Here is a 53,633-nt window from a genome sequence, read left to right as displayed (position 1 = left end):
TTCGGCCGCACGTTCGGCGGCTCGACGGCCGTGTACACGGGCACGTCGCTCGTGGCGCCGGCCCGGGTGCTCGAACGGTGGGGGGTTCCGGGTCTGGAGGCCGGCGATGTCGCCCGCCGCTGCGAGAGCTTCGCTGCGCAGAACCACGTGCACCTCCTTCCCGACGACGAGATCAACGACAACAACCGGCTGTTCGTCGAGGGGTGCGAGGCCTCGGGATATCGGGCGGAGCAGTTTCCGGTCAACGTGCGCGGTTGCCGCGGATCCAGCCTGTGCAACCTCGGGTGTCCGAATCGGGCCAAGCAGGGCACCGATGTGGTCCAGATTCCTTTCGCCGAGCGAGCCGGGGTCGAGGTCATCACGCGGGCCGAGGTGCTGAACATCGAGGAGCGGAGCCTGCGAATCCGGGTCCAGGCGCCGGAGGCAGGGGAGAAAGGGGGACGGCCCGAATGGGCGCCGGGCGAGTACCATCTGGATGCATCGGTGGTCATCGTCGCCGGGGGGTCGATCGGGAGCACTTCGCTTCTTCTCCGTTCCGGATTCGGACGCGGGCTGCCCCGACTGGGAGAAGGCTTCACCTGCCACCCGGCCCTGATCCTGGTCGCCGAGCACGGGCGCGAGATCACCAACGACGTCGGGCACCCGAAGAGTTTCTTCCTCGACCGGGCGGAGGAAGAGCGCTTCGTGCTGGAAACGTGCATGTACTTCCCGTTCGTGACCGCCAAGAACCTGACGGGCTTCGGGGCGTCGCACAGCGCGCTCATGAAGGCGTTCCGTCGACTCCAGATGATCCTGGTGCTGGCGTGCGACCGGGCGGTTCCCGGCAATCGCATTTCGGTCGACCGGGCCGGTCGGCCCCGGGTACACTATCGCTTCACCCCGGAGGTCCGGCAGGCCCTGGCCGCCGCCAATCGGACCGCCGCTCGCGTGTTCTTCGGCGCCGGCGCGCTCCGGATCCACGCCCCGCTGGCCGACCCTCCAATGCTCGACCGCAGTGAGATCGGGCGCATCGACGAGCGCATCACGGCCGGGTCGTTCCTGCCCGGAAAGACATCGGTATCCGCCGCTCACCTCATGGGCGGCTGCGGAATGGGCAGCAGCCCCCGGGACTCGGTCACCGACGCCTGGGGGCGGGTGCACGGAATCCCGTGGCTGCGGGTCGCCGATTCCAGCCTCTTTCCGGACAGCCTCGAGATCAACCCTTATCTGACGGTGATGGCCCTCGCCGACCGGGCAGCCGAGGCCGTGCGCTCCGAGATCGGGGATCTCCCGTCCGCCGCACCCGGACGGCGCGCGTGAGTCCCGGGTCGGGATCCGGCGCTCCGGTCGGGGCCGAAGCGGTGGTCCGGGCCCTCGAGGATGAGGGGATTCCGTATGCCTTCGGTATCCCGGGCACGCACAACATCGAGCTGTACGATCGGCTGGCCGCCTCGAGCGTCGTCGAGACGATCCTGGTTACCGACGAGCAGAGCGCCTCGTTCATGGCCGACGGCCTGTGGCGGGCCTCGGGTCGGCTCGGGTGCGTGAACCTCGTCCCCGGGGCCGGATTCACCCACGCGCTCTCGGGCATCGCCGAGGCCTACCTGGACCACGTGCCGATGCTGGTCCTGGGATGCGGAATCCGTCGGGACACGGGACATGCCTTTCAGCTTCACGACGTCGATCAGCTGGCCATCGCCCGCCCCATCACCAAGGGCGTGTTCAGGCCGCTTCAGGGCGATGACATCTACCCGACGGTTCGGAGGGCCTGCGCCCTGGCCCGGTCCGGAGCTCCGGGGCCGGTCTTCGTGGAAATCCCAGCTCATCTGTACCTGAGGCCGGGATACGACGCGGCGGGCCCGTCCGCGGAGATCGACCGAACCGTGGAGCGCCTGCCCGCGCCGACGGGAGAAGACATCGAGCAGCTTGCCGGGGCCCTGCTCGCCTCCCGCCGTCCCCTGCTCTACCTGGGTGCGGGGGCCGCCCCGGCTTCCGACCGCCTGGTCGAGCTCGCCGAGCTGCTCGAGTCCCCGGTGGCGACGACACTGCAGGGAAAGGGCGTCTTCCCCGAGAGCCACCCGCTCTCCCTGTGGCCGGGATTCGGAAGGGCGGCTCCGCCTTTCGCACGTCGCATCGTCTCGGGCTGCGATGCGACCCTGGCGATCGGGTGCCGCTTCGCGGAGGTCGGCACCGGCAGCTACGGTCTGGAGCCTCCCCGACCGCTGCTGCACGTGGACATCGATCCGGCCGCTCTCGACGCGAATTTCGAATCCGACCGGTCCGTCGTGGCGGACTCCGCGCTGCTGGTTCCCGCCCTCGTAGACGAGCTGCGTGACATGCGGGGGCGATCGGAGGGGATGGAGAGCCGAGCGGACGGGGAGCTGAGGTCCTCCATCGCCGCAGGCCTCGAATCGGTCCGACAGGAGCAGCGGGCTTCCGGCGACGACCACAAGGTGACGCCGGCCCGGCTGTTCGCGGCGCTCCAGCGGCGCCTCGGCCCGGACACCGTGTTCGCTACGGACAGCGGAAACGGCACCTTTCTCGCAGCTGAAATGCTGGTTCTCGATCGACCGGGCCGCTTCCTGGCCCCGGTGGACTACTCGTGCATGGGCTATTCCGTCCCGGCAGCGATCGGGGCGAGCCTCGGGCAGCCGGGCACTCCGGTCGTCGCCCTCGTCGGCGACGGCGCCTTCCTGATGACCGGCCTCGAGATGCTCACTGCGGCGCACCGCGAGCTCCCGATCGCCTTCGTCGTCCTGCGGGACCGTGAGCTCGCTCAGATCGCCCAGTTCCAGCTGACCGCCTATGGACGAAAGGAGAACAGCGCCGTGCCCGACTACGACCTCGCATCGCTGGCGCGCGGAGTCGGCGTCGAGGCCCTCTCACTCGGCGATGATGGCGAGATCGACGACGTGGTGGACGGGATCTCCCGGCTTCTCGAACGGAGTCGCCCGGTGGTCGTCGACGTCGACATCGATTACTCCCGGAAGACGTGGTTCACGCGCGGCGTCGTTCGAACCAACCTCGGCCGCCTCCCCTGGAACGACCGCCTGCGGATGATCGGCCGGGCCGTGGCGCGCCGGCTGACCGGGTGAGTGGGCGGGTCCTCCTTGTCACCCTCTGACGAAACCCCGTATTGTGGCCCGTCGGAGTCCCTGTTCCTCCACCCCCGGACACGGAGGGAGCGTTGACCTGGATACTGATCCTGCTGGCCGTGGTGCTCGTCGCCGGCATTTCCATCTACAATTCGCTGGTCAAGCTGCGCACGCAGGCAGAGAGCGCCTGGGCCGACGTGGATGTGCAGCTCAAGCGACGGTGGGACCTGATTCCGAACCTCGTGGAGACGGTGAAGGGGTACGCGAGCCACGAGAAGGACACGCTCGAGGCCGTGGTCGAGGCCCGAAACCGCGCCATGGCGGCGTCGGGACCGGCGGACCAGGCGAAGGCCGAGAACATGCTGACGGGAGCGCTCAAGTCCCTGTTCGCGCTTTCGGAGGCCTATCCGCAGCTCCGGGCCGTCGAGAGCTTTACCCGCCTTCAGGAGAGCCTCGGCGAGATCGAGGGCGCGGTACAGAACGCCAGACGCTACTACAACGCCGTGGTGCGCGACTACAACACCAAGGTGGAGCAGTTTCCCTCCGTGCTGGTCGCGAACGCGTTTCGATTCCAGAAGGAGGAGTTCTTCGAGCTGGCCGAGCCTGCGCAGCGCGAGGCTCCGCAGGTCCAGTTCGGAGGTGGGGGCGACTGATCCGGGCAACGGGCCAGGCATGATCTCCACCGCTTTCCGTTCCGCGTCGTCCCGATCCCGACTGATCGCCGGGCTCCTCGCCCTCGTGCCTGGCGTCGCTGCGCCGGCCGTCGCCGGCGCCCCTGACCTCGGGCCCGAGCCGACGGTCCGATCCTGGCACATCGAGGACTTCCACGCCGAGATTCAGGTCCACCGCAGCGGAGTCGTCGAGGTCTCGGAACGGATCGCGGTGCGCTTCGAGGGATCGTACAACGGGATCTTCCGGACGATTCCGATCGAGTACCGTACGCGGCGTCACCTCAACTACACGCTCCGTCTCGAGGTGCTGGCGGTGGAGGACGGCGAGGGGCGTGACCTCCGTTACGAGACCAGCCGGGAGCGTCATTTCCGCAAGGTCAAGATCTGGGTCCCCGACGCCCGGGACGCGATCCGAACCGTGGTGATCCGGTACCGGGTGGAGAACGCGCTCCGGTTCTTCGACGAGGAGGATCAGGCGTGGGATGAGCTCTACTGGAACGTCACGGGGGATGAGTGGCCGGTCCCGATCGAGCGGGCCAGCGCCCGCGTGCGGCTTCCCGCCGCGGTGAGCGGGATCCGGGCCCGTGGATTCACGGGCGGATACGGATCGACGGAAGAGTCGGTGGACGTGAGCACCTCCGATTACCTGGTCGACGTCCGCTCCACCCGATCGCTGGGAATTCACGAGGGGCTGACGCTCGCCATCGCCTGGGATTCCTTCATCGGCGGGGCGACGGCCGCGACCGGCGAGGAAGGCCGCGAGTACCTGATCCGCCGGCCGAGCGCGTGGGACCGGGTCCGCGGCTTCCTCCGGAGCAACTGGCCGCTGCTGCTTCCCCTGATCGCCCTGTTCGTCATGTGGCGCCTGTGGATGCGTCACGGCCGGGACCCGGAGAGGCTGCCGATCGCGCCCCGGTACGAGCCGCCCTCGGGACTCACCCCGGCCGAGGTCGGCGTGCTGGTGGACAACCGGCCGGACCTCCGGGACGTGACGTCGATGATCGTGGACCTCGCCGTCCGGGGTTACCTGGTCATCGAAGAAACGGAGGAGGAGCGGTTCCTCGGCCTGGTCAAGGAGAAGGAGTACGTCCTCGAGCTGCGCAGGGACGACCTTTCGGACCTCAAGAGCCACGAACGCAAGCTCGTGCGGGGCATCTTCGGGACCCCACGGGTTGGTGAGCGGGTCCCCATGTCCGACCTGGAGAACGAGTTCTACAAGGAGCTTCCCGGAATCAAGGATCGAATCTTCCGGGAGCTGATGGACCTCGGCTACTATCGACGTCGTCCCGATCGGGTGCTGGCCGCCTGGATCTTCGGCGGACTCGCGGTCGGTGGCGTCGTGGCCGGTCTCGGTACCGTGGCGGGCGCGCAGTACGGGATGGCCCCACTGACCGTGGTTCTGGCCGGCGCCCTCACCGCCGCGGTGGTGATCGGCTTCGGGATCTTCATGCCGGCGCGGACGGTGGCCGGAACCCGGGCGCTCGAGGCGTGCCTCGGCTTCGAGGAATTCCTCGGCCGGGTGGAGTCCGACCGGTTCAGGAAGATGATCACGGGCCCCGAGATGTTCGAGCGCTACTTGCCGTACGCCATGGCGCTCGGAGTGGAGAGGGCGTGGGCGGCCGCCTTCGCCGGCATCTATTCGGAACCACCCGACTGGTACCGGGGAACCGGATACCGGACCTTCCATCCCGGCCTCTTCGTCGGCGACCTCTCCGGCATGACCAGCCACGCGGCCACGGCCATGACCTCGGCCCCGAGGAGCTCCGGCGGGTCCGGGTTTTCGGGAGGAGGAGGGGGAGGATTCTCCGGCGGCGGCTTCGGCGGCGGCGGTGGAGGCGCATTCTGATCTTCACCGAGCGGGCACGGAGCACACGGGGGCTCCGTGGTGTAGGTTGACCGCGTTCGAGGCGCGGGACGACAGGAGCCCGGCCTCGGCACATGGGGTACGAACCTGATCCTGAGCAAACGAGGGAGCATGTCATTCTCGATCAGTCATAGAACGGGCAGCCGTCTTCTCGGACTCGTGTTCGCGCTCACCGCGGTGGCGGTTTCCGACGCGGTCGCCCAGACCGACGGCTCCGAGCGCATCTCGAGCGGTCTCGATGCCGCGGCGGAGCGCTACGCGGGAGACGTGGCCTGGCTGGCGGACGACGCGCGGAAGGGTCGCGGCCTCGGCTCCGCGGGCCTGGCAGAAGCGGGTCTCTGGATGGAAGAGCAGTTCCGGGCCATCGGGCTCGAGCCGGCAGGGGACGACGGAGGATACCGTCACGTGTTCGGCGTGCCCATCGCCGACCCGGCGAACCCGCACGCTCAGAAGGGCTTCATCTATGCCTTCAACGTGATCGGCCGCCTGCCGGGCAACGGGGAGCTCGAAGGAGTCATCCTGATCGGAGCACACTACGATCACCTCGGCTACGGGGGCGAAGGCACGGGATCGCTGGAGCCCGATTCCCGATCGATTCACAACGGGGCGGACGACAACGCGTCCGGCACGGCCGCGCTTCTCGAGGTCGCCCGCCAGATGAAGGAGCGGCGAGGCGAGCTGAAGCGTGACGTGGTGTTCATGGCGTTCTCCGCTGAAGAGGAAGGACTGGTCGGCGCCAGCAACATCGTCCGCCGTCCGCCGGAAGGGCTGGCGATGGAAGACGTCGTCGCGATGCTCAACATGGACATGGTCGGGCGCCTGCGGGACGACAACGTGTCCGTGCTCGGGGGAGACTCGGCGGAGGAGTGGGACGACCTCGTGGGCCCGCTGTGTGAGCGCTATGGTCTCGTCTGCGCGATCGGCGGAGACGGATACGGCTCCTCGGACCAGGCGGCATTCTTCGCGGCCGACATCCCTGTGCTTCACTTCTTCACCGGGACGCACGCCGAGTACCATAAGCCGTCCGATGATTCCGACCTGATCAACGCCGAGGGTGGCGCCCTGGTGGCCTGGCTCGTTTCGGACGTGGCCGGCGTTCTGGCGAACCGGCCCGGCACGCTCACCCTGGTGAAGACGTCCGATGGCCCGCAGCAGCGGCGCATGGCGCTCAAGGCGCGCCTCGGCACGATCCCCGACTACGCGGGTCCGCCCGATGGATCGCCGGGTCTGCTGCTCTCCGACGTGCGCCCCGACAGCCCGGCAGCCGACGCCGGACTGCAGCGCGGAGACATCATCGTGCAGATCGGAGACATGGAGATCGCCAGCGTCCAGGACTACATGGTGATCCTCTCCGAGGCAGAGCCCGGAGACACCGCACCCGTCCGCGTGATCCGGGATGGGCAGCCGGTGGAGCTGGAGGTGACGTTCGGAGAGCCGCGCTGAACGGACGGAGGCAGCGATGCTCGCGGTAAGGACGGTTCTGTTCCCGACGGACTTCTCGGCCCTCGCGGACACGGCGCTGGACTACGCCCTCGCCCTGGCCGAGGAGCACGGGGCCGTCCTGCACATGCTCCACGCGGTGGTCCTGCATGCCGATGACCCGAACGACCCCGCGCACCACTTCCCGGATGCGGCGGAGATCGAGGCCCGGCTGGAGGAGGTCGCGGAGAACCGCATGGCCGAGCGATTGGAGAAGCGCGGAGTCACCGGAGTCGAGGTCGTGCGCGCGCAGCGCCGCGGAGTCTCGGTCGCACCCGTCATCCTGGAGTACGCGGAGTCGATCCACGCCGATGTGATCGTGATGAGCACCCACGGACGGCGCGGTCTCAGTCACGCCATCATCGGGAGCGTGACGGAGGAGGTGGTGCGCCTCTCGCCCCGGCCCGTCCTCACGATTCGGGGATCGGAGGAAGGACCCGCGCCGACCAAGATCGAGAACGTCCTCGTCCCGGTCGATTTCTCTCCTCACTCGGAGAGCGCCGTACAGCACGCGATCGAGGTGTGCCGGACGTACGGCAGTCGGCTTCACCTTCTGCACGTATTCGAACAGCCGGTGACTCCCGAGGTCTACCTGGGGGGCGGATCCGTCTTCGGTCTCGATTTCTCCAGGCAGGAGGCCAGTCTTCGCCAGGCGCTCACGGACCTAGCCCGGCGCATGGGAGCGGACGAGACGGTGGCGCTGCACGTGCTGGAGGGCCGCGCCGTGTCCGGTATCCTCACCACGGCCGATGAGATCGGCGCCGATCTGATCGTGATCGCCACCCACGGGTTGGGTGGGCTGACGCACGTCCTGCTCGGGAGCGTGACCGACAAAGTGGTTCGACGCGCCTCGTGTCCGGTTCTCACGGTCAAGGCCTTCGGTGAATCGCTGCTCGAATGACCGAGACCGGCGCAGGAGGCCCGTCGGGCAGCGGCACGCAGGGCACACGGTCTCTCGGGACCCTGGATGCGCTGTACGAGAGCACGCGGGCGCTCGGTCTGCAGGACTCCCTCCAGGAGCTCCTGTCCGAGGTCCTCGAGCGGGCGAGGGATCTGATCGGATTCGAGCACGCGGCCGTCATGCTCCTGGACGAGGACACCCGGCGCCTCACGGTCGAACACCTGATCGGATACGGTGAGCGAGCCGAAGACATACGGTCCGCTTCCCTGGCGCTGGGACAGGGCCTCAGCGGTTGCGCGGCGAGGAACCGGGAGGCGGTCCGCGTCGGGGACGTGTCCGAGGACCCGCGATACGTCTCGGGCCTCGACGAAGCCCGCTCGAACCTCGCCGTACCGCTGATCGTCGGGAATCGGGTGGCCGGCGTGATCAACGTCGAATCCGAGCGCCTGTACGCCTTCACCCCGGAGCACGAGAAGCTGCTGACCGTGCTGGGCACGCAGGCGGCGCTGGGAATCCTGGCGTTCAAGGCCCGCACCGAGCTGCGCCAGCGGATCGACCAGCTGAGCGCCCTGTACAGGATCTCGAACCTGGCCAGCGAGGTCGGGGCCATCGGAGCGACGCTCAACTCCATACTGGAGATCGCCGGCGAGGTCATACCCCAGGGACAGTCGGCCATCCTGCTCCTCGATGACTCCGGACGTCACCTTCGAGTCGCAGCCGGCCAGGGTTACCAGGCGGCCGTCCGCTTCCTCGAGATCCCCGTCGGTCAGGGCGTGACCGGGCGCTGTGCCGAGACCGGCCTGACCCAGATCGTCCACGACATCGCCGAGCTCGAGGACGAGATGGCCTACATTCCGGGTATTCCCGGCGCGCGAAGCGAGGTGGCCGTCCCGCTCGTGGCCGACGGTCGGATCATCGGCGTGTTCAACGCCGAGTCGGTGGAACCTAACGCCTTCGGAGACGAGCACGTCCAGACGCTCACCGTGATCGCGCGCCAGGTGGCGACCGTGATTCGGAGCGCTCAGCTCCTCGAACAGACCCGGCGCCTGGCGATCACCGACGCGCTGACCGGACTGTTCAACCGGCGCCATTTCAACCAGCAGCTGGAGGAGAACGTCGGCCGGGCCACCCGGTACGATGAGCCTCTCGCCCTGGTGTTCCTGGACGTGGACCACTTCAAGTCGGTCAACGACAAGTTCGGCCACCAGGCCGGGGACCGCTGCCTGCAGGTGCTCGCCCGCACGCTGCGGGACAGCGTCCGGGATAGCGATCAGATCGCACGTATCGGCGGCGAGGAGTTCGCCATTCTTCTCATTCGTGCGGACCGGGAACTCGCGCTGAGCATCGCGGAGCGTCTCCGGAACCGGATCGACGACCTCGTTCTGGAAGAAGATCCGCCGCTTCCGGTGGGCCTGACGGCATCGCTCGGAGTGGCCTTCCTCCGCGAGGACGGGGATGACCCCAAGTCCCTGATGCGCGCGGCGGACCGGGCTCTGTACACCGCCAAGAGGCTGGGGCGCAACCGGCTCGTACTGGCATCCGAGGCCGCCGCCCTCGAGAGTCGAAACGAAGGCTGAGTAGATGAAAAGGAGTCAAGGGTGAGCGATTCGCTGTCATCGAAGCACTGCGTTCCCTGCCGCGGGGGCGTTCCGCCTCTTTCGGGCGAGCCGCTGCGCGCGCTTCAGGAAGAGCTGGGGGGCGGCTGGGAGGTCGTGGACGAACACCATCTTCACAAGGTGTTCTCGTTCCCCGATTTCGTCACCGCTCTCGAGTTCACCAACCAGGTGGGTGAGCTGGCGGAAGCGGAGGGACATCACCCCGACATCCTGCTCTCGTGGGGCAGGGTCGAGATCGAGATCTTCACGCATAAGATCGATGGCCTCACGGAGAGCGATTTCATTCTCGCGGCCCGCATCGACCGGCTGTAGCCCCGCGCCGTGAGCCGCGATGACAGTCTCGAGATCCTGTTTCTCGACTCCTGGTTCACGGACCGCGCCCGGGGAAGCGGATCCGCCGTCGCGATCGCCGGTCTGGCCGGCGGACTTCGGAGAATCGGCCACCGGGTGACGGTCCTCCGCGCTCCCCGGCGCCTGCTGACCTCCGACCTCACTCGCCTGGTTGCCAACCTCGGATACCGTCGCAGAGCTCGCGGACTCGAGCCCGACCTGGTGGTCGGATTCGACCTCGACGGATTCTGCGTCCGGTGGACCGGCTGTCCGTACGTGGTGGCCCTCAAGGGGGTCGCGGCGGACGAGATGCGCTTCGAGCGAGGCTGGACACGGCTGCGCCTCCGCCTCCTCGCGCTTCTCGAGCGGCACAACGCGCGGCAGGCCGATCGCGTGATCACCACCAGCGAGTACAGCCGCCGTGCCGCCATCGAGGCGTACATCCTGCGGCCGGAGGACGTCGCCGTCGTTCCCGAGGGTATCGATGTCGAGGGCTGGCTGCGGCGGGGCGACCGGACGCCGGAGGAGGGTCCGCCGGTGATCGTCAGCGTCGCGCGTCAGTATCCGAGAAAGAACACCTCGACGCTGATCCGAGCGATGTCGCAGGTGCTGGACACGGTCCCCGACGCCCGTCTGAGGATCATCGGGGACGGACCGGAGCAGCCCCGACTGACCGAGCTGGTCGAACGGCTCGGTCTCGAGGAATCGGTGGACCTGTTGGGCTCCCTCTCCGGCGTGGACTCGGTCCGGGAGGAGCTCTCGCGAGCGACCGTGTTCTGTCTGCCCTCGCGACAGGAGGGCTTCGGCCTCGTGTTCCTCGAAGCGATGGCTGCCGGGCTCCCGATCGTGGCGGCCGACTGCGGAGCGGTACCCGAAGTGGCGCCCCATGGCGAGGTTGCGCTTCTCGTCGATCCCGATGACGTGGGAGGTCTGGCCGAGTCGCTCCTCCGCCTCCTCCAGGAGCCGGATCTCCGGCGAACCCTCGTCGCGGGCGGCACCGAGCGCTGGCGCCGGTTCGACTGGGCTCGCGTCGCGCGGCTCTTTCTGGCCGAGGCCGGCCTGGCCTGACTTGCTCCCGGAGCGGACTCGAGCCGATATTGTCCGCTTCGACACGTCCGCTTCCGGCGACGAGGACGACGGGCCGGCGGCGGCTTTCTGCGGACCGATCAGGAGGCTATCGAGCTGATGCGTGATCCCACGGGTTCGAACTCGCAGCCCGCCTCGCCCGCCGTTCCCGGCGACACTTCTTTCTTCGGACATCCCCGGGGCCTCGCCACTCTCTTCTTCACGGAGATGTGGGAGCGATTCAGCTATTACGGCGGTCGCGGCATCCTCATCCTGTTCATGACGGCGGCCGTCGCAGAGGGCGGACTCGGAATGAGCGCCGCCGAGGCGGCGCCGATCTACGGGCTCTACGTGGCCCTCGTGTACCTGGCCGCCCTTCCCGGGGGCTGGGTAGCCGACCGGCTCCTCGGACAGCGCGATTCGGTGTTCTACGGCGGTGTGCTGATCGCTCTTGGAAACGCCGGCCTCGCGACCCCGGGCATCACCACCTTCTACCTCGGTCTCCTCGGAATCGTACTCGGCACCGGACTCCTGAAGCCGAATGTGAGCGCCATCGTCGGCGACATCTATCCCGACGATGCCCCCGACGCCGGAGCCAGGCGGGACGCCGGGTTCTCGATCTTCTACATGGGCATCAACATCGGCGCTCTCATCGCTCCCTTCGTGACCGGCTTTCTGGCTGAAAGCCCGCGATTCCGCGCCATTCTGGATGGGTGGGGCATCGATCCGGCCTCGTCGTGGCACTGGGCGTTCGGAGCCGCCGCCGTCGGCATGGCGGCGGGGCTGGTTCAGTACAAGCTCGGCGGCCGCTTCCTCGGAGCGGCGGGACACCTGAGCGACGAAGCGCGCGGTGCGAGGGGCTCGGCGGTCCGGCAATTCGTTCTCGGCGTGGGCGCCCTGTTCGTGATCCTCGGCGCCCTGTGGGGTGTCAACGCCACCGGCATCCTCACCATCACGCTACAGGGTGCCGCCCAGGCGACCGGGGTGGTGATCTTCGCCGTGGCCGTCATCTTCTTCACCCAGGTGATCGCGTTCGGAGGCCTCGAACCCGTCGAGAAGAAGCGGGTGTTCGTGATCTTCCTCCTGTTCGTGGGCGCGGCCATCTTCTGGGCCGGATTCGAGCAGGCCGCCTCTTCGTTCAACCTGTTCGCGCGCGAGCGGGTGGACCGGATCGTGTTTGGAGAGGAGTTCCCGACCGCGTGGTTCCAGGGCGTGAATCCCACGTTCATCATTCTGCTCGCGCCCGTGTTCGCGTCCCTCTGGGTGTGGCTAGCGCACCGGAACCGGGAGCCTTCACTCCCCGTCAAGTTCGGCCTCGGCCTGGTCCTCATGGCTGCGGGCTTCTTCGTCGTAGCCTGGGCAGCCACCTACACGAATCCGGGCATGGCCGACGACCCGGGATCCGGTGTGTCGCTGGCGTGGCTCGCGGCCACCTACTTCCTTCACACATGCGGAGAGCTCTGCCTCAGCCCTGTCGGTCTGAGCAGCGTCACGAAGCTGTCGCCGCGCAAATACGTCGGCCAGATGATGGGGACATGGTTCATGGGAGCAGCGCTCGGCAACCTGATCGCCGGCCTGGTGGCAGGCTATTTCGAGATTCTGCCGCTTCCGAGTCTGTTCGCGTGGGTCGGCGTCACCGGCCTGGTGGCGGGACTCTTCTTCTTCGTGTTCTCCCGTCCGATTCGACGGATCATGGGCGGCGTACACTAGCGGCACGCGATTCGGCACCTCGGCCCGGTGAACCGCGCGGGCCGTTCCGAGGGCCGGTCTCCCCTGGAGGCCGGCCCTTGTCATTGTAGGGCGAGTAGCGACATTGGCGCGAGTCGATCGGCATTCGTCTCCCGAAACCGGAGCGGCGCGGCACGGTGATCATCTCCAGCGGTGTGGAGTCTCTCGACGAGCGCGTGGGAGGGCTTCGAGCCGGCGGACTGTATTTGTTGACCGGGACGCCGGGATCGGGCAAGCTGGCATTCCTCCTGCAATTCCTGTCGGCGGGTCTGGAAGCGGACGAGAGGATGGCTTTCCTGGGAGGACACACCCCGGAAGAGATGCTCTCGCGTGCCCGCCACTGGGGAATCACCGGACTCGAGGAGGCCTGGCGCCGCGGTAGATTCCTGCTTCTCGGGTTCCGGGGCGAATATCCGCGCAGGATTCTCCAGGCGACGGACCCCGAAGAGGCGTTCACGGAGCTCACGGGAGTGCTCGAAGGCCCGGTGAGCCGTCTCGCCGTGGACCCCGGGACGATGCTGTGGGAGACGAGAGCCGGCACCGCCATGGCGAGCTCGTTCGTCCAGTGGCAGGAGGCCAGCGGAGCGACCGTGATGGCCACGGCGGTGACCGATCTCGACCGGAACCCGCCTCCGTCGACCGAGTGGGTGGCTCGGCGGGCCTCCGGCGTATTCCGTCTCGGACGGTCCACCGGACCGCTGCGGGACCTCGCGGTCTACCGCATGCAGCCGCCCATCGACGACCCGGGTGCGATCACGCTCGAGCTCAGGAAAGGCGCCGGACTCGCACGGCCGTCGAATCGACCCGGTCGGCGGGCCAGTGACGTGGCGCCAGCCGACCGGCGGCGGCTGCTCCTCGTCCGCCTGACGGACGCTGTCGCGGAGGACGTGGAACGGTGGCTGCGATCGGAGTACGAGCTGCGTGTGGCCCGGAGTCCCGCGGAGGGGATCACCCTTCTCGAATCGGAAGGATGGGGAGGGGTGTGCATCGGGGTCGATCGGGCCGGCGTCGAGAAGGCCGTGGACCTGTGTCGCACGATGCGCGACCTGACTCCCGGCCCCCTCGTCGTCCTGTCCCGGGGCCAGCTTCGGTCCTCGGATCGCGCCCGGGCGATCGAGTCGGGAGCAGACGACGTCATCCGGCAGGATGTGGCGCTGCGTGAGCTCAAGTCCCGGTTCCGGCGTCCCGCCGCCTGCGTCACCTCCGTCCGGGAGACCGGATCCCGACCGGATCGCCCTTTCCCCCTGCCGGACCTTCTGGAGCGGGACGAGTTCGCGGCCGAGGCCCGGAGACGGCTCGCCTCTCCGAGCCTCGGCTACCTGAGCCTGATCCTCGTCCCCGGCCCGGTGGCTGCCGAGGTGCTCCAGGCGCTGCGCAACAGCGTGCGAGTGCAGGCCGGCGACTTCGTCGGACGAACCCGCGCGGGATACGGAATCGTCCTACAGGATGCGCGGGGCCGACACGCCCGGATCTATCTGGAGCGAGCGCTGAGGGCGCTGGATCCCTCCGCGGGGGCGCCCGAGGTCAGGATCCTCACCAGCCCGGAGGAATCGGACGCGATCCGGATGGAGCTGCCCGAATGAGCAAGGAGCGAGCATCCGCCCCGCCCGGTCGTCCGGAGCCATCGGGCTCGGGAGACCGGGCATGAACATCGTCGACCTGCTCACCCGAATCATCGTCGTTGCCGTCCTCCTGGCCCTCGTGTTCGCCGCGTTCGCTTTCGCGGCGCTGAGGTTCCGGCGAAGGCCCGGCCCGACCGGCGAGGAGACCCGGGACGAGGGCTCCTGGTACTTCGTTCGCTACCGACCGGAGCGACGCTCGGAAAAGCGTTGACCGGCCACGCCTGAACGCGGCTTCGCCGGCTTGCGGGAGGATCGACGGACGCGTGGGCTCCGAGCTCAGCCATGGCCAGCCGAGGCGCCCGTACTTGTCTCCCGTTCTGGCGTACGCGACCTTAGGCGCTCGCCCCGCCGGGCGGCCAGGGGCCCGGACCCAACGGAGCGGAGGCTACTCTTGGGTGAAAAGGACGTACGCATCGAGCTGGACAGTTCCGAGTTACGGCTGTTCACTCAGGCTCTTCTGCGGGATGTGCGAGCGCTCGAGCAGATGCTCGCGGAGGATCGCATCGAGTCGGGCGTGCGGCGCATCGGGGTCGAGCAGGAGCTGTTCCTCGTCGATGACATGTGGCGTCCGGCCCCCGTCGCGGTGGAAGCTCTGGAGAGAATTTCCGATCCGCGGGTGACGAGCGAGATCGGTCGCTTCAACCTCGAATTCAATCTCGACCCCCTCCTTTTCGGCGGAAACTGCCTTCGCCTGATGGAAAACCGCGTGAACGATCTGCTGGATCGGGTCCGGAAGACCGTCCGGGACCTCGGAGCGGAGGTCGTGCTGGCCGGAATCCTCCCGACGCTGCGCAAGTCGGACCTCACGATCGACAACATGGTTCCCGCGGACCGGTACTACGCTCTCAACGATGCACTCACGCGTCTTCGAGGCGGCGACTACGACCTCAGGATCAAGGGCACCGACGAGCTGCGGGTCACCCACGATTCCGTGATGCTGGAGGCCGCCAACGCCAGCTTCCAGGTTCACTTCCAGGTCGGTCCCGAAGAGTTCGCCCGGTTGTACAATTTCGCCATGGCGGTCACCGGCCCGGTGCTGGCCGCGGCGGTGAACTCTCCCCTGATGCTGGGCCGACGTCTGTGGTCCGAGACCCGGATCGCGGTGTTTCAACAGTCCGTGGACACTCGGAGCTCGATCTCCGAGATCCGCGACGTGCCGGCTCGCGTCAGCTTCGGGCGCGAATGGGTCGACGAGTCGGTCATCGAGATCTTCAAGTCCGACGTGTCCCGCTTCCGGGTTCTTCTGGCCCGGGAAATCGATGAGGACCCGTTCGAGGCCCTCGCCGCCGGTCGCGTGCCGAGCCTCAAGGCGCTGCAGCTGTTCAACAGTACCGTGTACCGCTGGAACCGGGCGTGCTACGGCGTGGCCGCCGACGTGGCTCACCTGCGGATCGAGAACCGGGTGCTGCCCTGCGGCCCGACGGTTCGGGACGAGGTGGCCAACGCGGCCTTCTGGTTCGGGATGCTGAGCGGACTGGCCGAGGAAGTCGATGACATCCGCGAGATCCTGGACTTCGACGACGTGTTCACGAACTTCCTGGCGGCTGCCCGGCACGGGCTCGAAGCGCACCTGACCTGGTTCGACGGAGAGCCGGTGACCGCCCAGGAGCTGATCATCGACACGCTTCTTCCCCTGGCCCGACGCGGGCTGCTGGCCCGCGGCATCGATGCGGCGGACGTGGAGCGCTACCTGGACACGGTCGAAGCACGAGTCGACTCGAGACGCACCGGGGCCCGCTGGCAGCTCAACTCCCTCACCCAGATGGGTGGCATGGGCACCCAGGAGGAGCGGATGGCCGCTCTCGTGGCGGCCACGGTGGAGCGGCAGAGACACGCCCGCCCGGTCCACGAGTGGGCGCGGGCGGAGCTCGAGGAAGCGGGCAGCTGGAAGCCCAGCTTCCTGCGGGTTGAGCAGTACATGGCCACAGATCTCCTCACCGTCAACGAGGAGGAGGCGATCGACCTGGTGGCCAACCTGATGGACTGGCACCGGATCCACCACGTGCCGGTGGAGGACAACGATCACCGCCTGGTCGGTCTCGTCTCCCACCGGTCTCTGCTGCGCTTTCTCGCCAGCGACGAGGCAAGGCAGGAGCGAGGACCGATTCCGGTCAGCCGGGTGATGGTCACGGACCTGGTCACCGTGTCGCCGGAGACGACCACGCTGGAGGCCATCGACCTCATGCGGGCGAACAAGATCTCGTGTGTCCCGGTCGTCAGGGACGACCACCTGGTCGGCATCGTCACCGAGCACGACTTCATGCGGATCGCGGGAACGCTGCTGGAGGAGATGCTGAGGGATTGAGTCGGGCCGGCTCTCCGCGCGTCCCTCAGGCGATCAGGCCAGGGTGACGCGAACGGCCTCCAGCAGTTGATGCAGGTCCTCTTCCGCATTGTACACGTGCGGCGCTACTCGAACCGCGCTTCCCCTCAGCGAGACGGAAACTCCCCGGGCCTGGAGCTCGGGGGCGAGACGCCCGGGATCCAACCCGTCGGGCAGTCTCAGCCCGAACAGGTGCGCGCCCCGCCACTCCGACCGTTCCACCGAGAGGCCGAGCGAGGCCGCCTCCGACAGGGGCGCCGCCGTGATGGAGCCGCAGTAGCGCTGGATGGCGGCCGGCGTCCACTCGAGGATCAACCGAAGGGCGGCGAGCTGCATCGGCACCAGGATGAAGTTGGAACGCTCCCCCACGTCGTAGCGCACCGCGCCCGTCCGATAGTCATCCCGATACTGACCGACCCTCCGAAAATCGTCGCTCTCGGGACGGGCGGTCCACGTTTCCTCGAGGGGCGTCCCTCCGTCGAAGCGCTCACCGTACCAGGCGAGCCCGAGGCTGTAGGGTCCGAGCAGCCACTTGTAGCCGGCGCAGATGAGCGCATCGGGCTGCACCGTCCTCACGTCGAAAGGAACGGCGCCCACGGACTGGGTCCCGTCCACGACCAGCGCCGCTCCGACCTCACGGCACCGCCGCCCGACATCCTCGAGAGCGAAGCGCGTGCCGTCCATCCAGTGATAGTGGGGGACGGCGACGACGGCCGTTTCCTCGTCTATGGCTTCCAGGAGGGCCGCGTTCCAGGCCTCTCCGCGCGAGCCCTGCGTGTCCGGGGGGTGTACGGTCGACAGCTGAAGATCGCGGTCCCCGGCCAGCCGCCGCCACGGATACACGTTGCTGGGAAACTGCTCGGCGAGCACGACGACTCGGGAACCGGCCGGAGTGTGGAGATTCCGGGCAACGGTGGAGATCCCGTAGGAAACGGAGGGAATGATCGCGACCCGCTCCGCCTCATCCGAGCCGATCAGCGATGCGTACGCAGCCCGAAGGCGGTCACTGTCCTCGAAGAAGTCGGTCGCCGTGATCGTCCACGGCCGCCGCTTCCTACGCACCGCCGAGATCCCTGCTTCCTCGACCTCGCGGTGAAGCGGCGACATGTAGGCGCAGTTCAGGTAGCGGACGCCCTGTGGAATGTCGAACCCATCCCTGTGCTGGCGCATCGCTTCGGCCGCTCCCCGATGGTGTCTACCCCTGCAGCACGACCTCTCGGCCCTCGTTCGCGGAGCGATAGCAGGCTTCCAGGATCTCGATCAGGCGAACCTGATCGTCGGCAGGCGCCGACGCTTCCTCGCCCCGAACGTGCCTCAGGAACGCTGCCCACTCCTGTCGATACGAGTCCGTGTACAGATCCGAGGGCGGACGGTCGATCGGCGGGGTCACGTCGAGCACGCCCGACTCCGTCTCCGTCAGCAGCTGGAGGGGAAACGAGTACGCCGACCCGCGCTCCCCGAGCACGACCACCGAGTGCCGGTCACGATCATCGATGAGCTCCCACGTGACCTCCACGCTCGCCGATGTCCCACCGGCCATGGCCAGGTGGACCACGGCCGAGGACTCGACGTCCCCCTTCCCGTGAAGGCGAGCGCATAGCCGCTCGACCTCGGGGTAATCCAGAATCCACAAGAGGACGTCGAGCGCCTGAGCGCCAAGATCCATCAGGGCTCCTCCGCCCGCCCTCGACCGGTCCTTGCGCCAACCGCGGCGCGGCCTTCGCGCCCTGCGGTTCAGCCAGTTCGATCGAATGTGATGGACGGCTCCGGCCTCTCCGTGCGCGACGAAATTCTTGATCGCCCTGAGGTCGAAGCGGTACCGCAGGTTGTTCGCGACCATCAGCTCGCGGCCGGCGGCCGCCGCCGCATCCAGCAGCCTGCGGGCGGTGGCCGAGTCCGTGACGAAGGGACGCTCGCACATGACGTGGGCACCGTGCTCGAGAGCCGACAGCACCCCCGCTTCGTGCTCGGCCGTCGGCGAGCACACGAGTACCGCGTCGTACGGAGCCACCTCCGCCAGCTCGTCGAGACTCGCCGCCACCGCGTCGACCCGGAACCGTTCCGCGATCGCCTTTGCCTTGGACACGTCGGTGTCGACGAGACCGGCGACCTTCACCTCGGAAAGGCGCTTCAGAATCGGAAGATGAACCACCTGGGCGGCCCCACCCGCTCCGACGACGGCCACGCCTACGGTCCGAGCCACGATCTCCCCCCTCTTCTCAGGCGTCTCAGAACCGGTACGCGATGCCCACGTACACCGCGATGCTGCTGGCCGAGGACACGAGGGTCCCGCGCACGTCCGCGTAGAACCGTGTGTGCCTCCTCAGGTCCAGCTGCGCGCCCACCACCCCCGACAGGCCGGCGGTCACGACGGCATCGGCCAGAAACGTACCTTCGATCGCCTGTCCGGAATCATCGATGATATAGAGGTCTCCACCGACGCCGAGGTACGGCGCCAGGAAGCTGCCCTCCGGCAGCCACTGCAGGTCGAGGCCCACCACCCAGAAGTTCCGCTGAACGGATCCCAGATCCACGTTGCAGCCGGGCGGTGTGCACAACTCTTCCAGATTTGACTCGAACTGTTGGATCGCCTCCTCCTGGATATCCGCATTCCAGTAGGCGAACCGTGGCACCACCCGAACGTTGGGACCGAGCGGGCCGAGATCCGCACGAAGACCGAAGCCGAAGGCCCCCTCGACGTCCTTGGCGTTGGCCCACACCGCCTCCACCCCGATGGCCCGCAGGCGGAGATTCTCGTAGTCGTACTGCTCGAGATTCTGGGCGCGCAGTCCAGCGGGACTCGCGACCGCGGCTGCAGCGAGTGCCACGAACGCGAACGCCCGGCCCGGCCGCCCGGAGCGCCCTGCGAGTCGTGCGTCGTGTTCCCCTCGCCTCATCCAGCTCCTCCTTCATACACGTGGACCAGCTCCGCGCCGGGATAGTACGTGGTCAGGATCTGCTCGAACGTCTGCCCTGCCCGGGCGCGTCCGATCGCACCCCATTGGCACATGCCCGCTCCGTGACCATAGCCGCGGCCGCTCAGCTCCACCAGACCGTCCGCCCCACGGATGACGTCGAAGTCCGTGGAGTTGAGAATCCGGCCGTCATGCGGCAGTGCGAGGCGGATCTCTAGGCGGCTCAGGACCCACTCCGCCCCCGGACCCTCGAACGCGAGCTCGCCGACCCGTCCGCTCGGCGTGCGCCGGACGACCTCCAGCCGTTCCACCGGACCGAGTTCGCCCGGTGACGCGAGAAACGCGGCCGCGATCCCGGGACGGGCCACCGAATCGAGCTCGCGCGGGGTCCACGCGACGTTCCATCGAAAGCGCGGTGAGGCCTCGCAGTAGGAGGAACCATCCGGGGCCTCGTCCGATACGGACTTCAGGTACGGAGCACCCTCTCGATCGAGCACTTCCTCGACGGCTGCCGTGCGTCCGCCGCAGGTCGAGTGATAGTACGCGCGGATCGGACGTCCCTCGAACATCAGGATCACCCCTGCGGTGCTCCGAACGGCCGCCGTCGCCTCCTGCCGCTCCACATCCATGCCGCCGTACGCCTGGTCTTCCACGGTGCCGAACAGGTCGAACCCCATGTCGGCCTGCGCCCCCAGTCGGGCGACCGCGTACGTGCGCGCCGCCACGGCCTGCGCCTCCACGGCCGCCTGTTCTTCCGGAGTCCGTGGGCCGATCTCGAGCGGAACGACGCCGAGCAGGTAATCCTCCAGGTCGAGCTCGTTGATCGCGCTCACGCGCCCCTCGACACCCGCGCGCAGCACGGCCCACCCCCGATACCGCACTCCATCGATGACGAGCGGAGCCGCGTCGCCGCCGGGGAGGACCCGGACGGCCGGCAGGCCCGCCGGAAGCTCTGCATCGCTCGCTTCGAGGTGCAGCGTCCCGCCCGCGGGGCGAGCTCTCAGGATCACGCCGGCCCCGATCCGGGCCACTTCGCGGTTCGTGACCGGGTCCTTCAGCCGGAGCCCTGCGGCGGAGGAGACCCGGACGGTCTCGCGATCCAGAGCCACCGCCACCCGCACGACCGGACCGCCCTCCACGGGCGCGGGCGAGGCGTAACGGACGTTCGAGCCGAGAAGCGCCGGGATGGTGGCGCCGATGACGAGCAGGCAGAGCCGCCGCGCGAGGCGACCCCTCACCGGCCCCACGCGCCCTCCAGACCGATGGGAAGGACCGGCAGGGCGCGCCGCCCGGTCGACATCGGTTCCGGAGGACGGGTCCCGGGAGGCGCTTCGCGCAGCACGCGGAGGACGGAAGCCGTGAGGTCGTAGTCGTCCGCGTCCACGATGCGCGCCTCGACGAGCGCTCCGACCTGCAGACCGGATCCGTTCTCCAGCACGGTCACGCCATCCACGTCGTCCGCCTGCCCCCATGTTCTCGCGACGCCATCGGCCCCGCTCTCGTCCACGATCACCTCCACGGACTCTCCCACCTTTCTGGCCAGACGATCCGCACTGATGCCGCGCTGCACCTCGAGCAGCTCCTCGAGTCGGTCCGATGCCACGCCATCCGGGAGAAAGTCCTCCTCCAGCGCCATGGCGCGGGTACCGTCCTGGGGAGAAAAGGCGAAGGCCCCCAGACGGTCGAACTCGACCTCCTCCATGAAATCGAGCAGCTCGCGGTACTCCGCCTCGGTCTCCCCGGGGAAACCGACCAGAACCGTCGTTCGCAGGGTCAGGTCCGGAACCGAGCGTCGGAGCCAGGCGATCTTCTCTCGCAGCCGCCCGCTACGCTCGGGCCTGCGCATGCGATGGAGCACCGTGTCGCTGGCGTGCTGAATCGGCATGTCCAGGTAGGGCAGGAGGCGCTTCTCCGTCGCCATCAGCTCGACGAGCGGCTCCCTGAGACCGGCGGAGTAGATGTACAGGAGCCGGAACCACGGGATGCCGGTCTCCTCGAGCAGCCGTCGCAGGAGAGACGAGAGATCCGTTCCGTCGCGCAGATCGCGTCCGTAGTGGGCCAGGTCCTGGGCCACCAGGTTGATCTCGACCGCGCCCTGGGCCTCGAGTCGCTGTGCCTCGGCGACGAGCCGGTCGGCCTCGAAAGAGCGATGGCGACCTCGCCACAGCGGGATGGCGCAGAACGCGCACCCGTGGTCGCACCCCTCGCTGATCTTCAGATATCGGACGTGGCGTCGGTCGGTCAGCGGTAGCCGCTCGCCCGGGTGCGGCGCGGCCCCGGAATCGAGAAGGCCGCGCTGCTCGAGCTCGGGCACGAGCCGGTCGAGGTCTCTCAGCCCGACGAACAGGTCCACCTCCGGAAGCGCGGGCTCGAGCTCGTCTCCGTACTGCTCGATCAGACACCCGACCGCCACCACGGCCCGGCACGCCCCAGCTTGCTTGAGCTGCCCCGCCTGGAGGAGGGTCTGAATCGACTCCTCCTTGGCGGCATCGATGAAGCCGCACGTATTGACGAGAATGACTTCGGCTTCGGAAAGGTCGGCCGTGTGAACGGCTCCGTGGTCGGACAGAGCCGAGAGCATGCGCTCGGAGTCCACCGTGTTCTTGTCGCAGCCGAGGCTGATGAGAGCCAGTTTCATGCGATCCGGCTCAGCCTTCGAACACGTCCGCGTCCGCCGGCGGTGCGAACTGGAATACCGAGTCCGAAATGGGCGCGTTCGGCTGGAGCTCGTTCAGAATCACGGTGCGGATCGTCTCGTTTTCTTCCAGGATCTCGAATCGTCGAACCAGGAAGGACCGTTGGTCCACCCAGACCCGGACCCGGAGATACGGGGACGGCCCGGTCGGCGTCAGGGCGATACGCCAGGTGGGATGGCCGTAGATCTCCTCCGAACCCTGAAGGGTCGCATCGTAGGTGTCCGCCTCCTCGAAGATGCGGCCCTGGAGGTCCACCATCCCGGCCCCCGTCACGTTGGCATCGATCTCGGACCGGATGACCTGCCCGGGGTGCGTGCTCGGGTAGTACAGCCACAGGTGCTGTCCGTCGGCCACGATCACATCGCCCGCGGGCTCGGTGAAGTCCATCTTGAATCGCCCCGGCCCCTTCTGGTACCAGGTTCCGCGACCGTCACGCCTGCGGGCCAGGAGAGGGATCTCGATGGTCTGCTCGAACGCCGCCTGCATGGACGAGAGCGCGTCGTACACCTGCTCCGCCCGGGCGAGCAGCTCGCGGACCTCCGGTGCGGACCCCTTCGCTGCCTCCTGGGCGCTCACCGGGCGCGCCGTCGGCGCGCACAGCCACAGGCCGGTCAGCGAGAGCAGACCCGCGGCTCGGTAAGCGCGCGAAGCGACATTCGGGGTCTTCCTTCCTGCACGCAGCACCCTGCCCCCCCATTCGACGTGGAATCCCGGTGTACCGCCCACTCTACCCGTCCTCCGCCCGTCCCGTTCCGGGGTTCCGAGGTTCCCCGTTCTCCCCGCCCGCACGCTCGGGCTCGTCGGCCAACGACGCGGCCCCCGCGGACTTCTCGGCCTCGGCCACCAGATCATCGCCTCGCAGCAGGGCATCGAGCTGAGCCAGCGACACGAGAACCTCGCGAGGACGGGAGCCATCCGGTGGACCGAGCACGCCGACATCGTGCAGCTGGTCGATGATGCGGGCCGCCCGCCCGTAGCCGATCTTGAGACGGCGCTGGAGGAGACTGGTCGATCCCGCATCGTTGTGGATGACGATCTCCGCCGCCTTCTGGAAATAGGGGTCCCAGTCCGCCATCACTTCGTCCGTGACGTCGACCTGGCTCTCCTCGATCTCGAGCTCCCGCACCTCCTCGAGGATGTCCTGCTCTTCGGATTCCCTCTCGGCACGCGCCGCCGCCCGGTCCCGGTACCAGGCGATCAGGCGCTCCGTCTCCTGCGTGTCCAGGAAAGCGCCCTGGATGCGATGCGGATCCGACTCGGCAGGCTCGAGGAAGAGCATGTCTCCGTTCCCCAGCAGGCTCTCGGCGCCGTTCTGGTCGATGATGGTCCGGCTGTCCGTCTTCGAGGCTACGCGGAAGGCGATCCGGCACGGAAAGTTGGCCTTGATGAGACCCGTGATGACGTTCACCGAGGGACGCTGGGTCGCCACCACCAGGTGGATTCCGACGGCACGCGCCTTCTGGGCGAGGATGGCCAGCGGCGTCTCGACTTCCCCCTGGACGGTCATCATGAGATCCGCGAGCTCGTCGATCACCAGCACGATGTACGGCAGAACCCCTTCCTCGTACGGGCCGCGGCCATCCGGCCGCTCCAGCTCGTCGCCGGCCCGGATGCGGCGATTGATCTCGACCAGGTTCCGGCAGGCATTCGCGGACAGCAGGCGGTACCGGCGTCCCATCTCATGGACGGTCCAGCGCAGGACCGCGGCCGCATCGTGGTTGTCCGTGACGACGGGGTGACGGAGATGAGGCAGGTCGTTGTAGACGATCAGCTCGACCATCTTCGGATCGATCATCAGGAGCCGCAGGTCGCTCGGCGAGTAACGGTACACGAGGCTCGTGATGATCGTGTTGATGCACACGGACTTACCCGACCCGGTGGCCCCGGCGATCAGCAGGTGAGGCATCTTTGCGAGGTCGGCCGTGTAGGGATTCCCGTCCAGATCGCGGCCGAGGCCGAGCGGAAGGGCGCCCCGGTGATTCTGCCACACCGGGGACTCGAGAATCTCCCGGAGCTTGACGATCTCGGGCTCCGGATTCGGAATCTCGACCCCGACTGCCCCCTTCCCGGGAATCGGCGCGACGATTCGGACCGACGGGGCCTTCAGCGCCAGGGCCAGATCGTCCGCGAGGGCCGCGATCTGACCCACCTTCACACCCTCGGCCGGAATCACCTCGAACTGCGTCACCACCGGCCCGGTCGTCCACCCTCCGATGGATCCCTCTACCCGGAACGTAGCGAGCTTGTCCACCAGAATCTGTCCGAGTCGCTCGAGCTGTCCCCCGGCGATTCCCGATCCCGTTCGGGCGGGGCGCTTGAGGAGGTCGAGGGGCGGCAGTTCCTCCTCGGAGGTGTCTCCATAGTCCGGGAGCGGCTCCACCGCATCGGCCGCCTCTTCCTCCTCTTCCGGCTCCTCCGCGACGGCCGTCGTCGGCTCGACCGGGGGCTCGACCGGGGACTCCACCGGCTCGACCGGAGCGGAGCGCTCCCACAGCGACGGGTCCGGGCCCGCGCCCGCCTCCCGCTCCCGCCACCGCACCCACATCGCTGCGGCGCCGGCGCCCGCCATGCGGAGGGCCTTCCAGGTCTGCGTACCGACCCAGCGCGCTCCGCGGCCGACCGCCGCGCCCACCCCGATCGGTGACACGCCCATGGTCAGCACCACGAGCGCCGCCACGAACGCGACGACGATGAGCTGCGCTCCGACCGACCCGAACGCCCGCGTGAGCAACCCGGCCATCGCCTCACCGAGCCAACCGGCCCCGGTTCCCGGCGTCCCGAGGGCACGGGCGATGAACCACCAGGCGGCCGGAAGGAAGAGCACCGCGCCGGCCGAGAGCACGGACCAGCGGATGGCCGTCTTCCTCTCCACCGTGCCGAAACCCCACAGCGCCCACACGAAAGCGGGCAGCGCCACCAGAGCGGACGCCACGCCGAAGACCGAGCGCAGGCCCGTGCTCAGAAACTGACCGGCGGGTCCGATGAGGTTTCCGGACTCGGCACGCCCCGGGAGCATCTGGGGCACCAGAGCCAGGATGACCAGCACACCGAGCGCCAGCAGACCGACGCCGAGCGCTTCCCGCCGCTGACGCTCGTTCACGGTCGCCAGCCTTCCATCGCGCGCGCAGCGAGCGTCACCCGGCCTCCCGCATGCGCTCCAGGAAATGGGTGTCGAAGTCGCCCTTCACGAAGTCCGGATGGCGGAGAACCCGCCGGAGGAAGGGAATCGTCGTCTGCACCCCTTCGATGATGAACTCTTCGAGGGCCTGGTAGGCCCGACCCAGCGCCTCCTCCCGGGTGCTCCCGTACGCGATCAACTTGCCGAGCAGGGAGTCGTAGAAGGGAGGAACGGAGTAGCCCGCGTAGACGTGCGTGTCGATGCGTATGCCGGGTCCGCCGGGCGCGTGAAAGGCCGTGATGCGGCCCGGGGAAGGACGGAAATCGTGATCCGGGTCTTCGGCGTTGATCCGGCACTCGATCGAGTGTCCCGAGATCTCGGGCGCTTCGCCGATGCGCTCACCGGCCGCCGAGCGGATCTGTTCCTTCACCAGGTCCACGCCGGTCACCATCTCGGTGACCGGATGCTCGACCTGGATCCGCGTATTCATCTCCATGAAGTAGAAATCGCCGGTCGTATCGAGCAGGAACTCCACCGTCCCGGCGTTCGAGTACCCGATGGCCCGACCGGCTCGAACGGCGGCCTCCCCCATCGCATCCCTCGTCGCGGCGGTGATCGCGGGACTGGGGGCCTCCTCGATCAGCTTCTGGTGTCGCCGCTGGATCGAACAGTCGCGCTCGCCGAGGTGAATCAGGTTTCCGTGCCCATCGCCGAGCACCTGGATCTCCACGTGACGAGGTCGCTGGACGAACCGTTCGATGTAGACGCGATTGTCGTTGAAGGCGGCCGCTGCCTCGTTGCGGGCCATGGTGAAGGTCTTCTCGAGCACGTCCGCCGACGCGGCGACCCGCATCCCCTTCCCACCTCCACCGGCCGCTGCCTTGATGATCACCGGGTATCCGATTCGATCCGCCTCCGCCCGGGCCGTCTCCACGTCCGCCACCGCCCCCTCGGTGCCCGGCACGACCGGGACCCCGGCTGCGATCATCGTCCGTCTCGCTTCGGCCTTGTCCCCCATCCGCCGGATCTGATCGGCCGTCGGCCCGATAAACACGATTCCGCTTCGGTCACAGATCTCCGCGAACTCCGCGTTCTCGGCGAGGAATCCGTATCCCGGATGGATGGCTTCCGCCCCCGTGATCTCCGCGGCAGCCACGATCCGGGGGATGTTGAGATAGCTCTCCCGTCCGGGGGGCGGGCCGATGCAGATGTCCTCGTCCGAGAAGCGGACGTGCAGGGAGTCTCGATCGGCTTCGGAGTACACGGCCACGGTCCCGATGCCGAGCTCGCGACAGGCCCGGATCACTCGCAGCGCGATCTCGCCCCGGTTGGCGATCAGGATCTTGTTGAACACGCTTCCGGCGGGCTCAAGCGGGGTCGATGCGGAACAGCACCTGGCCGAACTCGACCGGTTCCGCGTTATCGACGCAAATCTCTCGAATCGTGCCGGACACCTCGGCCTCCAGCTCGTTCATGAGCTTCATGGCCTCGAGAATGCACAGCGTCTGCCCCTTCGCCACCCGGTCCCCGATCTCGACGTACGGGGGGGCGTCCGGAGCCGGAGCACGGTAGAACGTGCCGACCATGGGAGAGGTCACCTCTGCGAGGTCCGACTCGACCTCTCCTCCGGCCTCGACCTGCGCCTCCCCTGTGGATGCCGGCTCCGGAGCCGGCGCCGAAGTCTGCGCCGACGCGGCGGCGACCGGAGGCAGTCCCGCCGGGCCGGCACCGACCGCGGACGAAACCGTAACCGGCGGCGATTTGGCGATTCTGACACGCGTACCGAACCGGGAGATCTCCAGAGAGTCGATCCCCGATCCGTCCACCATGTCGATCAGACGTCGTATCCAGTCGAGATCGATCATCGGGTCACCCGTTCGAGGTACTTGTCCGTGGTTCGATCCACCTTGATCACGTCGCCCACGTTGATGAAGAGCGGCACCTGTACGGTGGCGCCGGGCGCCAGGCGGGCCGGCTTCGTGCCTCCCTGCGCGGTGTCACCCTTCACCCCGGGCTCCGTCTCCACCACCTCCAGCTCCACGAACTGCGGAAGCTCGACCGCGAGCACGGCTCCGTCGCGAGTCAGGCCCTCGCATTCCATGTTCTCCTCCAGGTAGGCGAGCTGATCCTCCCCGACGACGTCGGGCGAAAGCGGGGTCATCTCGTACGTCTCGAGGTCCATGAAGTAGTGGAGCGTGCCGTCGGTGTACGAATACTGAATCGGGCGGCGGACGAGGCGCACTTCCTGCACCTTCTCGCCGGCCCGAAAGGTCTTGTCGACGACACCGCCGGTCAGCACCGACTTGAGCTTGGTGCGCACGAACGCCCCGCCCTTTCCGGGCTTGACGTGCTGAAAATAGGTGATCTGGTAGAGCGTACCGTCGAGCTCGATCACCATCCCGTTTCTGAAACTCGATGTGTCCGCCATGTCCGTTCCGTCGATATTCGTTAACCGGCAGCCGCACGACCGCGCCTCGGGCCGACCTGCCGGATCTGTCAGATCTGTCGCAAGTCGAGAGGAAAGCTCGTAAGGACCGTCCGGCCGCCGTCGGTGGCCAGCACCATCTCCTCCAGCCTCACTCCGCCTCGGCCCGGAAGATACACCGCGGGCTCGATCGTGACCACGCTCCCGGCCGGCAGGACGTCGCGGGACCGCGCGTTCACGCTGGGCTTCTCGTGCACTTCGAGCCCCACTCCATGGCCCGTTCCGTGTCCGAACCGCTCTCCGAAGCCGGCTCCATCGATCACGTCCCTCGCCGCCCGGTCGACGTCCCGGGCCGCCACCCCCGCCTCGGTGACTGCGATCGCTTCCTCCACGGCTCGCCTCACCAGGGCGTGGAGCTCGCGCTGCCAGGGAGCCGGCGGACCGAGCGAGAACATCCGGGTCATGTCCGAGCAGTAGCCCCCGACGCTGGCCCCGAAGTCGACGAGCAGAAGGTCGCCTTCCAGCAGTTCCCGGTCACCCGGTCGGGCGTGCGGAAGCGCGCTGCGCGGCCCGGAGGCCACGATGGGATCGAACGGCAGAGAATCCGAGCCTCCGCTCCGCAACCTGAAGACCAGCTCGGACGCCAGCTCCCGCTCCGATACCCCCTCCTCGACGCACCCGATGAAGCCTGCCAGAGCCTCCTCGGCCACGCGCACCGCGCGCCGGATGTCCGAGACCTCTCCGTCGTCCTTCCGCATTCGGAGCTCGTCCACCAGGGCGCCCGCCGGCTCCCACATCACGCCGCCGCACGCCTCCCCGAGCGCCCGGCGATCGCGGACGCTCAAGCTCGCGTCCTCGAAACCGGCCCGGGAAACCGATCCCCACGACTTCAGACAGGCGGCGAGTTCGTCGAACAGGTCAGTCGACGTGATCCGGACCGAGATCTCACCCGGAACCTCCTCCGCCGCCTGCGTGCGATAGCGGAAATCCGTGATCAGAGCGGTGGACCCGGACTGCACCCACAGGAACGCGGATGAGCCGCTGAACCCGCTCAGCCACCGGATGTTGGGCCCGTGGCTCACCAGCAGTCCGTCGAGCCCCGCGTCGCGTAGACGCTCCCGAACCTCCCGCAGTCGAACGGCGTGCGGGTCCAGGCGGGCCGACCAACTCACTCGCCAGGCGCCAGATGCGAAACCAGGGCCCGGAGCCCCAGCCGGTAGCTCTCCGGTCCGAATCCGCTCACCACGCCCACCGCGACGTCCGAGATCAGCGAGTGGTGCCGAAAGGGCTCCCGCGCCCACAGGTTGGTCAGATGGACTTCGACGAAGGGAACGGCCGCCGCGAGCAGCGCATCGCGGAGCGCGATGCTGGTATGCGTGTACGCGGCCGCGTTGACCAGCAGCCCGTCCTGCCGGGAACCCACATCACGCACCCAATCTGCGAGCTCGCCTTCGTGGTTCGACTGGACGGCCGTGATCCGCGCCCCCAGTGCCTTCCCAAGCGTCTCGAGGTCATCCAGGATGCCCTCGAGATCCGAACGGCCGTACAGGCCAGGCTCCCGCGACCCGAGAAGGTCGAGGTTCGGCCCGTTGAGCACTCCGATGGACAGCGGCTCGTCGGTCACGCGTCCGGCTCCAGCGTCCGCAGCCACTCCTCGGCGAACCGGCTCATCGGCTCCGGATCGCTCTCCTGCGGAGCCGGTGCCGCTTCGGCCTCCCCACCCCCCGAGACCGGGACGTCCGGCGCGGGGGCGGAGCGCGGAGGTGCGACCGGCTCCGGCAGGCTCCGGGCCTTCTCCTCGCCGGCCCTCAGCATTCCCCGCAGCTCTTCCGGCCATGGCATCCCGGTTGGACCGGGCGCCGGCTCCGATCCCCCGTCGAGGTCACCTCCCCCGCCCGTACCGTCCCCGGACGGACGGTCGGCCTCCGTGACCTTCTCCAGGCGGGCGAGCAGCTCGGGGTCCTCCGGCGAGTCCCGCAGGAGCTCCCTGTAGATCTCGGCCGCCTCGCGATGAAGACCCTGCTCCGCGTACAGGTCGGCCATCGTACGGGTGAGCATGTCCGCGTCGCTCGACGGCTCCGGATCGTCCTCCTCGCCGACGTCCTCGTACCACCAGGTGTCCTCCGCGCGGACGGTCTCGGGAACCTCTCCATTCAGGATCGCCTCGACGACCTCGTCCTCCGGTCGGGGAGGCGAGAGATCCACGGCTGAATCGTCCCACCAGTCCTCGGGACCCTCCACGGCCTCCCCGGTCTCCTCCTCCGGAGCGGAGGGGGGGAGCTCTGCCGGTTCCTCGGCCGGAGCTTCCTCACGCGGCTGTGAATCGGCGGCTGCCTCCCTCCGCTCGATCGCGCCCTGCAACTCGCTCACCTTCCGCTCGACGTCCCGGTCGGTCGGGTCGATCCCGGCCAGCCGCTGGTACCAGTGCAGAGCTTCTTCGGGATCGCCTCGCTCCTCGGCCAGGGCGGCCAGCTCGCGAATGGCGACCAGGTTGGCGCCGTCGAGCTCCAGCACCCGCCGGAAGCACTCCAGAGTCTCGTCGATCCTGCCCAGGTCCCGGAAGGCACGGGCCCGCACGATGTGGCCACTGGGATAGTCGGGATGACGGCGGAGACCGTCCTCGAGCACGGAGAGCGCCCGATCGGGCTGTCCGGCCTTGCGGTACGCGTCGGCCAGCCGCGCGAAGACGAGGCTCTCGGGCTGGCGCCTGTACTGCTCTTCGAACCGCTGGATCTCGTCGGCGGGGGATTCCGGTCCCATGTACCTCTTCGTCCGCTCTGAAAGCCGAGGGCGTCCAATGCTCGGGAACGCAGGAAGGTACCCGGCGCCGTTCGCCAGTGTCAACGTGAGAGCGGCGTGTCCCGTGTTGCCTGCTCCGGGCCGTGGAAATAGGTTTTGCTGCTTCCATTTTCGACGGCGTGCCGCGAAATCGGGGTCCACGTGCCCCGATTTCTTGCGGTCTGAGGATACGGTCTGGCCCGCGTCGAGAGGCGCGGGACACGGAAGGAGTCGGTAGTCGTATGATGATGCGCTCGATTCGGGCGAACACGAAGTGGATCATGCTCTTCCTGGCCGTGGCATTCGCGGCCTGGCTGGTGCTGGACTGGGTGCAGAGCCGGGACACGCAGGCTTCCACCGGGGCGAATCCCGTGATCGCCGTGATCAACGGTCAGGAGATTCGATACATTCAGTGGAGCAACACCCTGGAGGTCGCTCTGAACAACGCCCGCGCCGCGAACGCGGGGGCGGTGATGACCGATGAAGAGACTCGCCAGGTCGAGCGTGCCGCCTGGGATCAGCTGATCCGCGACGTTCTCATCCAGCAGGAGATCGATCGTCTCGGCATCGAGGTGACGGATGCGGAGGTACAGCAGGCGTTCCGCCTGTCCCCTCCCCCGGATCTCATGCGGTACCCGGCGTTCATGACCAACGGCGTGTTCGACTACGCCAAGTACCAGCAGTTCTTCTCCGATCCCAGCGTCGACGATCAGCTTCTGCTTCAGATCGAGGCCTACTACCGTCAGACGCTGCCGCGGGCCCGATTGAGTCAGATGTTGCAGCAGGGCGGCGCCATCAGCGATGCCGAGCTGTGGCGCGAATTTCGCGACCGGAACGAGACCGCGACCGTCACCTTCGTGACCGCGCCGGCGGACCCGGGCCTGTCGATCGAGATTCCCGAGCCGGAGCTCCGGGCCTACTACCGGGAGCACATCGACGAGTACGAGAGACCCGCCACGGCCTCGATCAGCATTGTGAACTTCCCGACGACCCCGGGACCGCGAGACACGGCGTACGCTCGGGCGAGGGCGGACTCGATCCGGACGGACATCCTGAACGGATCGATCACCTTCGCCGAGGCGGCCGCCGAAGCGTCCGCAGACCCGGGCAGCAGCGAAATCGGCGGGCAGCTCGGCCGCTTCGGGCCGGACCAGCTGCTTCCCGCTTTCGCCGATGCCACGGCCGATCTGGACCTCGAAGGTGTATCGGAGCCGGTCCCGTCGCCCCAGGGACTGCACCTGCTTCAGGTGACGGAACGGACCGCGGACACGGTCGCCATCTCCCACATTCTGATTCCGATCGAGCTCTCACCGGACGGCGAGGACGAGCTGTACGACCGCATGGACGACTTCGAGGGCGTCGCCCTGATCGACGGCCTCGCCGCGGCCGCGGACTCCGTGGGCGTGGCCATCGCGACGGATGTCACGGTGACGGAGGGATTCGACTTCGTGCCGGGTGCCGGCGCACTGGGTGTGGCCGTGGACTGGGCGCTGGATCCGTTGAACCCGCTCGACGAGGTCAGCGAGTACTTCCAGAACGCGACCGGGTATCACATGATCGAGGTGCACGGGCGCACGCCGGCCGGCACCTACACCTTCGATGAGGTACGCGAGCAGGTGCGAGAGACTCTCGCCCGTGACCGTCGTCGTGAGGCCCTCATCGAACAGGCCCGCAGCCGGTGGGCGACCCTGCCGCAGGGCACGACCCTGGAAGAGGCGGCGGAGCGCCTGGACTGGGCGCTGGCTTCGGCCGGTCCCTTCAACCGCCGTCAGTTCGTGAACGGGCTGGGCCGCAACACCGAGGCGATCGGAGCGGCGTTCGCGGCCGATCCCGGCGAGGTCGTCGGACCGCTCGATGCGGGAGAATCCGTCGTGCTTCTGAGGGTCGACGTGCGATCCCAGGCGAACCCCGAGATGTTCGTCGCCGTCCGGGAACAGTTGCGGTCCCAGATGCAGCTGCAGCAGGCGCAGATGAACGTCACCGAGTGGATCGAGGGACTTCGGGAGACGGCCACGATCGTCGATCGGCGGGACCGGCTGAATCAGCGAGCCGCGGCTGCGGGCCTGTAGGTCCCGGCAGGGCTCAGGAAGCAGGATGAGAGGCGGGGCGCCGATTTCGGCGCCCCGCCTCTTCGCACATCAACCGTCGCCGAGCGCCCGACTCAGGCCCTCGGCTCGGCCTCCTTCCGGGCTTCCTCCTGGCTCGCCCCTTCGCTGGCCTCGCGGACGGTGTCGGAGCCGCTGATCTCCTTCACCTCCTTCTCGACCTCCTTGAGCGAGCCCTTGAACTCCCGGATCCCCTTCCCGAGCGAGCCACCGATCTCTGGCAGTCGGCGCGCACCGAACAACAGCAGCACGATGAAGAGGATGATGAGCATTTCCCACATGCCGAGATTGCCGAACATGGCGCGTCCTTCCTGTGTCAGTGGCCTACAGCAGAGACCTGGCGAACCACGCGAGTAGTAATATGCCCACGACGCTGAGAATGTTCAGTCGAATGACCAGCGGACCGATCGTCATGGCGACCACCAGGAGATCGATCGTGAGCGGACCGAGCGAAGCGGCCACCGTGGTCACGAAGAACTCGCGAGCCGCGCTCGCCGGCAGGGCGAGCGCCATGAGCTCGGTGAGAAGCGCTCCGAGCAACATCCCGCCCGCCACGACCAGCGCGACCCGCTTGGCCGACGGCCTTCGTCTCCCTCCGAAATCGACGGTCATTTGCTGCGTCCCACGACGAAGTCCACGGCGTGATCGAGGATCCGGACGGCAGGCTCGTCCGGCAGAGTGCTCAGACGCTCCTTCGCGGCCGCCGCATACTCCCGGGCTTTCTGCTGCGCATACTCGAGTCCGCCCGCCTGCCTCACCAGCTTCACGATATGGGCGATCTGATCCTTGGACGGATGCGGATCGGCGAACACCTCTTCGACCGCGGACCGGCCTGCCGAATCCAACCGGGGCAGCGCCGCGATCAAGGGCAGCGTCACCTTGTGTTCCCGCAGGTCCAGGCCGGTCGGCTTCCCGGTGATGTCGGGCGTCTGCGTGTAGTCCAGCAGATCGTCGGTGATCTGAAACGTCATTCCGAGGTCCCGCCCGTATTGGGCCAGTCGTTCCCGGTACGCCGGCTCACCGAACATCGCGCCGAGCTCGCAGGAAGCGCTGATCAGCGATGCGGTCTTGCGATCACAGAGAAGGTAATAGTCCTCCTCGCTGGCTCCCAGAGCGTCGTGCGCGGCGAGCTGCCGCATCTCGCCGATCGACATGCGGTTCGAAGCGTCCGCGAGCAGCCGGACCGCCTCGATCCGTCCGAGTCGGGTCACCTCGACGAGCGCCCGGGAGTAGAGGTAGTCCCCCATGATCACCGCGACCTGGTGGCTCCACCGGGAGTTCACCGTGGGCATCCCCCGGCGCTCCGGAGAGTGATCCACCGCGTCATCGTGTACCAGGGTCGCCACGTGCATCAACTCGACCACCGCCGCCAGACGCACTGCCTCCGGGGCTGGAGCACCGCCGACCGCGTTGCAGAGAAGAACGAGGGTGGGACGGAGCATCTTGCCTCGTGCCGAGAGCACGTAGTCGCTGATCTCGTTGACCGCTCCGAAGTCCGCCTCGACCATGCCTCCCAGCTCGGCCTGCACCTTGGCCAGCCGGGAAGCGATCGGCTCCTGGAGTCCCTCGAGAGTCGGTATGGCAGCGTCGAGCATCGGCCTCCCCGGTCGTTGACGCCCGCGACCGCTCTCCGGCGCGGGATCGACCGGATTATACCGTCACGCGGGAAGTGTGGACAACAGTTGCGCGGCCTCGGCGTGCGAGGCGTCGATGCTCAACACCCGCTCGAACGTCGAGCGCGCCGCGCTCGCGTCCTCCGACCTCAGGAGAGCGACTCCGAGCATGAAGATCAGGTCCACCTTGCGATCGTCGGAGGCCGGAAGGTCGGCCGCCCTGGTCAGGTGGCGTCGAGCCTCATCGTACCGCCTCAGCGAGAGAAGGCTCTTCCCGAGAAGCTCGTAGGCGGGAATGGCATCCTCCAACCCCTGCACTGCGATGTTCAGCTCGCGCGCCGCTTCCTCCCACATCTCCATCTGCTGAAAGGCGACGCCGAGCTCGTAGTGCGATTCGTAATCCGGCGGCGGCTCAGTCGAGTCAGGGGACTCGGCATCCCGGAGGTCCTCGAAGAGGTCATCGATCTCGACTCGGGGAAGGACCTGCACCTCGGGGTTTGCCGCGGGTGAAGCTTCGGCACCCGCCTGCGGAGTCTGTTCCACGCGCTGGCGCCGGCGGCGCTCTCGAGCGAGCTCGTCGGCGTCCACGGCAGCGATGCCCGCCCGCGCCTCGGCGTTCCCCGGATCGAGATCCAGGATGCGCCCGTACACGGTGCGCGCGCTCCGAAGACCGTTCTGGCGTCTGAGGCAGGCGGCCAGATCCAGATACGAGGATACCAGGAGCTCGCGATCGTTGAGCATGATGGCGAACTCGTTCTTCTGGTGGTGGAGCACCACGTCGTCGGGCCTCAATCCAAGAAGGCGGTCGACGGCGCGAATCGCGTTCACCGCGTCCCGGCGCTTCTCGAACAGCTCGAGCGCCCGGTAGTAGTGCGCCTCCGCCTCGTCCATCCGCCCCGCCGACCGCAGCCCCTCGGCCTCGCCCAGGAGCGCGGCGGCCTCATCTTCCGGTCCACCGGATCGCTGGAGGCCCGCCCCCTCCGCATTCTCCTTCGCAGCAGACGCGGAACCGGACGGCTCGGTCGATGTCGCTTCGTGATCTGCGACGTCCGGCGCGTCGACGGCAGCCGCGCCCGCCTCACTTGCAGCCTGGGGGACCTGCAGATCGACACTCTCGGACTCGGGAACCAGGTCTCGGATCATCTGTCGGTCCTTCTCGGGCACCCCCGCCCGGTCGAGGAAGTGTCGGCCGAGCCTCTCGGCCGCGCTCTCGCGTCCGTGCTCCATCAAACGAGCAAGGGCCTCGCGCAATGCGGGAGCGGCGATCCCGTCGGCCGCAGCCACCCGCTCGAGAGCGTCGAGCGCCTCTTCCCGAGTCGCCGGGCCGCCCCCCGTCGCGATCGCCAGGTCCTCCACGGCGTCCGCCACCAGGCCCATCCGCTCGTACGTGCGTCCGAGGTCCAGGTGCGCTGCATGATCCGTGCGATCCTCATCCGCAGCGCTCCGAACGCGGTGCTGGGCCAGCCGTGCCTGAAACAGCATGTCGGCCAGCTCCTCCTCGTCCCCTGCCGCCGGTTCAACGGCCACGGCCGACTCTCCGGGCGCCGCGATCGGAAGCAGCGAAGGTTCGATCGCGAGCTCGGTCTCCGCTCCGGATCCGTCCACGGACGGACTCGCCTGCCGGCACTGCTCGAGGAGAGCGCCGGCCGACGCTTCCAGGGCCGGGCTTCGAGCGGCCACGTCCAGCTCCGCTGCGGCTTCATCGATGAGGCCCATTTCCATGTAGGCCACGCCGAGGTCGTAATGAACCGCATGATCGGCATCGTCGACGGCCGCTTCGATCTGGGATCGGAACCGCTCCAGCACGTTCCGCATGTCGGGTCCGACCTCCGCGACCGGGAGAACCGCTGCGTCGTCACGGATGGGCGGAACTTCGACGTCAGCCGGGGGCTCGACGTCAGCCGGGGCAGCCGGCGGCTCCGGGGCAGGCGGCGGCTCCGGTGCAGCCGGCGGCTCCGGCTCGGCCAACGGTTCGTCGAACGTGTCCACGGAGACCTCGACTTCCGGTGGCTCGGGAGTCGCCGTGGCGCGCGCCGGCGGCCGTGAAGTCTCCCGGACCGGATCGGCCTCCGGATCCAGGTCCCGGATCCGGTCTCGAATGTCCTGGGCGTTCCGCCCCCCCGAGACCCGCGCCTGGTAGACGAGCCGCAGCTGGGCGACGGCCTGGGCCGCGAGGCCGGCGTCGACCAGCTGGTCCGCGAAGGCCGTTCGCAACTCCTCGTCCCCCGTGAGGGTCACGAGATCCTGTATGGTCTCGAGCGCCTCGCTGAGCCTGTCCTTCTCCCGCACCCGATCGGCAAACTTCAGGAACGCGCTCCTCGCCTCCGCCATCAGTCCGGTCGCCGCATGCAGACGCGAGAGTCGGCCGTACACCTCATCCCGGTCCGGAGCGATTCGCAAAATCTTGTTGCAGAGCGCGATAGCGGAGGTGTGCAACCCGTGCTCCGAGTAGAGGTCGGAGGCCTGTTCGTAGTACTCGACCGCCGCCTTCTGGTCTCCCTGTCGGAGGTACAGATCCCCGATGCGGTTGTAGACCCCGACGTCCACACCCGATCCACGCTCCTCCTCGACACGGATCGCGCTCTTGTACAGCTCGATCGCCCGGGCCCAATCCGCCCGCTGTTCCGCGCGCCGTGCCTCGTTTTTGAGCTGATGGTGTCGGGTCATTCGTTCTCGTCTTTCGGCCTTGTGATCCCTTCAGGTCTCCCTGGCGTCTTCCCGTCTGCCCATCCGTGGCCCCGGGGCGCTCGATGGGGGGCCTCGACCGCGGAATTCGACGCACCCTCCCCGGATCTTCCTTTCAAGAAGCCGGCCACGAAGCTCCGGCGCCGCCGATCAGTTGGTCTGCTGCCTGTAGTCGCCCCTGAGGTCGGGCGCATCGGTCAGGTGCACGCCCACGGAGAAGATGACGTTTCCGTTCGGCGCCCGGGCGAACTGGAAGGATGCCCGCCATCGGTGCAGGTCACGATCGAGGGTGATCAGCTGCTGGCCGAAGTCTCCGGTCGTGATGTTGTACTGGGTGGACCAGCGCACCGCCCAACCTGGCGTGGGGTGAAACGCGAGCGTGCCCGCCAGGGTCTGGCTTTCGAGTCCCCCTTCGGTCTGCGGCCGGACGAGGGAGTAGCGCACGCTGAGCGTCCAGGGCCCACCGCCTTCTTCCTCGAACGGGTCGGTGCGGTCCGCGTCGTAGAACTCCTTGAGCCCGCTGCGGGCGTCCGGCCCGGGCTCGATGTCCCTCCGACCGGAGGCGCGCTCGGCGGGAGATCTGCGCTCCGGCCCTCCCAGTCCGACCAGGTCTCCCAGACTGGTCCCCGAACGCAGGCTGAAGCTGAGAGCGATCTGCTGAAGGCTCAGGTTGAACTTCCGGTCCGCCCCCGTCCCCTCGAACAGGCGGTGGGTCATGTTGACCGTGAACCCCCGCAGCAGATCGGACGTGAGGTTGTTCGATATGGTGGGGGAGATCAGCGCCGGCTCGCCGAGCTTCGCTCGTTCGAAGTCGAACACGAGGGCGGAGGAATTGAGCGCGAGTAGCGTTACGACGCGGTCACGGGGCGGCATGGTGGGGGGACCCGTAAGGTCCACCTCCATGAGGCTGTCGGCGGGGAGACTGTCCCCTGCCGCCTCGGCCGCTTCCACCATCTGCTGCGCCCCACCCAGCTCCGGCGGCAGGTCGGTGCCCCGGCCCGGTGCCCCGGCTCCGGACTCGGCTCTCCCCCGCACCTTGGCCTCGAAGGTCTGGCGCAGGGTGAAGGACAGGGTGTTTCGCGCCTTGATGGAATCCACCGGAAACCCGGGGATGGAAGCGGTGGCGGAATCCACGCTCACGGAGGGCGCATACGCCCAGGAGAAGCCTGGCGAGAACTTGTGACGGACGCGGTTGAACGGCCCGAAGCCGGGATAGAAGCCGAATACGTCCGTGCTCAGGGTGGCACCGACGGCCATCTGCGTCGGGACGCTGACGAAGGAACCCGTATCCTCCGAGCGGAAATAGCCGCCGCTCCATCGGATGTTGGGACGCAGCGTCGTGGAGCCGATCAGGTTGACCTGATAGTCGATGCCCGCATTCCAGTCCAGCTGGCGGACGGTCTCGGCCGGGAGCTCCACCCCGGTGGAGTCTTCGTCGACGGTCTTCACCTCGTTGTACCGAGCCCCTCCCGAGAAATTCAGCTGCTTCAGGCGCAGCCCTCCGGAGAAGCTCGCGTTCGTGTTGTCCCGGTCCGTCGTCAGCGGCTCGCTGGTGCTCTGACGGCTGAAATTGCCGGAGCCGCTCAACGTCATGTTGTTGAACAGGCCTTCCCGCGAGCGGGGGGCCGCAAAGAGGGTGACCGGAGAGAAGCTGAGGCTGAATCGGGGTAGCGTGAGGTCGATCTTCTCGCTCGTCAGGAACTGACGGCGGCGGGCGGACACGGAGACGTTCGCGAACGAGAACCGGTGGTTCAGGCCCGCGTCCGAATCGATCGTCTGGGTCTGGAGAAGTGGATCGAACGTCTGGTCCTGGAACGTCCGTGTATCCTGCACGTAGCGCGCGGACACCCGCAGCGTGGTGGCGAGGCCGAGATCCTGGTCGTGGTTGAGCCCGAAGGTCAGGTTCTGGCCCGTCTCGCTGAACGTCTGACCGTACGCGACGCTCCCGCGGATGAATTTCTTCAGGAATCGGTACCGGAAGATGCCGTTGAGACGAGTGTAGTTGCCGCTGAACCAGTCCACCGACGCTGCGAAGTCCGTGTAATCGTTGATCGCCCAGTAGTATCCGAAGTCCGTGACGTTGCGACTCGTGCTTCCCGACGTCTGCACCACGTCGTTGAATCCGAATCGCGGCGGCAGGAGCCCGCTCCTCCTCCCGGGTCGGATGTCCTGTGCGAAGAACGGAAGCCAGAACACCGGCACCTGGCTCACGTAGAGCACCACCGGCCAGGCCACGATCACGTCCCGGTTGACGAGCTTGATCTCGCCCGCCTGGAACCGGTAGTGAGGCATCTCGACGTCGCACGAGGTGAACGCCCCGCTGGATGCGAAGACGGTGTCCTGCGCCTTGGGGATGACGTCGCCCACCACCCGCCACGTCGTCGCGCCCTGCGCGAACTGCGTCTCCGCGCCGAACACGGTTCCCTTGAGGCTCGCGAGATCGTAGTAGAGCAGAGAGTCGCTCTGCACGTCCTTCTGATCCGCGCCCACCAGCTCGATGTTGCCGATCGCCGACATGAAGCGGACGTTGCCGCGGTAGAGGATCGTGTCCGCCGTGAGCACGTCCGGCCCCCGGTTCACCTGCGCATCGCCGAGGAGGCCGATCCGCTGTTCCTCGACCCCCAGCCGCACCTCCTGGCCGCGGTACTCGAACACCATGAAGCCGGGAAGGTCTTTGAGCTGGCGAAAGATGTCGTCCCGAGCCGGATAGCCCTCGGTCTCGAGACCCTGTCGGCGGGCCTCGATGTCCACGCGGGGCATCGTGTCCGCGGCCACCCCGAGCGTGTCACCCGGAATCGTGTCGTCCGGTGCGAGCCCGGGCTCCCGCAGCAGTCGGTTCCGGTCGAGCCGATCGCGAAGATTCCGATCCGTCTCCTGGGCCGAGACGGACCCGGCGATCAACAGCAGGAGGGTGGCGAGCCATGCCGAACGGAGCGCGCCCATGGTGATCAGGAGTCGGGGGCCGGCTCCCCGGCCCTCGCACGGCCGCCCCCAACCATCCGCACGAGCCATATCGACAGCTCGTACAGCAGCACCATGGGCACGAGAAGCATGAACATCGTGCCGAGATCCGCGGGCGTGAGCAGGGCGGAAGCGAAGGCCAGGATGACGAGCGCGTGTCGCTGGTACTTCCGGAGCCCGGCGGGGGTCACGAGGCCCATGAAGCTCAGTAGGACCAGCACCACCGGCATCTCGAAGATGAGCCCGAAGGCGAGTATCAGCCGGGTCGCGAACCGCAGATACTCGTCGACCGTGATGATCGGAGTCAGGGTCTCGGCCTGAAAGCCGATCAGGAACCTCAGGCCGAGCGGCAGCACCAGGAAGTAGGCCATCGCGATCCCGAACAGGAAAAGCACGAACCCCACGCTGATGGCCGGAACCACGTATTTCTTCTCGTGCTCGTACAGAGCCGGCGAGAAGAAGGCCCAGGTCTGATAGGCGATCACCGGGAGGGAGAGGATGAAGCCGACGACGAACGCCAGCTTGAAGGTGATCACGACGGGCGTCGTGGGGCTCGTGTAGCGCAGCCCCTCGTCCGGAAGCACCTGGTTGAAGGGACGCTCGAGGATCTCGAGGATCCCGGCCTCCGTGACGAGAAAGAACCCGACGATCGACAGCAACACGAGGGCGACGAGACACCAGATGACCCGGCGCCTCAGCTCCTCGAGGTGATCCAGGAAGGGCATCTCCGCCGGGTCGGCACCCATACCGCTATTCGCTCTCGTCGGAGGCGTCGAAGAGCTCCTGCTGGCCGCGGGCCCTGTACCGCGCCCGCGTCACCAGCTCCCGAACTTCCTCCATGAACTCCGTCGTGTCCTGGAAGTTCCTGTACACGGACGCGAACCGCACGTACGCCACCTGGTCCGCTCCCTGCAGGTGCCGCATCACCAGCTCGCCGATCGCCTCGCTGCCCACTTCCCGGTCATCGAAGGCCTCGATCGACTCTTCGATCGAGTCGACCATGTCCTCGATCTCGGCCAGGGACACGGGGCGCTTTGCGCAGGCGATCCGTATGCTGCGAAAAAGCTTGTGGCGATCGTAAGGCTCGATCGTGCCGGAGGTCTTGCGGACGGTCAGCGGTTCCCGTTCGATGAGCTCGTAGGTCGTGAAACGCCCCCCGCACCCCAGACACTCGCGTCGGCGCCGGATGGCCCGACCGCCGCGGCTCAGTCGCGAGTCCACGACGCGGTCTTCGATGTGATCACAGGTGGGGCAGCGCACGCGTCCTCCTCGTCCGGGTTCGGCAACCCGCGATGGGACGCAAACCCCGGGCCGGCAGGGTCAGTTCCGGAGCCGGGTCAGCTCCCGCTCCGCGAGGTCGGCCTCGTCGCTGTCGGGATACCCCTGAACGACCCGACCGAAGAAGGTTCGGGCGTCGTCCACATTGCCCCGCTCGAGCTCGATCAGCCCGCTCTTGTACAGAGCCGTAGACGCCCGGCGCGAGTTGGGATAAAGCTCCAGGACTCTCGCGTACTCGACCAGGGCATCGTCGATGTCCCCGGCTTCGGCGAAGGTCTCCGCACGGAAGTACTGGGCATCCGGCGCCAGCTCGTGGGCCGGGTACTGTTCCAGGAACTGATCGAGTCCGTCGCGGGCTGTCTCGTACGAGCCCCGCCGGAACTGGCGCAGAGCGGCCTCGTAGAGGGCCTCCGGCTGACCGGTCGCCGCCGGAGCGACGGTGCTGTCACCTTCCGCGCCCGGCGACACCGCCAGCCCGGCGGCCGCGCCGGCCGCAGCCCCTCCCGCAAGGTCGGGCTGCGCATCCTGGAGCAGCGCCAGCTGCCGCTGCGTTTCTCCCGTCAGCGCGGTCAACTGGGTCACGGCGACGGCCAGATCCTCGATCTGCCTCTGAAGATCGACCCGTCCGGATATGTCACGGCGCTGCTGGACGCTCAGACTGTCCAGCAGCACCGATCGCAACTGCCTGATCTCCGTCATCAGGCTGTCCCTCTGGGCGCGGTCCGCCTGCATCTGCGCCTGCATCGTGGACTGAAGCTCAGCCACGTCGCTTTTCATGGCGCATCCCGCGCCCAGAAGGGCCAGAGAGCCCGTGATGATGACTCTACGAATCAAAGAGCGTCCAGGTTCTCGATGTCGAAGCCGGAGTTTCTGTTCATCGCCCAGGCATCCTCGTTCGAACCCTGCGCGATGGGCCGTTCCTCACCGTAGCTGACGGTGTTGAACATGTCTTCCGACAGGCCGAGGCTCACGAGGTAACGGACGGTGGCGTTCGCCCGACGCTGTCCGAGCGCCTGGTTGTACTCGATCGAGCCACGCTCGTCGCAGTTCCCCTCCACCGTGATCTTGACGTTCGGATACTGACGGAGCACGTCAGCCTTCGCCTGCAGCGTGGCCGCCGCGTCATCCCGGATGTTCGACTTGTCGAAGTCGAAGAAGATCCGCTGCTGGATCACGAGGATCGCATCGATCTTCGCGACCTGGGCGCCGGCCGAATTCGCGCACTCGGTGCCCGCGTAGTCGCGCATGGCCTGCTCGTACAGGCTGCGGGCCCGGTCGTAATTGCCCACGGCCATCGCCGAAGCGGCGTCCTGGCACAGCCGCGCGGCTGCCGCCTCGCGCTCCGCAGCGCGAACCGCGGCGAGGCTGTCAGCATCGGGCTCCGGCACCGTCTCGGCCACCACGGGGGGCGGCTCGGGCGCAGGATTCCCACCGCAGGCGGCAACTCCCACGGCGAGGAGAACCAGGAGAGCTGCGATCCTACCATTGAGACGCATCTTGACGCTCCTTTTGAGTGAGTCGCGAACTCCCGGATCGGGATGTCGGATCTCGTACAGTCGTGACGGTTGAGCTGGTCCCATCGGAACCGCTGTATTCTATAGTCCTCGCGGGCGCTTGCCAAGCGCTGCGCCCGCTTCATTTACGGCGTCAGCGTCCCGGGGGAAGCGGGTCCGACCACTGGGGCAGCTGGTCGACCTGATTCACGGTCACCGACCGCAGCCTGCCGCTCACCGTGTCGAGCACCCAGAGAGCGTAATAGCCGCGGAGAGTTCCCGCGAACACGAGATGCCGTCCATCCGGCGCCCAGCTCGGGTCCTCGTTGCTGCCCTGAGATGTCAGGATGCGGCGATCGGACCCGTCCGGGTTGACCGTCACGATCTGAAACCAGCTCTGCACCCAGGTGTGGTACGCGATTCGATCGCCCCGAGGAGACCAGTCCGGTGACGTCGCGTAGCCTCGCTCGCCGAACACGTACCGGCTCACGATGGCTGGATCCCCGCCCCGCTGAAGATCGAGAACGTAGATCTGGGGATTCCCGAGAGGTGTCGACGTGATGGCGATCGACCGACCGTCGGGCGAGTACGTCCCGCCCATGGTCTCTCCCGTCGAGGTGTAGGTGACGCGCCGGGTGCAGCAGAGCGGATCCCGCTGGATCTCGAACAGCTCCGTGTGGTCATCCTGGGTTCGACCGTACAGGATGCGCTTCCCGTCCGGAGAGTACACCGGGGTGATGTTCAGATCGCCGACGTCCGAGATCACCTGCTCCGCCCCGGTCACCATGTCCCTCTCGTAGATGACGGGTTTCCCGGATCGATACGACACGTAGGCGAGGAATCGGCCATCGGGCGAAAGCTCCGGCGAGAGAACGATGGCACTGTCGTGCGATGCGGCTTCCCGGGTCAGTCGCTGCAGGTTGTATCCGTCGCTGTCGATCATGAACAGGTCGGAGGCCGTGGGCGTCACCATACGCCGGAAGACGATGCGGGTCGCCGCGATCCCCGGCTCTCCGGTGGCCCAGAACACGACCTCGTCCGCCACACGGTGAACCGCCATCCGGAAGTCCGGCTGGTCCGGTCGGGGCAGGGAAAAGGCCTTGACCTCCTTCAGCTCCGAGAACACCACATCGTGGAGGCTCACCCGCAGCACCGGCTGCGCCGCGGTGCCGGTCAGCTCGGACACGACCAGCCAGACCGCTCCCAGCTGGTTCCACAGACCGTAGTTCACCGGACCCGCGGTCGGGAGGTCTTCCGGAACCGCGATGATCTGGAAGCGGTCGGCGTAGTCGAGGTCCCGGCGCAGGATCGTGTCCACACGGACCGCCATGTCATCGAGTCCGGCCTGAGACCCTACCTCGGTCATCACCAGTCCCGGCAGATAGCCCGGTGAATAGGTGATGCCCACCCGCACGTCGCCCGGGTCCTGGGCGCGCGCCGCGCCGGCCACGCAGAGCAGGCCGAACATCGCGAGCGCAATGGCAGATCGCTTCCGTCCCCTCATCACTCGACTCACCTCACAGAGAAGCTGGATCGAAGAAGAACGACACTCTGAGCTGATCGCGGGGCCACCCATCCGGCAGCGGTCCGAACGCCTTGGCCTTTCCCGCTGCCTCCACGGCGCCGCGGGCCTCGAGGTCGAAGGCCAGGTCGCCCGACCGCTGCACCCACTCGAGGTCGCTCGTCGATCCATCCCGGTGGATGGTGAACACGACCTCTGCACGAAGGTGGCGATTCCCGGTCGGCGGCCGCCAGTACCGATGGACCTGGAGAATGATGTTCTCCAGATACCTCGGGTCTACGAAAGCCGCACCCTCGAGCTGGACGTTGATCGGATCGTTCCCTTCCTCCGGGCCCCGCGCGGGCTCCTTCGACGGCTCGACGGGAGGAGGCTGCTCCACCACCGTAGGCACTTCGGTCCGCGGCTTCGGATCCGGGGTCGGCTCGGGCGGTGGCGGTCGATTCTCTTCCTCCGCGACCTTGGCCGGCTCCGGCTTCAGTCGCATCGGGGCGGTGGGGTCGGATGCGGCGACCAGGTGGACCCGAAACGTCTGCGCCGGAAGGGCTCTCGGAGCCATCCAGGCTCCGGCGGCTGCCATGGAGATCCCCACGGCCGCATGGAGGATCGTGGAGGCGATCACCGCCCCCGGCGGCAGCCGGTGCCGGGATCGGGCGCCGGTCGTCCAGCGTGCCTCGGCGCTCACGGGCCGCGGTCAGAATCCGGTTCGGCGATCAGGCTGACGGCATCGATCTCCGACTCCTTCAGCTTGCCGATCACCCAGAGAACCGCTCCATACGAAACGTCGCGATCTCCCTTCACGTACACCGTGGGGCCGCCGCGCTGCTCGACCAGCTGGACGATCGTGGCCGCGAACTCCTCGCGGGTGAAGGCATCGTCATCCACGAAGATCTGCCCCCCCCGATCGACCGTGATCACCAGACCCTCGGAAACCTGAAGCGGGGCAGAGGGTGCTTTCGGCACGGCGACCTCGACCCCTCCCTGCAGGATCGGCGCGGTGATCATGAAGATCACGAGCAGGGTGAACGCCACGTCCACCAGGCTCGTGACGTTGATTTCCGCCCGAACCTGAAGACCGTTCTCGGGTCCGCCCCCGAGACGACCTCCGATCATACCCGACCCTCCCTGGCCAGCGTTCCGACGAACTCGCTCGCAAAGCCTTCCAGCTCACCGGTGAACAGGCCCAGCTTCGCGGCATAGTGGTTGTAGGCGATGACGGCGGGAATGGCGACGGCCAGGCCGACCACGGTCGTCACCAGCGCCTCGGCGATCCCCGGCGCGACGGCCGCGATGTTGGCGGAGCCCTGGGAGGTGATCCCGATGAAGGAGTTCATGACTCCCACGACGGTGCCCATGAGGCCGAGGAGCGGGCTCACGGAACCGATGATGGCGAGCCAGGGCAGTCCGTGCGCCAGGTCGTCCCGCTCTTCGGCCAGCTCCTTCTCCAGCACCAGACGGAGCGTGTCCAGCTGGGCGGAGGAAAGACCCGGCGCCTCGTGTCCGTCCTCCCGCAAGGCGGTCGGACGCAACTCGGTGAAGAAGTTGACGCCCCGGCGGAACACCCGCGTGTACGGCGATTCGGCGAGCCGGGTGAGCGTCTGATACACGTCCCGCAGCCCGGTCGCCGCTTCCATACCGGCCACGAAGGAGTCGCCCTGCTGCCGCATCTTCCTGAATTCGGACCACTTCCAGAAGATCATCACCCAGGAGGCGAGCGAGAAGGCAGCGAGCACGATCAGGATGACCTTGGTGACCGGAGTGGCATGCAGGATGAGGTCCCACGGGCTTCCGGTCATCGAACGAGCTTGCTGAAGCCACGGCAGAACGGTGGGCGCCGGGATCATCGTCCGCCCTCCGCGATCCACGTGCATGTGGCCGCGAGTCCGTCCTCGAGACTCCCTTCGGGGCGCCACGACCGGCTCATCAGCTTCGCCGGCTGGAGGCTGTTCCGAAGCAGCTCACCCGGACGGGCCGGAGCCCTCTCCACGGGTACCTCGCGATCCGTGACCCTCATGATCGCTCTTGCAAGCTCGTTTACGCTGGTTTCCACACCCGTTCCCACGTTGAAGGCCACATCGTCGATCGTCTGCGCACCCGAGAGGTCGAGGGTCGCGGCCAGCAGGTTGGCCCGCGCCACGTCTCCCACATACACGTAGTCGCGCGTCTGTTCCCCGTCCCCGAACACAGTGATCGGTCGGCCCTCCAGAACCGCGCGCCCGAAGATCGCCACGACCCCGGCCTCGCCGTGCGGATCCTGCCGCGGGCCGAATACGTTGGAGTAGCGTAGCGAAACGCCTTCCAGCCCGTGGATGTGGCGATAGAAATGCAGGTAGTGCTCGCCCGTGAGCTTGCTCACGCCATAGGGTGACAGAGGCTGCTTCGGCGCCGTTTCCACCACGGGAAGGTCCTCGGGCTCACCATAGACGACACCGCCGGATGATACGTAGATGAACCGGCGGACGCCGCCCTGCACGGCGGCCTCCAGCAGATTCAACAGGCCCATGACGTTGATCGACGCGTCGTGCTCGGGCCGGTTCACGGAAACGCGAACGTCGATCTGCGCGGCGTGGTGGCTGATGAGATCGAAGCCGCCACCGCGTACGAGCTCCGCCGCTTCCGCAGAGCGGATGTCGGAGACGACGAGCTCGACCCCCTCCGACACGTTCTCCCTGCGCCCGGAGCTCAGGTCGTCCAACGCCGTGACCGACCACCCGTCCGCGGCGAAGACGTCACAGACATGGGAGCCGATGAAACCGGCTCCGCCCGTGACCAGTGCCCTCCCACTCTGTTTCGACATCCGCGTCCATCCTCGAGAAGTGCTCCGGTACCGGCCCGCGCGCCCTTCTGCACGGGGCCGCGGCCAAGCTATTTGCCGCCGCCGCGCGCCGAAAGACACCGGACCGGGATGAACGAAGCGTCCCGCCGGCCGGCGGGACGCTTCCTTTCCATCGGGGCCGGAGGCGAAGTGGCGCTACTGCGGCATGCGCTCCACCCTACGGACAGGGTCTCCCGGTCGCATGGCCGGATCCAGCACCTCGGTGACCCGCGCGGTCGACGTAGCCTGCGACGCGTGCACCACCCGGACCGTCGAGATTCGATCCTCCGCAAAGGCCGTCTCCGGGACCTGGCCGAGCGGAAACACGGCGACGAGGTCCCCCACGTGGATCCCGTCCGCGGTCCCGATGTCGAGAAACAGGGTTTCACCCGGAGCCAGGATCACCTGGTCCTCGGTGAACGCCAGAACGCTGCCCACCGGGCCGCCCTCCTCGGGCTCGGACTGTTCCCCCGGCTCGATCGAGAAGTCCTCGACCGGAAGCATGGCGTCTCCGACCCGATAGTCTCCGAACAGCTGTACGACCTCGGCCCGTGCGCTGTCCCGCGTCGGGTAGGTCCGGGTCACGCGCACGACGCCCACCGTATACAGCACGGTTCCTTCGTTCCCGAGGGTCCGGCCCCACTGAACGGCCTTGAGGCGGTCGCCGAGCGAGACGTTCGCATCGGTCAATTGCAGCACGATCTCGTCGTTCATCCGGACGGTCGTAGGCAGCTTGATATGGGGGTGCGCCTCCGCCACCACGCGCATCGTCACGCCCACCGGCTGTAAGCGGCTGGGGTCCGACACGATCGGCGCCCCGTGAAAGTCGCTCCCCGATACGACCCTTCGCGGCGCCGACTCGTCGATGGCGAGGTTGCCGTAGGCGGACGCCGTGGGATCCGATCGAAACACCGAGCCCTCCGGGTACTCTCCGGGCGGCCCGAACGAGCGGCCGGGCGTGGAGGGCGCTTCCTGATCCTGACGAACCCCGGGCTCGGCGCCGGCCGCAGGCGTGGCCCGAAGCCTCGCAGCCGAGCTCCTCGCGGAGGCCGGCTCTCCCCGGTCGCCTCCCGGGAGTCGCAGGGTCTCTCCGGGGTAGATCCAGTGCGGATCCTCGATCAGTGCGGCGTTGAGCCGATAGAGCTCGGACCAGCGGAACGGATCCGCCAGATAGCGTGCCGCGAGATCCCACAGGGTGTCCCCGGAACGTACCTCGTGGGTCGCATCGCTCTGCTGGGCGAAGGCCGGCGAAACCACGATCGAGCTGGCCGCCAGAACCGTCGCGAGAGCGCGGGTCACCCTGTTCATGTTCTGCCTCCTCAGAAGGGCAGGTCGTCCTCTCCGGCGAGAGCGTCGTCCGTGAAGTCATCCATGCTGGATCGGGACGGTCGCTGGGCACGCGGCTCCGAGTAGGAGTCGGCCCGGTCTCCACGACCCCCGAGCATGATCATCTCCCGCGCCCGGATATCCGTGAAGTAACGCACCTGCCCGTCCTGCTCCACCTGTCGGTACTCCACACTGCCCTCGATGTACACCCGGTCGCCCTTCTGCAGGTAACGCTCGCAGACGTCCGCGAGCTTGTCCCAGCAGGACACCCGGTGCCACTCCGTCTTCTCCTGCCGCTCGCCGCTGCGGTCCGTCCATTCGCGGCTCGTGGCGACGGACAGCGAAGCAACCCTCGTGCCGGAAGAGGTCACCCGGACTTCGGGATCGCGTCCGAGATTTCCAATCAACTGAATCTTGTTGAGAGAGCGTGACATCCTATCCTCTTATTATAATGATACATAGAAGAATCCAAGCCCGCGCGCGGAACCGAGTCCCACAACCCATCGAAACTAGACGGCGCTTCCTTCACGTGTCAACGCGCTCGATCGTGCAGATCCAGCCTCATCACGATCGCATCTTCCACCGGCTCCGAGTAGTACTTCTTTCGCACTCCGACGATTTCGAATCCATCCGTTTCGTACATGCGCCGCGCCACGGCATTGGTCTGCCGGACTTCGAGATAGAGGGATCGCGCCCCCCGCGCCTTCGCCACCCGGAGGCTCTCGCGAAGCAGATGTCTCCCGATTCCCGTCCCGCGCAGCTCCGGCAGGACCGCGATGTCCCCGAGCTCCGATTCGTCGGCCGCAAACCACAACACCGAGTATCCCGCTACCCTGTCGTTTCTCTCCGCGACCAGGAGCGCGGCACTCGGACGACGCATCAGCGCCCGGAAGGTGGCCTCCTCCCAAGGCGCCGTGAACGATCTTCTCTCGATATGCATGACCTCCGGCAGGTCCGCCGCCCGCATCCGACGGACCGCGATCGGGTCGGTGCTCTCCGGCCGCGGCAACGCTAGCCTCCCTGGCTTCGCTCGGCCCCCGGTGCCCGGACGTACCCCGGTTCCCAGGTCGCCGGATCGGGCACCCGGCCGGCATCCGGATCGGTCTCCGCCAGCCACAGCAGGGCCGAAGCACGCGGAGGCCACATCTCCGGGTCGGTCACGACTCCGCCGGCCGAACGAATCCGGTCTTCCGCCAGCCCCGCTCCATCGCCGGTGAACACCCACGCGGCCGGATCCTCCAGATCCTGCAGGACCTCCTCCACGGCCGAGGCCCTGGGGGCCAGCAACTCCTCGAAAGACGGATGAACGCGATATCCGCCGGCGTAGACCTGGCCCCTGCGGGCGTCGAACAGGCTGCACACCGGTCCCGAAGCGTTCGCTCCCACCGCGACCGCAGCGAGGCTGGAATACGCATACATCTCGAGGCCCAGGGCGTGGCACATGCCCTTGGCGAGCGATGCCGCGATGCGGACCCCGGTGAAGGACCCCGGTCCTCCGCCGACGACCACCGCGGCGAGATCCGAGGGGGTACGGCCGAAACGCTCCAGCACCGAGTGCACGGCCGGAAGCACCGTCTCGGAGCGCGTGGCGCGGACATCCAGCTGGATCTCGGCCAGGACGTCTCCGTCGGCCCCGAGCGCCACACTGCCCGTGGACGTGCTCGTGTCGAGCGCGAGGATCAGCATCCGCGCCCTTCCTCCTTCACGGGTGGGTCGGGAAGCGGGGGCGCCGACCCCCGCACGCTTCCAACGATCCGCCGTCGGGACGGATCGGGGAGGAAGTCCAGCCGGAGGTCCCAACGGTCCTCGGGCAGGTATCCCGCGGCGCGATCGGCCCACTCCACGAACACCACCTCCTCGCACTGGACCAGGTCCTGCCAGCCCATGTCCGAGAGTCCCTTCGGATCCTCGATCCGATACAGATCCGCGTGCCGAACCGCCGCCTCACCGGCTCCGAGGTAGAGGTTCACCAGAGTGAATGTGGGGCTCGGGATCGGTCCGTCGACGCCGGCCCCCCGGCACGCCGCTCTGGCAAGAGTCGACTTGCCGGCCCCCAGGTCGCCGTACAGACAGACGAACACCCCGTGCTCGAGGGCCGTTCGACCTACTTCCCTGCCCCATGCCTCGAGCTCGGGCTCGGTCGGCTCGAAACGGGTCTCCACGGATCCGAGCTCCGTCACCGGGACCCCCGGCGGCCCGGTCGGCCAGCACTCCGGGAGCGCCGGCGGCGTCCCCCGGCCGTGTCCATGGCGGTTTTCACCTCGAAGAGCTCGTCCCGCAGCCGGGCGGCCCGCTCGAAGTCGAGGGACTGGGCCGCCTCCTTCATCTCCGCCTCGAGGCGCTGGGCCAGCTCCGCGGGATCGACCCCACCGTAGCCCTCCCCCTCCGCCCCCCGCTCCGCGACGCGCGCGTCCGCCACGGAGGTGGTGAAGCGGATCTGCTCCACCGACTTCACGATCGATCGGGGCTCGATCCCGTGCTCTTCGTTGTATTCCGCCTGAATCGCCCGTCTACGGTCGGTCTCCCGGATGGCGCGCTCCATGGAGCCGGTGACCCGATCCGCGTACATCACCGCCATCCCGTCCAGGTTTCGGGCCGCGCGGCCGATCGTCTGGATCAGAGAGGTCTCGGAGCGCAGGAATCCCTCCTTGTCCGCGTCGAGGATCGCCACGAGAGACACCTCGGGCAGGTCCAGTCCCTCCCGCAGAAGATTGATCCCGACGAGCACGTCGAACACCCCGAGCCTCAGCTCCCGAAGGATCTCGACCCGATCGATCGAGTTGATGTCGCTGTGCATGTAGCGGACCCGGACCCCGCGCGACGCGAGGTACTCGGACAGATCTTCGGCCATCCGCTTGGTGAGCGTCGTCACCAGAATTCTCTCCGAGCGGGCCGTCCGCAGGCGAATCTCCTCGAGCAGGTCGTCCACCTGTCCGCTGACCGGCCGAACTTCGACTTTCGGATCGAGCAGACCGGTGGGACGGATCAGCTGCTCCACGATCACCCCTTCCGAACGGGTCAGCTCGTGGTCGCCCGGCGTCGCGCTCACGAAGAGTACCGAAGGGACGACCTCCTCCCACTCCTCGAAGTTGAGAGGTCGGTTGTCGAGCGCGGACGGCAGCCGGAAGCCGTATTCCACCAGCGTCGTCTTGCGGCTGCGATCGCCCGTGTACATGGCCCCGATCTGCGGGACCGTGACGTGCGATTCGTCGACCACCACGAGGAAATCCTCCGGGAAGTAGTCGAGCAGACAGTAGGGGCGATCGCCCGGCTCCCGTCCGTCGAAATACCGCGAGTAGTTCTCGATGCCGGGGCATACGCCGATCTCGCGCAGCATCTCGACGTCGAACCGGGTTCGCTGTTCGAGCCTCTGCGCTTCCAGCAGACGCCCGTCGCCGCGCAGGTCCATGAGCCGCGCTTCCAGCTCGGTCAGGATGCCATCGATCGCCCGCTGGAGACGATCGGGGTCCACCGCGTAGTGCGTCGCCGGAAACACGGCCGTCCGCGCGAGCGAAGCGATCGCCTTTCCGGTGATCGGGTCGATCTTGGTGATTCGCTCCACCTCGTCCCCGAACAGCTCGATCCGGACCGCCTGTTCCTCGTAGGCCGGAAGGACCTCGATCACGTCCCCGCGGACGCGGAAGGTCCCCCGCCGGAAATCGAGATCGTTGCGGCCGTACTGGATCTGCACCAGACCCGAGAGGATGTCCCGGCGGGTGATCCTCTGACCCACCTCCAGCGTGAGCATCTGGGAACGGTAGGAGCGCGGGTCTCCCAGCCCGTAGATGGCGGACACCGAGGCGACCACGATCACGTCGCGCCTCTCCATCAGCGAGGAAGTCGCTCGCAGGCGAAGCCGGTCGATGTCCTCGTTGATCGAGGCGTCCTTCTCGATGTACGTGTCCGTGGTGGGGACGTAGGCCTCGGGCTGGTAGTAATCGTAGTAGGAGATGAAGTACTCGACCGCGTTGCTCGGGAAGAACTGCTTCAGCTCCCCGTACAGCTGCGCCGCGAGCGTCTTGTTGTGGCTCATCACCAGGGTGGGGAGGCCGGTCTCCTGGATGACCCCGGCCATGGTGACCGTCTTCCCGCTGCCGGTGACCCCGAGCAGCGTCTGCCACCGCTCGCCCCGCCGAACCCCATCGGCCAGCGCCCGGATCGCCTCGGGCTGATCCCCGGTCGGCTCGAACGGAAGCTGGATGTCGAAGCGCTGTGACGTCACGGGCTCCTCTCTGGACGGTCCGGTCCGCGGGTCTCCGGCTCGTGCCGGATCCGCTTGACGGGACACGGCGCGCCGCTCACGTTGCGGCCTCGCTTTCGCTCGTACAAGGGCCGGACCGGGGACCTCATGATATCAAGCCTTCGCCCATCGATTGCCCTGCTGTCGCTCCTCGCGGCCACCGCCGCGTGTACGGGCGGGTCCTCACAGCACGAAGAAGAGCTCGCGCAGCTGAGGAGCGAGCGACGCGTCCTGATCAATCAGTTCTCCTCCGTTCAGGACGTCATCCGGAGTGCCCAGAAGCAGGCCCTGGAGGAACCCGGGGTCCGGCAGGCGCAGGACACCTTCAATCGGAGCCTGCGCGAGGTGGTCGCCCGAGACGATCCCGAGGCGGTCGAGCTGCTCGACCGGGCCCGGTCGGTGGGTCACGACCTCGAGGCGATGGCGAACCCGATCCTTCTCATGGAAGGCGAGGAGGACCCGCGGCCGACCACGCCGGAGGAGAGGGCCGCCGTGGCGGAAGAGCTGGCCACGGTGGAGAGACAGCTTCGGCCCGTGCTCACCCGTGCGTTCCAGGACCCCGCGGTGACGGAGGCGTTCGGCGTGTTGAGGGACAGCGTGATCGCGGCCATCCTCAGGATCGATCCGGAGGCCCAGCGGTCGATGGACCTGATGGCGGAAATCGAGTCCCAGGTGGCGGAGATCGACGCGAAGATCGCGCGTCTGTCCGAGTAGGCGGCTTCGCCGGCGGTCCCTTTCACCTCCGGGACCCGCGGATGCTCCTCGCTACACCTCCAGGGTCAGGTCGCTGTCGCCGAAGCTCTCCTTCCGCTCCACCGTCAGGACGCCTTTCACCCGGCGGATCTGCCGCACCACCTTCTTCAGGTGCGCGAGGTTCTCGACCTCGACCACGAACTGGCCGGTCATCCCGCCCTCGGTGGAATGGATGTCCGCCGACTGGATGTTGGTGCCCGTGTCGCTGATCGACCGCGCGATGTCGGCGAACAGCCCGTG

The 53,633-nt window shown here is 67.6% G+C and carries 49 protein-coding genes; 15 read left to right on the top strand and 34 right to left on the bottom strand.

Annotation, left to right across the window (positions count from 1 at the left end):
- The 13 genes from AC36XV_RS11420 to AC36XV_RS11360 form a co-directional block, all read left to right on the top strand.
- The coding region (locus AC36XV_RS11420) for a GMC family oxidoreductase N-terminal domain-containing protein (protein WP_492203815.1) at positions 1–1,299 on the top strand (1,299 nt) is incomplete at its 5' end.
- Positions 1,296–3,074, top strand: a complete 1,779-nt coding sequence (locus tag AC36XV_RS11415; protein ID WP_492203814.1) for a thiamine pyrophosphate-binding protein — start codon at positions 1,296–1,298, stop codon at positions 3,072–3,074. The genes AC36XV_RS11420 and AC36XV_RS11415, both read left to right, overlap by 4 nt.
- Before the next feature lie 92 nt (positions 3,075–3,166).
- Positions 3,167–3,727: a LemA family protein gene (locus tag AC36XV_RS11410; RefSeq protein ID WP_492203813.1), complete on the top strand. Its 561-nt coding sequence runs from the start codon at positions 3,167–3,169 to the stop codon at positions 3,725–3,727.
- 19 nt (positions 3,728–3,746) lie between these two features.
- Entirely contained in the window at positions 3,747–5,591 is a 1,845-nt protein-coding gene (locus AC36XV_RS11405; RefSeq protein WP_492203812.1) for a DUF2207 domain-containing protein, read from the top strand.
- Between the two features lie 129 nt (positions 5,592–5,720).
- Positions 5,721–7,052, top strand: a complete 1,332-nt coding sequence (locus tag AC36XV_RS11400) for a M20/M25/M40 family metallo-hydrolase (RefSeq protein WP_492203811.1) — start codon at positions 5,721–5,723, stop codon at positions 7,050–7,052.
- A 16-nt stretch (positions 7,053–7,068) separates the two neighbouring features.
- Positions 7,069–7,989 (top strand): universal stress protein, encoded by a 921-nt coding sequence (locus tag AC36XV_RS11395; RefSeq protein ID WP_492203810.1) that lies wholly within the window; start codon positions 7,069–7,071, stop codon positions 7,987–7,989.
- Positions 7,986–9,566 carry a diguanylate cyclase gene (locus AC36XV_RS11390; RefSeq protein WP_492203809.1) on the top strand — a complete coding sequence of 527 codons (1,581 nt, stop codon included), beginning with the start codon at positions 7,986–7,988 and terminating at the stop codon, positions 9,564–9,566. Before AC36XV_RS11395 ends, AC36XV_RS11390 begins: the two co-directional genes overlap by 4 nt.
- Before the next feature lie 21 nt (positions 9,567–9,587).
- The gene (locus AC36XV_RS11385) at positions 9,588–9,917 is read left to right on the top strand and encodes a 4a-hydroxytetrahydrobiopterin dehydratase (protein WP_492203808.1); all 330 of its coding nucleotides are present in this window, start codon (positions 9,588–9,590) and stop codon (positions 9,915–9,917) included.
- Between the two features lie 9 nt (positions 9,918–9,926).
- On the top strand, positions 9,927–11,003 hold the full coding sequence (locus AC36XV_RS11380; RefSeq protein ID WP_492203807.1) for a glycosyltransferase family 4 protein: 1,077 nt from the start codon (positions 9,927–9,929) through the stop codon (positions 11,001–11,003).
- Between the two features lie 117 nt (positions 11,004–11,120).
- Positions 11,121–12,710, top strand: a complete 1,590-nt coding sequence (locus AC36XV_RS11375; RefSeq protein ID WP_492203806.1) for a peptide MFS transporter — start codon at positions 11,121–11,123, stop codon at positions 12,708–12,710.
- A gap of 155 nt (positions 12,711–12,865) precedes the next feature.
- On the top strand, positions 12,866–14,311 hold the full coding sequence (locus AC36XV_RS11370) for an ATPase domain-containing protein (RefSeq protein ID WP_492203805.1): 1,446 nt from the start codon (positions 12,866–12,868) through the stop codon (positions 14,309–14,311).
- A gap of 61 nt (positions 14,312–14,372) precedes the next feature.
- Positions 14,373–14,561, top strand: a complete 189-nt coding sequence (locus AC36XV_RS11365; protein ID WP_492203804.1) for a hypothetical protein — start codon at positions 14,373–14,375, stop codon at positions 14,559–14,561.
- A 180-nt stretch (positions 14,562–14,741) separates the two neighbouring features.
- The gene (locus AC36XV_RS11360) at positions 14,742–16,655 is read left to right on the top strand and encodes a CBS domain-containing protein (protein ID WP_492203803.1); all 1,914 of its coding nucleotides are present in this window, start codon (positions 14,742–14,744) and stop codon (positions 16,653–16,655) included.
- Between the two features lie 33 nt (positions 16,656–16,688).
- Here the strand turns inward: AC36XV_RS11360 and AC36XV_RS11355 are convergent, their stop codons facing one another.
- The 13 genes from AC36XV_RS11355 to AC36XV_RS11295 all read right to left on the bottom strand — a co-directional run bounded on the left by AC36XV_RS11355 (position 16,689) and on the right by AC36XV_RS11295 (position 30,587).
- Positions 16,689–17,843, bottom strand: a complete 1,155-nt coding sequence (locus tag AC36XV_RS11355) for an aminotransferase class V-fold PLP-dependent enzyme (protein ID WP_492203802.1) — start codon at positions 17,841–17,843, stop codon at positions 16,689–16,691.
- Positions 17,844–17,868: 25 nt separating this feature from the next.
- On the bottom strand, positions 17,869–18,876 hold the full coding sequence (locus AC36XV_RS11350) for a Gfo/Idh/MocA family protein (protein WP_492203801.1): 1,008 nt from the start codon (positions 18,874–18,876) through the stop codon (positions 17,869–17,871).
- Between the two features lie 25 nt (positions 18,877–18,901).
- Positions 18,902–19,570 (bottom strand): hypothetical protein, encoded by a 669-nt coding sequence (locus AC36XV_RS11345; RefSeq protein WP_492203800.1) that lies wholly within the window; start codon positions 19,568–19,570, stop codon positions 18,902–18,904.
- Positions 19,567–20,835, bottom strand: coding sequence for a SpoIID/LytB domain-containing protein (locus tag AC36XV_RS11340; RefSeq protein WP_492203799.1), 1,269 nt, complete (start codon positions 20,833–20,835; stop codon positions 19,567–19,569). Before AC36XV_RS11340 ends, AC36XV_RS11345 begins: the two co-directional genes overlap by 4 nt.
- Positions 20,823–22,226, bottom strand: a complete 1,404-nt coding sequence (gene rimO / locus AC36XV_RS11335; RefSeq protein WP_492203798.1) for a 30S ribosomal protein S12 methylthiotransferase RimO — start codon at positions 22,224–22,226, stop codon at positions 20,823–20,825. The genes AC36XV_RS11340 and rimO overlap by 13 nt, the downstream gene beginning before the upstream one ends.
- 10 nt (positions 22,227–22,236) lie before the next feature.
- Entirely contained in the window at positions 22,237–23,010 is a 774-nt protein-coding gene (locus AC36XV_RS11330) for a LolA family protein (protein ID WP_492203797.1), read from the bottom strand.
- Position 23,011: 1 nt separating this feature from the next.
- The gene (locus AC36XV_RS11325) at positions 23,012–25,384 is read right to left on the bottom strand and encodes an FtsK/SpoIIIE family DNA translocase (protein WP_492203796.1); all 2,373 of its coding nucleotides are present in this window, start codon (positions 25,382–25,384) and stop codon (positions 23,012–23,014) included.
- A 34-nt stretch (positions 25,385–25,418) separates the two neighbouring features.
- Entirely contained in the window at positions 25,419–26,756 is a 1,338-nt protein-coding gene (gene accC / locus AC36XV_RS11320; protein WP_492203795.1) for an acetyl-CoA carboxylase biotin carboxylase subunit, read from the bottom strand.
- Between the two features lie 13 nt (positions 26,757–26,769).
- Complete coding sequence (gene accB, locus AC36XV_RS11315; protein ID WP_492203794.1) at positions 26,770–27,267, bottom strand: acetyl-CoA carboxylase biotin carboxyl carrier protein; 498 nt, start codon at positions 27,265–27,267, stop codon at positions 26,770–26,772.
- Entirely contained in the window at positions 27,264–27,830 is a 567-nt protein-coding gene (gene efp, locus AC36XV_RS11310) for an elongation factor P (protein WP_492203793.1), read from the bottom strand. The genes accB and efp overlap by 4 nt, the downstream gene beginning before the upstream one ends.
- 68 nt (positions 27,831–27,898) lie before the next feature.
- Entirely contained in the window at positions 27,899–28,999 is a 1,101-nt protein-coding gene (locus AC36XV_RS11305) for a M24 family metallopeptidase (protein WP_492203792.1), read from the bottom strand.
- Positions 28,996–29,451, bottom strand: a complete 456-nt coding sequence (gene aroQ, locus AC36XV_RS11300) for a type II 3-dehydroquinate dehydratase (RefSeq protein WP_492203791.1) — start codon at positions 29,449–29,451, stop codon at positions 28,996–28,998. Before aroQ ends, AC36XV_RS11305 begins: the two co-directional genes overlap by 4 nt.
- A complete protein-coding gene (locus tag AC36XV_RS11295; RefSeq protein ID WP_492203790.1) occupies positions 29,448–30,587 on the bottom strand; it encodes a tetratricopeptide repeat protein in 1,140 nt (379 codons plus the stop codon). The genes aroQ and AC36XV_RS11295 overlap by 4 nt, the downstream gene beginning before the upstream one ends.
- A 260-nt stretch (positions 30,588–30,847) precedes the next feature.
- On the opposite strand from AC36XV_RS11295, the gene AC36XV_RS11290 reads away from it, so the two are divergent.
- Positions 30,848–32,674, top strand: coding sequence for a peptidylprolyl isomerase (locus AC36XV_RS11290; RefSeq protein ID WP_492203789.1), 1,827 nt, complete (start codon positions 30,848–30,850; stop codon positions 32,672–32,674).
- A gap of 92 nt (positions 32,675–32,766) precedes the next feature.
- Here the strand turns inward: AC36XV_RS11290 and AC36XV_RS11285 are convergent, their stop codons facing one another.
- The 20 genes from AC36XV_RS11285 to uvrB form a co-directional block, all read right to left on the bottom strand.
- Positions 32,767–33,009 carry a Sec-independent protein translocase subunit TatA/TatB gene (locus tag AC36XV_RS11285; protein WP_492203788.1) on the bottom strand — a complete coding sequence of 81 codons (243 nt, stop codon included), beginning with the start codon at positions 33,007–33,009 and terminating at the stop codon, positions 32,767–32,769.
- Between the two features lie 25 nt (positions 33,010–33,034).
- Positions 33,035–33,322, bottom strand: a complete 288-nt coding sequence (locus tag AC36XV_RS11280; protein WP_492203787.1) for a hypothetical protein — start codon at positions 33,320–33,322, stop codon at positions 33,035–33,037.
- Positions 33,319–34,305, bottom strand: a complete 987-nt coding sequence (locus tag AC36XV_RS11275) for a polyprenyl synthetase family protein (protein WP_492203786.1) — start codon at positions 34,303–34,305, stop codon at positions 33,319–33,321. The genes AC36XV_RS11280 and AC36XV_RS11275 overlap by 4 nt, the downstream gene beginning before the upstream one ends.
- A gap of 63 nt (positions 34,306–34,368) precedes the next feature.
- On the bottom strand, positions 34,369–36,990 hold the full coding sequence (locus AC36XV_RS11270; protein ID WP_492203785.1) for a tetratricopeptide repeat protein: 2,622 nt from the start codon (positions 36,988–36,990) through the stop codon (positions 34,369–34,371).
- A 168-nt stretch (positions 36,991–37,158) separates the two neighbouring features.
- Entirely contained in the window at positions 37,159–39,951 is a 2,793-nt protein-coding gene (locus AC36XV_RS11265; protein WP_492203784.1) for an LPS-assembly protein LptD, read from the bottom strand.
- Positions 39,952–39,956: 5 nt separating this feature from the next.
- Positions 39,957–40,715 carry a twin-arginine translocase subunit TatC gene (tatC, locus tag AC36XV_RS11260; protein ID WP_492203783.1) on the bottom strand — a complete coding sequence of 253 codons (759 nt, stop codon included), beginning with the start codon at positions 40,713–40,715 and terminating at the stop codon, positions 39,957–39,959.
- A 4-nt stretch (positions 40,716–40,719) separates the two neighbouring features.
- Positions 40,720–41,229 (bottom strand): transcriptional regulator NrdR, encoded by a 510-nt coding sequence (nrdR, locus tag AC36XV_RS11255; protein WP_492203782.1) that lies wholly within the window; start codon positions 41,227–41,229, stop codon positions 40,720–40,722.
- Between the two features lie 60 nt (positions 41,230–41,289).
- Positions 41,290–42,024: a tol-pal system protein YbgF gene (gene ybgF, locus AC36XV_RS11250; RefSeq protein WP_492203781.1), complete on the bottom strand. Its 735-nt coding sequence runs from the start codon at positions 42,022–42,024 to the stop codon at positions 41,290–41,292.
- Positions 42,025–42,077: 53 nt separating this feature from the next.
- The gene (gene pal / locus AC36XV_RS11245) at positions 42,078–42,743 is read right to left on the bottom strand and encodes a peptidoglycan-associated lipoprotein Pal (protein WP_492203780.1); all 666 of its coding nucleotides are present in this window, start codon (positions 42,741–42,743) and stop codon (positions 42,078–42,080) included.
- A 151-nt stretch (positions 42,744–42,894) separates the two neighbouring features.
- Positions 42,895–44,244, bottom strand: coding sequence for a hypothetical protein (locus AC36XV_RS11240; protein WP_492203779.1), 1,350 nt, complete (start codon positions 44,242–44,244; stop codon positions 42,895–42,897).
- Positions 44,245–44,257: 13 nt separating this feature from the next.
- A complete protein-coding gene (locus tag AC36XV_RS11235; RefSeq protein WP_492203778.1) occupies positions 44,258–44,944 on the bottom strand; it encodes a TonB C-terminal domain-containing protein in 687 nt (228 codons plus the stop codon).
- Positions 44,941–45,372 (bottom strand): ExbD/TolR family protein, encoded by a 432-nt coding sequence (locus tag AC36XV_RS11230; protein ID WP_492203777.1) that lies wholly within the window; start codon positions 45,370–45,372, stop codon positions 44,941–44,943. The genes AC36XV_RS11235 and AC36XV_RS11230 overlap by 4 nt, the downstream gene beginning before the upstream one ends.
- Entirely contained in the window at positions 45,369–46,103 is a 735-nt protein-coding gene (locus AC36XV_RS11225; RefSeq protein ID WP_492203776.1) for a MotA/TolQ/ExbB proton channel family protein, read from the bottom strand. Before AC36XV_RS11225 ends, AC36XV_RS11230 begins: the two co-directional genes overlap by 4 nt.
- Complete coding sequence (locus AC36XV_RS11220) at positions 46,100–47,056, bottom strand: NAD-dependent epimerase/dehydratase family protein (RefSeq protein ID WP_492203775.1); 957 nt, start codon at positions 47,054–47,056, stop codon at positions 46,100–46,102. The genes AC36XV_RS11225 and AC36XV_RS11220 overlap by 4 nt, the downstream gene beginning before the upstream one ends.
- A gap of 174 nt (positions 47,057–47,230) precedes the next feature.
- Positions 47,231–48,382, bottom strand: coding sequence for a LysM peptidoglycan-binding domain-containing protein (locus tag AC36XV_RS11215; RefSeq protein WP_492203774.1), 1,152 nt, complete (start codon positions 48,380–48,382; stop codon positions 47,231–47,233).
- Positions 48,383–48,393: 11 nt separating this feature from the next.
- Positions 48,394–48,834, bottom strand: a complete 441-nt coding sequence (locus tag AC36XV_RS11210; protein ID WP_492203773.1) for a single-stranded DNA-binding protein — start codon at positions 48,832–48,834, stop codon at positions 48,394–48,396.
- A 98-nt stretch (positions 48,835–48,932) separates the two neighbouring features.
- The gene (gene rimI / locus AC36XV_RS11205; protein ID WP_492203772.1) at positions 48,933–49,409 is read right to left on the bottom strand and encodes a ribosomal protein S18-alanine N-acetyltransferase; all 477 of its coding nucleotides are present in this window, start codon (positions 49,407–49,409) and stop codon (positions 48,933–48,935) included.
- Positions 49,410–49,411: 2 nt separating this feature from the next.
- The gene (gene tsaB / locus AC36XV_RS11200) at positions 49,412–50,086 is read right to left on the bottom strand and encodes a tRNA (adenosine(37)-N6)-threonylcarbamoyltransferase complex dimerization subunit type 1 TsaB (protein WP_492203771.1); all 675 of its coding nucleotides are present in this window, start codon (positions 50,084–50,086) and stop codon (positions 49,412–49,414) included.
- Positions 50,080–50,580, bottom strand: coding sequence for a tRNA (adenosine(37)-N6)-threonylcarbamoyltransferase complex ATPase subunit type 1 TsaE (gene tsaE / locus AC36XV_RS11195; protein WP_492203770.1), 501 nt, complete (start codon positions 50,578–50,580; stop codon positions 50,080–50,082). Before tsaE ends, tsaB begins: the two co-directional genes overlap by 7 nt.
- Positions 50,577–52,622, bottom strand: a complete 2,046-nt coding sequence (gene uvrB, locus AC36XV_RS11190; RefSeq protein ID WP_492203769.1) for an excinuclease ABC subunit UvrB — start codon at positions 52,620–52,622, stop codon at positions 50,577–50,579. Before uvrB ends, tsaE begins: the two co-directional genes overlap by 4 nt.
- Positions 52,623–52,748: 126 nt before the next feature.
- Between uvrB and AC36XV_RS11185 the strand changes: the two genes are divergently transcribed.
- Entirely contained in the window at positions 52,749–53,354 is a 606-nt protein-coding gene (locus AC36XV_RS11185; protein WP_492203768.1) for a hypothetical protein, read from the top strand.
- Between the two features lie 51 nt (positions 53,355–53,405).
- Here AC36XV_RS11185 and AC36XV_RS11180 read toward each other — a convergent pair.
- Positions 53,406–53,633, bottom strand: a 228-nt coding sequence (locus tag AC36XV_RS11180) for an ACT domain-containing protein (RefSeq protein WP_492203767.1), incomplete at its 5' end; no start/stop codon positions are given.

This window comes from Candidatus Benthicola sp. (assembly GCF_058719085.1).
Note: the sequence above shows the minus strand (reverse complement) of the source record. Positions and strands in the feature narration are given on the sequence as shown.

Coding starts and splice junctions, on each gene's coding strand:
- AC36XV_RS11405 (WP_492203812.1), top strand. CDS start 3,747: ATGATCTCCACCGCTTTCCGTTCCGCGTCGTCCCGATCCCGACTGATC.
- AC36XV_RS11400 (WP_492203811.1), top strand. CDS start 5,721: ATGTCATTCTCGATCAGTCATAGAACGGGCAGCCGTCTTCTCGGACTC.
- AC36XV_RS11395 (WP_492203810.1), top strand. CDS start 7,069: ATGCTCGCGGTAAGGACGGTTCTGTTCCCGACGGACTTCTCGGCCCTC.
- AC36XV_RS11390 (WP_492203809.1), top strand. CDS start 7,986: ATGACCGAGACCGGCGCAGGAGGCCCGTCGGGCAGCGGCACGCAGGGC.
- AC36XV_RS11375 (WP_492203806.1), top strand. CDS start 11,121: ATGCGTGATCCCACGGGTTCGAACTCGCAGCCCGCCTCGCCCGCCGTT.
- AC36XV_RS11365 (WP_492203804.1), top strand. CDS start 14,373: ATGAACATCGTCGACCTGCTCACCCGAATCATCGTCGTTGCCGTCCTC.
- AC36XV_RS11355 (WP_492203802.1), bottom strand. CDS start 17,843: ATGCGCCAGCACAGGGATGGGTTCGACATTCCACAGGGCGTCCGCTAC.
- AC36XV_RS11345 (WP_492203800.1), bottom strand. CDS start 19,570: ATGAGGCGAGGGGAACACGACGCACGACTCGCAGGGCGCTCCGGGCGG.
- rimO (WP_492203798.1), bottom strand. CDS start 22,226: ATGAAACTGGCTCTCATCAGCCTCGGCTGCGACAAGAACACGGTGGAC.
- accB (WP_492203794.1), bottom strand. CDS start 27,267: ATGATCGATCTCGACTGGATACGACGTCTGATCGACATGGTGGACGGA.
- efp (WP_492203793.1), bottom strand. CDS start 27,830: ATGGCGGACACATCGAGTTTCAGAAACGGGATGGTGATCGAGCTCGAC.
- AC36XV_RS11295 (WP_492203790.1), bottom strand. CDS start 30,587: ATGGGACCGGAATCCCCCGCCGACGAGATCCAGCGGTTCGAAGAGCAG.
- AC36XV_RS11290 (WP_492203789.1), top strand. CDS start 30,848: ATGATGATGCGCTCGATTCGGGCGAACACGAAGTGGATCATGCTCTTC.
- AC36XV_RS11285 (WP_492203788.1), bottom strand. CDS start 33,009: ATGTTCGGCAATCTCGGCATGTGGGAAATGCTCATCATCCTCTTCATC.
- AC36XV_RS11280 (WP_492203787.1), bottom strand. CDS start 33,322: ATGACCGTCGATTTCGGAGGGAGACGAAGGCCGTCGGCCAAGCGGGTC.
- AC36XV_RS11275 (WP_492203786.1), bottom strand. CDS start 34,305: ATGCTCGACGCTGCCATACCGACTCTCGAGGGACTCCAGGAGCCGATC.
- AC36XV_RS11270 (WP_492203785.1), bottom strand. CDS start 36,990: ATGACCCGACACCATCAGCTCAAAAACGAGGCACGGCGCGCGGAACAG.
- AC36XV_RS11265 (WP_492203784.1), bottom strand. CDS start 39,951: ATGGGCGCGCTCCGTTCGGCATGGCTCGCCACCCTCCTGCTGTTGATC.
- tatC (WP_492203783.1), bottom strand. CDS start 40,715: ATGGGTGCCGACCCGGCGGAGATGCCCTTCCTGGATCACCTCGAGGAG.
- ybgF (WP_492203781.1), bottom strand. CDS start 42,024: ATGAAAAGCGACGTGGCTGAGCTTCAGTCCACGATGCAGGCGCAGATG.
- pal (WP_492203780.1), bottom strand. CDS start 42,743: ATGCGTCTCAATGGTAGGATCGCAGCTCTCCTGGTTCTCCTCGCCGTG.
- AC36XV_RS11240 (WP_492203779.1), bottom strand. CDS start 44,244: ATGAGGGGACGGAAGCGATCTGCCATTGCGCTCGCGATGTTCGGCCTG.
- AC36XV_RS11230 (WP_492203777.1), bottom strand. CDS start 45,372: ATGATCGGAGGTCGTCTCGGGGGCGGACCCGAGAACGGTCTTCAGGTT.
- AC36XV_RS11225 (WP_492203776.1), bottom strand. CDS start 46,103: ATGATCCCGGCGCCCACCGTTCTGCCGTGGCTTCAGCAAGCTCGTTCG.
- AC36XV_RS11220 (WP_492203775.1), bottom strand. CDS start 47,056: ATGTCGAAACAGAGTGGGAGGGCACTGGTCACGGGCGGAGCCGGTTTC.
- AC36XV_RS11215 (WP_492203774.1), bottom strand. CDS start 48,382: ATGAACAGGGTGACCCGCGCTCTCGCGACGGTTCTGGCGGCCAGCTCG.
- AC36XV_RS11210 (WP_492203773.1), bottom strand. CDS start 48,834: ATGTCACGCTCTCTCAACAAGATTCAGTTGATTGGAAATCTCGGACGC.
- tsaB (WP_492203771.1), bottom strand. CDS start 50,086: ATGCTGATCCTCGCGCTCGACACGAGCACGTCCACGGGCAGTGTGGCG.
- AC36XV_RS11185 (WP_492203768.1), top strand. CDS start 52,749: ATGATATCAAGCCTTCGCCCATCGATTGCCCTGCTGTCGCTCCTCGCG.